This window comes from Bradyrhizobium sp. Kon56 (assembly GCF_055807635.1).
The window spans coordinates 1-41252 of the sequence record NZ_JBVVOU010000040.1 but is presented as its reverse complement, the minus strand read 5'-3'; the positions used below and the strand labels follow the sequence as shown (position 1 = coordinate 41252).

Below are 41252 nucleotides of genomic sequence, written 5' to 3'. Positions count from 1 at the left end.
GTAGGCGCCGGTGGCTGAGAGACAATTCCGCGCTCCCGCCTGCATGTTAGGAGCGCAAAATGGCCGAAGAATTCAGCGCCGAGACACGCCGCCGGCTCGAGCGAGCCAACGAAACCATCGCTCAAAGTCGTCAGTTAGCCACGGAACATCGCGCACTCGTCGCTGAGTGCGAACTAAATCTCCGACACAGGCTGCTCAACATTGCCAACTTATTGTCGCACTTCGTGACCGAACTTATTAACATGGTTCAATTGATTTAATAATATTTAAGGTATTTAATCTCTGTGCCAGCTCCGGAGAGACCCATGCCCGACGAAGACGATGACCGCCGCGAATTTCTGAAGACCTGCGGAAAGTTCGCGGTGGTGACACCTCCAGCCTTAACGCTGCTGCTCTCCACCTCCCTCACGTCCGATGCAATTGCTAAATCGGGTGCGAGCGCGGTCCATCACCACGGCAACAATGGCTGGGGTAACGGCGGCGGCGATGGTAGTCCCAACGGCAAGGACGACAGAGGCCGCTGAACATTTGTAGGCGGAACGGCAGTTTGGAACGACTCGTCAGTTACCAAGTTTTCCCAATGCCCATCCCCAAGTGGGTGATTCAGTCGGGCCCCAGCTCTTCCCCCATTGCCCCCCGGGAGCTGGGGCCCATTTTGTTGCGCCTTCCGGCGCCGGTTTCGGAGCTTCGACAACATTCAGTCATGAAGCAACAAGGAGGGATCCGCATGCCGATCCAAGTCGTGATGGACAGTACCGGCGACAGCCGTCACTTTTTCGACGCCAACGATGCACGAGAAGTAGCCAAGGCGGAGCAGCGATTCCGCGAGCTGAGGAACGTCGGCTTCACCGCCGCGGTCCGGACCGGTTCAAATCAGGTGTCGCAGATCCGATCGTTCGACCCCACTGCGGAAGAAACTCTCTTCTTCCCCAGGCTGGTCGGCGGCTGAATCGCTGAGCCGTGTGGCTGTTCAGGCCGTCCCGGCCGGGTGAACGCTCACGGATGAGGGCTGCAAAGGCGCTGTTCATTAGACACGGCGCCGAGAGCACTCCCGAAGGACGCGCGCTGCTGCTGCTGCGGCATTGCCTCTCGCCCCTCCAGCGGCGGCAATTCACGCAAACAGGCTATTTCGATGTGGTCGGCGGCGATACGGGCAACCGCTATAGGATCTATGCGGGAGCGGCTGCGAATGTCTGCGAGATCGGCGAAAACGGTCGCCCAAAGATCGGCTTGTGCTTCCTGCCCGTTGGCGATCTTCCGATTGGCGACGTCATGCTGGCCCAGAAGATCGCGCTCGAAACGTGCGAGGCCAGCGCGCTCGCAGTAGCCCGAAAGTTCACTCCCAGCGGTTTCTTGTTCAGCCGGTCCCGCCCGCTTCGCTAGCCGCGGTGTTGCGTCAGTCAAGTTTGGGCGTCGGTGACGTCTCCCATTGGCCCATCTGCGACCTCGAAGGCCTTCAGGTCTGCGGCCGATGTTGGCGGTAAACCGGACATCTGGCGGGCGGCCGCTTAATGAGTACACGCCCTAGGCAGGGCGGAAGCGCATGCTTCGTCTCCATCGCGGCGGATAATCCAGCGGGCATCGGAGCTGCTGGTGATCGCCGGCCGGTCGCGCGCATCAATGGGCGTGCGTCTCTCAGGGACGAATGTGGATAATCGTATTCCCCTTGCGTCGCTTGGTCGGATTTAACGCGGCGACGGCATCATCGAGGGTCGAGACGTTGCCGATATTCGTCCGCAGTCGTCCGTCCCGCACCCGCCGTACGATCTCACTCAGTTGGGCTCGATCGGACTCGACGACGAAGTCGACCGCCAGACCCTCGGAGGGCCGCGTCTCGGCCGGCCCCACGATCGTCACCAATGTTCCTCCGGCTCGGATCAGTGCTGCGGATCGCTTCTGGATGTCACCGCCGATGACATCGAACACCAGATCGACTTTGCCCACGTCCTTCAGGGTATCGTTGTCGAGGTCGACGAACTCCTTCGCGCCGAAGTCGAGCACCGTCTGACGGTCGGCGGCGCGTCCAGAGCCGATGACGTAGGCGCCGGCCTCTCGTGCGAGTTGCGTCACCATCGATCCGACTGCGCCGGCCGCGCCGTGTGCGAGGACGCTTTGCCCCGCCTGAAGGCGGCCGTGTTGGAACAGCCCTTGCCACGCCGTCAGGCCCGAGATCGGCAGACTCGCACCTACCGTAAAGTCGACGTCGCCCGGCAGCGGTGCAAGGTTGCGTGCCTCGATCGCCACATACTCGGCCAGCGTGCCGTCGCGATACCAGTCCGCGAGGCCGAACACCCGCTGTCCGACTGATAGTCCCGTTGTGCCATATCCGAGGGCGGAGACCACTCCGGCCAGCTCGTGCCCAGGGATCGACGGTGTTCGGTCACGTTCGAGGCGATCGGTCCAGGTCGAGGGCCACGCCAGCTCAGTCGGTACAAATCCCGACGCATGAACCTGAACGACGACGTCGTTTATCGCTGCCTGCGGCTCGGGCCGGTCCATGAGCTTCATCCCGGCCCTTCCTGCGGCCTGGTCCGTTACAACGATCGCCTTCATGGGAATTATCTCCTCGGTCATTTGTCTCTTGGTCGAATAATGCAAAGAGCGTGGACCCACCGGCATCCACAGAATGTCAGGCTGTGTGGAACTCGTGTCTTCGTGTCCGCAATCTCCGCTCTCCGCATTGACCGGGGCTCCCACTCATCCTGATGGATCGGGATCGCTCCGGTCGCCGGTCGTCAGCGAATAGATGCGTTGCGCCCGGCTATAAAACAGGACCAAGAATGCCGATTTTGGCTGTACCAAGCGCGAGGGCCGCCTCCCGATACAACCCGATTGTGCCAAACGGCTCCACTGGCTGCCGAGATTTGCTCGGTGATCGAGAGCGCCTTGAGACGGCGAACAGGAATCGAGGTTGCGGACGGTTCAGTCTTTCGCGCGCAGCCCCGCTTCGATGCGCTGGATCAGTTGCTCCCGCAGCGCAGGCACCACGTTTCCGAGGACGACGAAGGTGCGGACGATAGGCAAATACGGCTCCATTGCCGCCGTTAGCTCTACCAGAGACATGCCGGCCAGCCGCGCATATTCGGATTGCGCCGCCGCATTGGTCGCGCGCGGCCGCTCCGGATTGTCGGCTATTTCCGGGCCGAGCTCGGACAGGATGACATGCAAGAACCCAAGATCGAGGGCGGCGGGCCCGCGCATCGCGAAGGTCCAGTCGACGAGCTTGGGGCCTTCCGCAGTCATGATCACGTTGCCGGGGCTAAGGTCGCAATGGCAAAGCCCGCCGCCGGTCGACAGGCAATCGATCAGGGTGAGGATGTCAGTGGCGACGTGCTTCGGGACCTTGCCGTCGTCGTGCCGCAACTCGCTCTCCATATACGCGCGCATGGAGGGGAGCTCCGGCGGTGGCGACGTCTTGTGAAGAGACATGGCCAGAGCCGCGATGATCGCGCCCGCCTGTTCGAACGTCACCGCGCCGGTCCGCGAGAGATGCCGCAGGGTCGGTCCGTCGAGGCGCTCCAGCACGATGCCGAAGCGCCCGTCCAGCGTCACCTCTCCCAACACCGCCGGCACGGGGACGCCGGCGGCGTGCACGGCGCGGATCATGCGTACCTCGTGTCGGCCGAGCAGATGAGAGACGCCGGCCTTAAACAGCTTCACGACCTGACCGGGCGCCCAGGCGTAGGCCTCGGAGAAGGCGCCTTCACCGATCTTTTCCCCCAGCGATCCCTGCATGTCCGTTCTCCGCCGCGCAGATGAAACACCGGCGGCGAGAAAAAAGGAACCCTTCCCGTCGCGGGGGCAGCCGGACATTATCATCGCGTTTCAACCTGCAGAGACCTTCGATCGCAGTCGCAGCCTCGGGGCCGTGATCGGCCACTTGTGACGTATAGCGGTCAGACGAAGTCGGGGATAAAACAGCGTTCAGGAAACTGGATCCAAAACCCATGGCTTTTTGGACAGCGGGCGCGGTTGGGTTGTTGATCGCCTATCTCCTTGGCTCGGTCCCCACGGGCTATCTGGCGGGGAAGCTGCTCAGGGGCATCGACATCCGAAGGCATGGCTCCAAGTCCACCGGGGCAACGAATGTCTTGCGCACTCTCGGCAAAGGGCCTGCCTTGTTCGTGCTCGTCGGCGATGTGCTGAAGGGCGTGGGTGCCATCATCGTCGCGCGTTCGTTCTGCCCTTGGCTGTACGCGGAAATATCCCCGCCGCCGACAGCGTCTGATCTGCAGGTCTGGGTGCCATGGGCTGTTTGTCTGGCTGGACTTGCTGTGCTGTTGGGACATAGCCGATCGATCTGGCTGAACTTCACGGGCGGCAAGTCGGCTGCCGCGGCGCTCGGTGTGTTGCTGGCGATGTCTTGGCCCGTCGGATTGGGGGCTGCAGCCGTCTTTGGCCTCGTGCTGGCTATGACCAGGATCGTTTCCTTGAGCTCGATGCTCGCGGCGTTGACGGCAATCGTTCTTGTCTGCGCGGTCGAGCACCCATTGCCGTATCGGTTGCTGGTGATCGGAGGCGGCCTCTACGTGATCATCCGCCATCGTGCCAACATCCAAAGGCTTTTGGCGGGAACGGAGCCGCGTCTGGTTCGAAATGGCCAGGGTACGAAAGCGGAAGTGCAGGTTTAGCAGACGACTTATTTGCCGCGCTTATTGAGGTGCAGCAACGCTCAGTTGTCGAACGGAGCTGAGCGATATCAATTCACAATAGCGAACCCAACGGAGGGAACATGGCCTTCAGATCAGCGAGCTTTGTCCTCAACGCTGGAACATGGGAGGCCAAGGTAGGAGACCGTCCGTTTCACGGTTATTACTCATCCATACTGACCAGCGAAAATGGACAACTGAGGATTATCGAAGAAACGGTTGCAGTCGCAGCGCCCTGATCGTCTCGCGTGATCAGCCGAAGCGGGAGCGCATAGCGGAGGCGACAGTTCCAGAAGCACGCTCCTCGCGCTCTCGTGCCCCGGACGCAGCGCAGCGCTTCTTCAGCGGTGCGCTGCAGAGCCGGGGCCCAGTCGCTGGTTGTATTGTGTGGCTTTCTGGGTCCCGGTTCTGCGCAGCAACGCTTGCGCGTTGCAGCGCGCCCGGGACACGCGAGCGCCCAAGACGGGCCAGAAAAAGCCCATTCAAGCTGCGTGACGTCCGCGAACTTACGACAGGAGAGCTAAGTTCAACTGCGCCAGAAAGCCGGCGGACGGGATGGACTAACGCGTGCGTCCTGACCGCTTGAGATCGGCGACCTTAAACCTGTTGCCGGCGGCCAGACTGCTGCACAACCAGTGAGCCTTGTTTCGGTTGTCGCCCAGGAACGTCCTGGTTTCGACGCAGTCCAGGTAGGATTTGTGGGTGATGGTGTCTCGGCAGGTCGGCGAGAAAGGTCCGTAGTCTATGTTGCCGCCCGACACGCTGCATCCAACCCAGGGATCTTTGCCGCTTGGGAAGCTTGATGCACAGCCACCGTTGCAGCTGCTGGCGACTTTCTCCAGGCTGGCAATCCTCCCCATCACAGAACCCGGCGCATACGAAGGCGTTCGCGCGACTGACGTTTGAGCTGTTGAGGCAGTCCGACGCGGCGCAATTGTGTTTGCTCCTCGCTCCGACACGTGCGGCCTTGCCACCTGTTTCGGCGCGTCGACCGTGACGGGAGGAATCGTGGCGGCGGAGCCGGTTGGGATTTGCGACGCTGCCGGCGCGCACAGCAAGACGGTCGACAAGACAGCGATGGTTGAAGGCACGACAAGGCTTGATGAGAATCTCATGACCATGTCCTTCCAAATCCGGACGGAAATTTCCGCCCGGCAAGTGCACGGTAACATACATTCGGGAGCGAGCAACCGAGGGTTGAAAAAAATCTGGCCATGACTCGCTGTGCCGAGCTCAGCCCTCGTGCCCAGCTCGCAGCGTAGCGTCACGTCCACGGGGCGCTGCTGCGTATCCGGACACGAGAGAGGGGCCAAAATAAAACGGGACCCGAAAGGGCCCCGCAAAAGTCTTCTACGTTCCGCGATCTTACTTGATCTTGGCTTCGCGGAATTCGACGTGCTTGCGCGCCACGGGGTCGTACTTCTTCTTGACCAGCTTGTCGGTCATGGTGCGCGAATTCTTCTTGGCGACGTAGTAGAAGCCAGTGTCGGCCGAGGACACGAGCTTGACCTTGATGGTGACCGCTTTGGCCATGTTCAGAACCTCAGGAATGAAGGGAATCTGGAGCCGGCCAAATGGCCCGCGTTGGCCGGCAACCTAGCCAGAAACCGCCTGATGTCAAGATTTTAGGGCTCGAAAAGCACCCAAATCAGGCCGATTACGCCTCGAAGAACCGGTTTTTGGGCCGAGGCAGGCCCAGATTCTCTCTCAAAGTGGGCCCTTCGTACTCTTTCCGGAAAATCCCGCGGCGCTGCAGCTCCGGGACCACCTTGTCGACGAAATCGTCGAGGCCGGCAGGCAGGAACGGGAACATGATGTTGAAGCCGTCGGAGCCGCGCCCGACCAGCCATTCCTCCATCTGGTCGGCGATGGTTTTGGCCGTGCCGACGAAGGATAGCCCGCCATAGCCGCCGACGCGCTGGGCGAGCTGGCGCACCGTGAGCTTGTCGCGGGCCGCGAGGTCGACCATGCGCTGGCGACCGCTCTTGCTGGCATTGGTCTCCGGGATTTCCGGCAATTGCCCATCCGGATCGAAGCCGGAGGCATCCGTGCCGAGGATGACCGAGAGCGAGGCGATGGCGCTGTCGTAATGCACGCGGCTGTCGAGCAGCGCGCGTTTCTCCCTGGCCTCGTCGACGCTGTCGCCGACCACGACGAAGGCGCCGGGCAGGATCTTGAGGTGTTCAGGATCGCGGCCGACCTTCTCCATGCGGCCCTTGATATCGGCATAGAGTTTCTGGCTGTCGGCAAGGCTGCCGCCGCCGGTGAAGACGGCTTCCGCGGTCTCGGCGGCGAGCTGCCTGCCGTCCTCGGAGGCGCCGGCCTGCACGATCACCGGCCAGCCCTGGACCGGGCGGGCGATGTTGAGGGGACCGCGCACTTTCAGATATTTGCCGTGATGGTCGAGCACATGCATCTTGGCGGGATCGACGAACACGCCGCTTTCGACGTCGCGCACGAAGGCGTCGTCGGCAAAGGAATCCCACAGGCCGGTGACGACGTCGTAGAACTCGCGGGCGCGCTTGTAGCGCTCGGCGTGCTCCATGTGGTCGTCGAGGCCGAAATTCAGCGCCGCATCCGGGTTCGAGGTGGTGACGATGTTCCAGCCCGCACGGCCGCCGCTGAGATGGTCGAGCGAGGCGAAGCGCCGTGCGACGTGATAGGGCTCGTCGAACGTGGTCGAGCCCGTCGCGATCAGGCCGACCCGCTCGGTGACCGCGGAGAGCGCCGACAACAGCGTGAAGGGTTCGAACGAGGTGACCGTGTGGCTGCGCTTGAGCGCATTGACCGGCATGTTCAGCACGGCGAGGTGATCGGCCATGAAGAAGGCGTCGAACTTGCCGGCCTCGAGCTTCTGGATCAGCGTCTTGATGTGGCCGAAGTTGAAATTGGCGTCCGGCCAGGCCCCGGGATAGCGCCAGGCGCCGGTGTGGATGCTGATCGGGCGCATGAACGCGCCAAGCTTGAGTTGCCGTTGTGCCATCGCCCGGTGTCCGTTCTTGGTGTCGTTCCCGAAGACATAGGCACGCCGCGGAACTCCGCCATCGGGGGAGGTAGGAAGATTATTTTGTTTTTCGCGACGCCCTGAGCACATTCGCGTCATTCCGGGCCGCGCCCGGAATGACGGAGGAGTCCCATCGAACCGATCCACGGCTCACTCCGACCAAGCCATGACTTTCGCTCCCGAGGAGACCTTCGATGGCAGGTGCAATGACCGTGGACGGGCGCATCGTCCGCATCGACCGGCCCATGCCCTTGGTCGGGCGGCTGCTGTCATTGCCGCTGCTGGCGGCGAGCTTCTATCTGCTGTGGAATGTCGCGCTGGGCCTGCGGCAGGATTTCTCCGGTTTTGGGCGGCTCGCCGATGATCTCATGCCGGTGCTGGTGTTCACGGGACTCGGGCTGCTCGTCGGCATCCCCGGAATCATCCTGCTCACCTTTCGCACCTTCGTCGTGCTGAACGAGACGCTGCGCCAGATCGTCATCACCAGGCAGTTCGGCCCGCTGAATTTTCGCAAGCATCGCGATCTCGCCGATTATCATTTCATCAGCATTACCGACGAGGACGATCCGGAGCTGACGACATACGATGTCAATCTCTGCGGCAACAAAGGGACCGAGCTGATCACGCTGATGAGCTTCACCAAGCGCGACGGAGCCAGTCGCTTCGCCAGCGAGCTCGGGCGAGTGCTGAACCTTCCCGCGCGCGACTATGTCGGCACCGAGCCCGACGCGGACGGCACGAACTGATCAGCTCAAAATATCCTTCTGCATCTTGCCGCCGTAGAAATGGAAGAACGGCACCGGCGCATCGTGGCGGAGCGGGCCGGTGGCAAGGCGCGCGTCGAGCTCGTTGAGCACATTGCGCGTCATCGGATGCAGATCGGCGAGCGGCTTCGAGCCGAGCTCGACCCAGACCAGCTCGACAAGCTCTGCATCGGCATGGATCACGCCGTCGACGCGATGGGTGATCGCGGAGGCGTCCGCCGTGAAGAAGCGCGTGTCGAACCGCTTGACGCGGCCGGGCGGGGTGATCGCGCGCGCGATCAGGAACAGGCTGGAGGGATCCGGCAACAGGCCCGCATCCGCGAACGGCTTCCAGGCGCCTTCGAGTTTTGTCTTCACCTCGGCCTTGCGTCCGAGGCAGAGACCCGTTTCCTCGCAGGCCTCGCGGATCGCGGCGATCGCCAGCGATTTTGCGCGGGAGGCCGGCGTCTTCGGGCTGCCCTTGGCGAGATTGGCTTCCAGTTCGGCGGTGATCGGCGCCGCGCATGGTACGCGATAATCGTCCTTGTCGACGCGGCCGCCGGGAAAAACGAACTTTCCGGGCATGAACACCACCTTGTCGTGGCGCTTGCCGACCAGAACTTTTGGAATGGCTCCGCTGCGGTCGACCAGGATCAGTGTCGCGGCATCCCTAGGGCGGAAATAGGGATGATGATCGGCTTCCTTGCCCTCGTGGATCTTTGCCTTGTCGGCTGCCTGCGACGTATCCGTCATGTCCTCACCCAAACCAATTCTTGTTTATTTTGCTTACACCGGCGGAATACCATCCGTCGGGTTCTCGTCAAACCCGTGCATGCGCAGAGCCCATTGCAATCCGACCACGGCTCCCTTCACCGGCTGCAGCAGTGCCAGCGAGGCGACGAAGGTGAAGGGCAGATAGGCCGCGAAGCTGATCCAGACCGGCGTCGTATAGTTGGTCTCGATCCACAGAATAGTCGGCACCACGATGTGCCCGACAATGACGATGACGAGATAGGCTGGCAAATCGTCTGCCCGATGCGGCGTGACATCGAGGCCGCAGACGGAGCAGTTATCCGAGGTCTTCAGGAAGGCGCGGAACAGCTTTCCCTCGCCGCAGCGCGGGCAGCGGCCGCGAAAGCCGCGCCTCATCGCAGCAAAGACGTCGCGCTTCTCGACGAGGCCGGTGTCGCGGGTCCAGATCTTCGGCGCCGTGCTCGTCGTCACCATGCCTTGCCCTTCTGGCCCTTGCCCTTGCTTTTTCCCTTGGCCGTTTTCCCCTTGCCGGGCTTCTTCGGCTTGTCCGGCTTGCGCTTCTTGTCGGGACTGCGCCCGGGGTGCGCCTTGAACGAGGGGCGGCGTTGCGGACCGGAGGACCTGCGGCCCCGCGGTGCGGTCTCGCCGGACGAGGACAGCAGCTCGAAGCGCAATGCGCCTGCGATCGGAGCCGCCTCGATCAGGCGGACGTCGACGACATCACCGAGCTGATGCATGGTGCCGCTGCGCGTGCCGACCAGGGCGTGGCGGCCCTCGTCATAGTTGAAATATTCCGTGCCGAGGGATCGGATCGGGATCAGGCCGTCGGCGCCGGTCTCGGCGAGCTTGACGAACAGGCCGGCGCGCGTGACGCCGGAGACGCGGCCCTGGAAGCTCGAACCGATGCGGTCGGCGAGGTGATGGGCGATCAGGCGGTCGACGGTCTCGCGCTCCGCTTTCATCGCGCGCCGCTCGGTCACTGAGATATGAGCTGCGACCTCGCTCAACGTTTCCGGCGTCTCGGTGTCGGGCAGCGCGCCTTCGCCGAGGCCGAGCGCGCGAACCAGCGCACGGTGCACGACAAGGTCGGCGTAGCGGCGGATCGGCGAGGTGAAATGCGCATAGCGGCGCAAATTCAGGCCGAAATGACCGTAATTCTCCGAAGAGTATTCGGCCTGTGCCTGGGCGCGCAGCACGACCTCGCTGACCAGCGGAAAGTGGTCGTGGCCTTCGAGCTGCGCCAGCACGCGGTTGAACAGAGCGGGGCGCAGCGCGCCGCCTTTCGCGAACGGAACGTCCAGCGTCGCCAGGAATTCCGCGAGCGCGTGGACCTTTTCCAGGGTCGGCTCGTCATGCACCCGGTAGATCAGCGGCAGCGACTTCTTCTCGAGCATCTCGGCTGCCGCGACATTGGCGAGGATCATGAACTCCTCGATCAGCTTGTGCGCGTCGAGCCTGTCGGGCACGACGACGCGGTCGACCGTGCCGTCGGGCTTGAGCAGGATCTTGCGCTCGGGCAGATCGAGATTGAGCGGATCGCGCTCGTCGCGCGCGCGCTTGACGCAGGCATAGGCGGCATAAAGCGGCCTCAGGATCGGATCGAGCAGGGGGCCGGTGGTGTCGTCCGGCCTTCCGTCGATCGCGGCCTGCGCCTGCGCATAGTTCAGCTTGGCTGCGGAGCGCATCAGGATGCGGTGGAAGCTGTGCGACCGTTTCCGCCCGTCCGGCGCGATGATCATCCGCACCGCGAGCGCGCCGCGCGGCTCGCCCGGCACCAGCGAGCAGAGATCGTTGGAGATGCGCTCGGGCAGCATCGGCACGACGCGGTCGGGGAAATAGACCGAGTTGCCGCGATCGAGCGCATCGCGGTCGAGCGCGGTGCCCGGTCGCACGTAGAAGCTCACATCGGCGATGGCGACATCGACGATGAAGCCGCCCTTGTTGTTGAGATCAGGATCCGGCTGCGCGTGTACCGCGTCGTCGTGATCCTTGGCATCCGGCGGATCGATGGTGACCAGCGGCACATCGCGCCAGTCCTCGCGCCCCTTCAAATTGGCCGGCTCCGCCGCTTCGGCTTCGCGCTCTGCCGCGGGACGGAATTGTAGCGGGATGTCGTGCGCGTAGATCGCGATCAGGCTGATCGCCTTCTCCGACTTGACCGAGCCGAGCTTCTCCTTGACGCGGCCTGACGCCAGCCCAAAGCCGCGCGAGCGGATGATGTCGACGCTGACGAGATCGCCGTCCTGCGCGCCGTGCGTCTCAGTCGGGGCGATGTTCAGCTCGCGGTCGGCGGACTTCTTGTCGACCGGGATGATCCGTCCGCCGCCTTCGGGCAGGCTGCGGAAGACGCCGAGGATGCGGCTCTTGGTCTTGTCGAAAACCTTGATGATGTGGCCGCGATAGGCCGGGCCTTCGGTCTCGTCGGATCGCTCGACCCGCAGCAGCGCGCGATCGCCAACGCCGGCCGCGGTGCCGGGCTTCGGCCGGCGCGGCATCGTGATGAGGATCTTTGGCGGCTCGCCGCTTTCGACCTCGTCCCATTCAGTGGGGGAGGCGACCAGCTCGCCGTCGGCGTCGCGGCCGGTAATGTCGGCGACCAGCGTCGGCGGGAGGCTGTCCGGCTCTGAAATCGTATGGCGCTTTTTCTTGACGAGCCCGTCGTCGGCGAGCTCGCGCAGCATGCGCTTGAGCTCGATGCGGTCGGCGTTCTTCAGGCCGAACTCGCGTGCAATTTCGCGGGTTCCGACCTTTCCGGGATTTGCCTTGATGAAGGCGACGATGGCTGCCCTGTCGGGAAAGCCACGGTCATTCTTGCGTTTCACTTAGCCTCTATTTGGTGCCGGCACTTTTCTTGGCCGGAGCTTTGGCGCCAGCTGCCTTGGTCGGTGACGTTTTGGCCGTCGACGACACGGCTGCGCGCGCCTTGCTGGTGGATTCGGATTTGGGTTTGGCCGCCTTCTTCGCGGCCGGCTTTTTGGTTTTTGGTGCGGCGTCATCGCCGTCGGCGGCCTTCGCCGCAGCCTTCTTGGCCTTGGCCGGCTTCGCCGCCTTCTTCGGCTTCTTGCCGCCGCCCTTGGCCGCACGCTCGTCGATCAGCGCGATTGCCTGCGGCAGCGTGATGGCGTCTTTCTCGATGTCGCTCGGGATCGTGGCATTGACGCCACCCGCGGTGACATAGGCGCCGTAGCGGCCGCCCTTTACCGTGACGGTGCCGAGGGTGGGATGATCGCCGATCGCCCTGCCGGGATCAGCGCCGAAGCGGCGGCTCGGGCCCTTGGCGATCTTCTCCGCGATCAGCGTCACCGCGCGGTTGATGCCGATGTCGAACACCTCATCGCCGGCCTCGAGGCTGGCATAAGTCTTCTCGTGCTTCACGAACGGCCCGAAGCGGCCGAGACCCGCGGTGATCGGCTCACCGGTTTCCGGATGCTTGCCGATCTCGCGCGGCAGCGACAGCAGCTTGAGCGCAAGCTCGAGCTCGACATCTCCAGGGGACATCCCCTTCGGAATGCCTGCGCGCTTCGGCTTCTCGCCCTCCGCATAATCCTTCTGCTCGCCGAGCTGGATGTAGGGGCCGAACCGCCCGGCCTTGACCCAGACATCGCGGCCCGTATCCGGGTCCTGGCCGAGCGAACGATCGGCCGTTGCCTCGCCGTCGGCGGCGAGCTGACGGGTGTAGCGGCATTCCGGATAGTTCGAGCAACCGACGAAGGCGCCGAACTTGCCGGCCTTGAGATTGAGCCGTCCGTTGCCGCAGCTCGGGCATTGCCTGATGTCGCCGCCATCGGTGCGGGCCGGATAGATGTGCTGTCCGAGCATGTCGTCGAGCACGTCGAGCACCTGGGCGACGCGCAGATCCTTGATCTCGTCGACCGCGCCGATGAAACCGGTCCAGAAATCCTTGAGCACCTGCTGCCAGGAGATCTCGTTGTTGGAGATGCGGTCGAGCTGCTCTTCCAGATTGGCGGTGAAGTCGTATTCGACGTAGCGGGCAAAGAAGCTTTCGAGGAACGCGACTACGACGCGGCCCTTGTCCTCGCCGTGCAGGCGCTTCTTCTCGAGCTTGACGTAGCCGCGGTCCTTGAGCACCTGGAGGATCGAGGCATAGGTCGAGGGCCGGCCGATGCCGAGCTCTTCCATGCGCTTGACCAGCGAGGCCTCGGAGAAGCGCGGCGGCGGCTCGGTGAAGTGCTGGGTGACGGCGAGCGACTGCCGCTTCAGCGCATCGTTGGGGCTCATCGCGGGCAGGCGGCGGGAGTCCTCGTCCTCCTCGTCGTCGCGGCCTTCCTGGTAAAGTGCGAGGAAGCCGTCGAACTTGACGACCTGGCCGGTGGCGCGCAGGTCCAGCGTGCGGCCGCCGACCTTCGCCGTGATGTCGACCGTGGTGCGTTCCAGCTCGGCCGATTCCATCTGGCTCGCGATGGTGCGCTTCCAGATCAGTTCATAGAGTCTCGCCTGGTCGGACTCGAGCTTGCGGCTCATGCTGTCGGGACGGCGCGACATGTCGGTCGGCCGGATCGCTTCGTGGGCTTCCTGGGCGTTCTTGGCCTTGGCCTGGTACTGACGCGGCGCGTCCGGCACATAGGCGTTGCCGTAATCCTCGCCGATCACCTTGCGTGCCTGGGTGATCGCGGACGGGTCGATCTGCACGCCGTCGGTACGCATATAAGTAATGAGTCCCGTGGTCTCGCCGCCGATGTCGATGCCTTCATAGAGCCGCTGCGCGATGCGCATGGTGTGCGCCGGCGCAAAGCCGTATTTGCGGCTGGCTTCCTGCTGCAGCGTCGAGGTGGTGAAGGGGGCCTGCGGATTGCGCCGGGCCGGCTTGGCATCGACCGTGGTCACCGCGTAGGCGGCTGCTTCCAGCGCCTTCTTGAAGTCTTCGGCTTCCGCGCCGGTGCCGATGTCGAGGCGCTGGATCTTCTTGCCGTCGGCGCCGACGAGACGGGCCTCGAAGGCGTCGCCGCGCGGCGTCAGCAGGGTCGCGATCAGCGACCAGTATTCGCGCGCAACGAACTTTTCGATCTCGAGCTCGCGGTCGCAGACCAGCCGCAGCGCCACCGACTGCACGCGGCCCGCCGAGCGGGCGCCCGGCAGCTTGCGCCACAGCACGGGGGAGAGGGTGAAGCCGACCAGATAGTCCAGCGCGCGGCGCGCCATATAGGCGTCGACCAGCGCACCGTCGATCTGGCGCGGATTCTTCATGGCGTCCGTCACCGCCTGCTTGGTGATGGCGTTGAACACCACGCGCTCGATCTTGTGGTCCTTGATCGCGCGCTTCTCTTTCAGGACCTCCAGCACGTGCCAGGAGATGGCCTCGCCCTCGCGATCAGGGTCGGTGGCGAGAATCAGGCGATCGGCGTTCTTGAGGGACTTGGCAATGTCGTTGAGCCGGCCGGCCGCCTTGGGGTCGACCTCCCAGATCATCTTGAAATTGGCGTCGGGATCGACGGAGCCGTTCTTTGCCGGCAAGTCGCGGACATGGCCAAACGAGGCCAGAACCTCGTAGGACGAGCCCAAATACTTGTTGATCGTCTTGGCTTTCGCCGGCGACTCCACAATGACGATATTCATGTAGTTCCAGTAACTTATGGGGAAATTTGGGGCCGAATTCGATGAGATTCGGGTCGGCCCTTTCGTCCCGAACATGGGTGGTGAGGCCGTCGCTGTCAAATCGAGGGCTGTTGAGAGCCCTCTCGATGGAAAAAGTTTCATATCGAGAAAGTTGCAAAATACCACCTTTGAGTTGCGGTCGATGTCGGCGTAATGTTGCCGCGGGGCATGGATTCGGGTGGGGGCTGGTGACTAAGCCAGGAAAGAAACGGGCGGGCGCCGCATCGCGCGCGGGGGGAGGCTTGCGTCACGAGGAACCGGGGGAGGGCGGCGTCGAGGAGGCGGTCGCCTTCATCGCCGAGCAGGTCGGGGCCCTGCGCAAGCTTGCCGAACGGCACAGGCTCGACGTGCTGCATTATCTCCTGGGAATGACCAAGCTCGAGGCGGACGAGCATCTGCGGCTGCGGAGCAAGCGCAGGCTGTCGTGAAGGGGGCGATGTACTGCTCCAACGACGGTGCGGTTAGCCGTTGCGGCTTGCCATTTTGGCCAATCGCAGGCCGAGATATGCGGCCGCGCCGAGGTCGCTCTCCGGCAACGAGCCGTCAATCAAGTGTGTTGCCAGACCAAGCTGGCTGCCCAAACGTTTGCGGCCGCTCGGATCCTCGCCACCGGGAATATCCAGTCCGCACCAGAGCATGCCGTGCTGCGCGGCCAGAATGGAAAAGTAGGACAGTGTGTGGAGTTGATCGCCGCTTGCGCAGGCGCCCGTGGTGAACCCGGCTGCGATCTTGTTGGCCCAGCGCTGCTGGCTCCATCGATCACTTGAAGCATCGGCAAACGCTTTGAATTGAGCGGCTGGCCCGCCCATATAGGTCGGGCTGCCAAACGCAACTGCGTCGGCGCCATCGATCGTCTCCAGTAAGCTCTCATTCTGAAAGCGGCCTGACACGATGTCGCCGCCGGTGATGCGACACAGCGTGACCTGCGCTTTGCCATCTGCTCCGCGCGCAACCGCATGCGCCAGCTTCTCGGTGGTGCCCGAGATGGAAAAATAGGCGATGGCGAGCAGGGGCATGGTGGTGCCAGCTTGGTGGCTGTCGATGGCTTGTACAAGTCCGCCACGCCATATTGCGAGTTGGGACGCTCGGGTACATGCCGACCCGCCTTCGATGAAAGTGGGTCAACCTGCGGAGCAATCGCGGGCTGTCGTAGCCGCGAAGACCGAGCGGAATCGGTCGCCAGGACGACGTTGAAGAGACAGCGCACCGCTATCCCGCTGACCGTCGCCGCGGCGCAGGCCGCGGCTTCAGCGAGGTGTCCGCGAGGCTGAGCAATCGCCCGTCCTCCGCGCGCAGTTCGAGCTTCTTCACCGGTCGGCCTTTCTCGCGATCGACCAGGATGGTCGCGATCTCCGACGGGCGATCGTCGAAATCCTCGCCCCATTGGCGCAGCGCTACCAACACCGGGAAGACGCCGCGGCCTTTCGGCGTCAGCACATATTCCTCGTAAGGGCTGCCGTCGGAGGCGGGGGCCGTGGTCAGGATGCCGTGATCGACCAGCGCGCGCAGCCGCGTCGACAAGATGTTCTTGGCCATGCCGAGCTTGCTCTGAAACTCACCGAAGCGGCGCAGCCCAAACAGCGCCTCGCGGATGATCAGCAGCGACCACCGGTCGCCGATCGCCTCCAGCGATCGCGCGATCGGGCAGGCGTCCCCCTCGAAGCTCGTCCGTTTCACCATGATCTGGTCCTTTCGCGATCGCACGGTCCTGTCACCGTTCACGCGCTCTTGTGGTTGCATCTTAAAACCAGGTGGCCTAGATGGCAATCGTAGTTTTATGATGAAACCACTGGAGGCGAACGTGAGACTGAAGAACAAGACGGCCCTGATCACCGGCGGCAATAGCGGCATTGGACTGGCAACGGCAAAGCTGTTCGTGGCCGAGGGCGCCAAGGTGGTGATCACCGGGCGCAACAAGGAGACGCTCGAGGCGGCCGCGAAGGAGCTCGGGCCGAACGCGCTCGCGCTCGCCGCCGACGCCACCGACATTGCCGCGACCGAATCTGCGATCAAGAAGGGCGCCGAAAAGTTCGGCAAGTTCGACATCCTGTTCGCCAATGCCGGCATCGCCGGCGGTACGCCGCTGGGGTCGGCCACGCTGGAGGTCTTCGAGAAGGTCATCAGCACCAATCTGACCGGCGTGTTCTTCACCGTTCAGTCCGCGCTGCCTTATCTCAACGACAATGCTTCCATCGTCCTCAACGGCTCGGTGATCTCCGTGCTCGGCATTCCCGGCTATTCGGCCTATGGCGCCGCCAAGGCCGGCGTGCGGGCGATGGCGCGGATCATGGCCTCGGAGCTCTCGCCGCGGGGCATTCGCGTCAACGTGGTCGCGCCCGGTGCGATCCGCACGCCGATCTGGGGACCCGCGACCGCGACGCCCGAAGCCGAGAAGGCGTTCGAGAAGCGGATCGCGCTGACGACGCCGCTGGGGCGCATTGGTGAAACAGATCACGTCGCCAAGACTGTGCTGTTCCTCGCCTCCGACGATTCCGCGCATGTGCAGGGCCAGGAAATCTTCGTCGATGGCGGCGCGGTTGCCTCTCCGAGCGGCGCGCCGATCTATCGCGGCTGATCAATCTTGGTGCAAATTGAATCGGTCGGCGCAGCGGCGAGCGGTTGCGCCGGCCGGTTCCCACGTCTCGCGAGCTGTATTTTCTGAACGTTGCGGGAGGCATTGAACCTTCGCTTGCGCTGCCAAGACACTTTTACGGGCAGGGGGTCACGAAGACTCATTTCAAGGGAGCCCGATATGCCAAAGGCAGCTCGTATTATTTCCCCGATTTCAGCACCGCGTATTTACACCGAAAACTCCGCCGTTCCTGCCAAGCGTTCCGACACCTCCGAGTTCGTCGGGGTCGCTCTTTTCTCCGGCATCGGCCTGTTCGTTTCCCTCGTCGCCGTCATCCTGGGCATTCAGGGCGCCTGGTTTTAGCTTCGCCGATCGCGCACCGGTCGATCAGCCGCCGCAAGCGATGTTGCGGCGGCTGATGATGTGCGCGTTATCAGGCCGCGCGGAGGGCGGTCGCCGCCTCGAGCGCGCTTGCGAGCGACTTCTCGCGATGCTCCGGGCCGACCTGGATTCCGTCGGCGCTGATGAATTCGGGATGATGAATCCCCATGAAACCGAACACGCCACGCAGATAGCTTTCGAGGTGCTCCAGCGACGCGGCGGGCGAGCCCGCGCCGTAATAGCCCCCGCGCGAAACCGCGAAGATTACGCGCTTGCCGCCGGCAAGGCCCTGCGGGCCGTTGGCCCCATAGCTGAACGTCTTCCCCGCCACCAGGACCCGGTCGATCCAGGCCTTGAGCTGGCTCGGAATGGTGAAATTGTACATGGGCGCGCCGATCACGACGATGTCGGCGGCAAGAAACTCGTCCAGCGCGGCCTTGCTGGCGGCGAGATCGGGGCCGAGCTCCGCCGGCGCAGGCGCGCCTTGCGCGGCCGCCAGATGCGAGCCGGAGAGATGGGCGAGCGGGCTCTGCGTCAGGTCGCGATAGACGATGTCGAGCGATGGCGTCGCCTGCCTGAGACGGTCGACGATGGCGGCGGAGACTTGCCGCGAAACGGAGTGGGGGCCGAGCACGCTGGAGTCGATGTGGAGGAGTTTCATTCGGGATCACCCTGGTATAAGTTTGTAACCAGAGCTACATGAGTGACTATCGAAATCCCCGCAAGAACGCACCTTTTTGAGCCATGGGCACATCCCTGAAACCTGCGCACATCGATTTGCCCGCCTCACCAAGGCCGGATCCCAACCATGCGGACTGCCGCGGCGTCGCCTCGATCCTCGCGCGCGTCGGCGACAAATGGAGCGTGTTCGTCATCATGATGCTAAGTGACGGGCCCAAGCGCTTTAACGAGCTCAAGCGCATGATCAATGGCATTTCGCAGCGGATGCTGACCTTGACGCTGCGCGGGCTCGAGCGTGACGGCCTGGTCACACGCACGATCTTCCCGACCATTCCGCCGCGGGTGGATTACGAGCTGACCGATCTCGGCCGGGGACTGCAGCAGCCGGTAAAGGCACTCGGCGAATGGGCGATCACGCATCAGCAGCAGATCGCCGCGGCGCGTACGCGCTTCGACGAGCGGACCACTCCTTAAAGCAGCGAGACCAAGCCACCGCCGTGGCGTTCGAGCCGGCCGGCGAGCTCGAGTTCCAAGAGCACGGTACGCACGATGGCCGGCGAGGCGCCGGACATCCGCACGAGATCGTCAATCGTGACAGGGGCAGGGCCGAGCAGGCCGGTGATCTGGTCGCGGTCGTGCCCTTGAGGATCGCTCTCGAACGGCTCGCTGTCGGGCTCGCGCGCGGTACGCATCAGCGGCCGCTCCATGATCGGTGCGACCGCGTTGACGACGTCGGCGGCTTCGGTGACGAGCGTCGCGCCCTGCTTGATCAGATCGTTGGTGCCGGCGGCGCGCGGGTCGAGCGGCGAGCCCGGCACGGCGAACACTTCGCGACCCTGTTCGGCGGCCATGCGCGCGGTGATCAGCGAGCCCGAGCGGTGCGCCGCCTCCACCACGACCACGCCGAGCGCGGCGCCCGAGATCAGCCGGTTGCGGCGGGGAAAGTCGCGGGCGCGCGGCTCGTGGCCGAGCGGCATCTCGGAGATCGCGGCACCCTTGCGGTCGAGGATCGAGGCCAGCAAATCGCCATGCTCCGGCGGATAGATGCAGTCATGGCCGCCGGCGAGCACGGCGATGGTGCCGCTCTCGACGCTGGCGCGGTGTGCGGCCTGGTCGACCCCGCGGGCAAGGCCGGAGATGACGACGAAGCCGGCTTCGCCGAGTTCGCGGGCGAGCTGACCGGCGAATTTCAAGCCTGCACCGGAGGCATTGCGCGAACCGACGATCGCAATCATCGGCCGCATCAGCGTTGCATGGTCGCCGCGCACGGCGAGCAGCGGCGGCGCATCGTCGAGTGTTGCCAGGCGTGCCGGATAACCGTCCTCGCCGGGCGCGAGCCAGGTGATGCCGAACTTGCGGCTCGCGGCGAGCTCGGCTTTCGCCTCGTCGGCGCTACAGATGCGCGCCGATCGCTGCGCACCGCCGCGGCGTGCCAGATCCGGCAGCCGCTCCAGCGCCGCGCGCGCCGTGCCGAAATGATCGACCAGCGACCGGAACGTGCGCGGCCCGACATTGTCGGACCGGATCAGCCGCAGGCGGTCGATCCTGTCGGCTTCGGTCAGCTCTACACTTGGATTGATGGCGTCCACGGCGGCTCCTTGCAGGGACAGCATGGAACAACCTGAAGGCGTGGGCAACAGCGACGTGCGCTTGCGCGACCTTGCCCCGATGCTAAAAGCGATCCCAATAAGAAGGGTATTGCCATGATCTCACTCGCCGACCTTCAGCGCCGCATCGAAGCGGGCGAGCTTTCGCCCGAGGCCGCCATCGCGCAATCGCATGCAGCCATCGAGGCGCGGGAGAAGGAGGTCCACGCCTTCGTCCGTTACGACAGCTCGGCGAAGGCGCAAGGCGCCGGGCCGCTGCGCGGCATCGCGGTCGGGATCAAGGACATCATCGACACCGCCGATTTTCCGACCGAGATGGGATCATCGATCTATCGCGGCTGGCAGCCGCGCGCGGACGCGCCTGTGGTGATGATGCTGAAGCGGGCGGGCGCCACCATCATCGGCAAGACCACGACCACGGCATTCGCCTCGCGCGATCCGACCCCGACGCTCAATCCGCATAACCTCGGGCATACGCCGGGCGGCTCGTCCTCGGGCTCGGCCGCGGCCGTCGGTGCCGGCATGATCCCGCTGGCGCTGGGTACCCAGACCGGCGGCTCGGTGATCCGGCCCGCCGCCTATTGCGGCACCGCCGCGATTAAGCCGTCGTTCCGCATGCTGCCGACGGTCGGCGTCAAATGCTATTCGTGGGCGCTCGACACCGTCGGTCTGTTCGGCGCCCGCGCGGAAGATCTCGCGCGCGGACTGCTGGCAATAACCGGCCGCACCGAATTCGCCGGCATCGTCCCGGCGAAGGCGCCGCGCATCGGCGTTATCAGGCAGGAGTTTGCCGGCGCCGTGGAGCCGGCCGCCGAGGAGGGGCTGCAGGCCGCGATCAAGGCGGCGACGCGGGCTGGCGCCAGCGTGCAGACCATCGATCTGCCGCAGGCGGTGCAGGAGGCCTGGCGCATCCACCCGATCATCCAGGACTTCGAGGCGCATCGCGCGCTCGCCTGGGAATTTTCCGAACGCCACGATGAGATCGCGCCGATGCTGCGCGCCAGTCTCGATGCGACGGTCGGTCTCACACCCAAGGACTATGACGACGCGCGCCGGATCAGCCGCCGCGGACGCCGCGAGATCGGCGAATTGTTCGAGCGGTTCGACGTGCTGCTGACCTATTCGGCGCCGGGCACGCCGCCGGCCAAGGAGCTCGCGAGCACCGGCGACCCCCGCTACAACAGGCTCTGGACGCTGATGGGCAACCCTTGCGTCAACGTGCCCGTGCTGAAAGCCAATGGCCTCCCGATCGGCGTGCAGGTGATCGCGCGCTTCGGCAACGACGCCCATGCGCTGGCGACGGCGTGGTTCCTGGAGCAGGCGCTGGCGAAATCAGGCTAGCGCAGGTTCGAGAGCGACGATGCGCTGGCCGGATGCGGCCGGCGCTGCGCTGTGATCTGGACCTTGCTTGAGCCAGCGCCCGGCAGCCTCGCGGCCGCTCCGGTGCAGCGCGCGAATGAAGCCGCGGCCGAGATCGGTCGATGAGCGCTGCGCCAGGCCGTCGACGAAATCTTCCGCGGCGATCCTGGAGAGCCGCAACGACGATGCGGCCTGCGATTGCGCCCATTCGATCGCGGCGATCTCGGCATTGAGGGCGGCGTTGGCCGCGATCTGATCCAGCCTGCGGTCGATCGCGGCGAGCGTGATCGGCACGTAGCTGTCGCGCGCCGGCGTGACCTGGACGAGCAGGATTTCGGTGCTCGTCGTGTCCTGCACGAGCCGCAGCAGGGGGGGATTGCCGCCGGGGCCGCCGTCCCAATAAGCCTCGCCGTCGATCTCGACCGCGCAATGAACCAGCGGTGGACAGGTCGAGGCCAGCGCGACGTCGGCGGTGATCACGTCGTTGCGGAAGATCTGCTGCTGCCCGTCGCGGATCCGGGTCGCCGCGATCAGAAGCTTCGGGCACCGCGGGTCGCGCAAGGCGGAAAAATTGATGTCGCGCGACAGCGCCTGCCGCAGCGGATCGAGATCGAACGGATCGAACTGGCCGGAGCGCAGCGTCGGGCCGAACGCGACCGAGCTTCCCGCCGGCGAGAAGCCGCCGATCAGCATCAGCGATCGGAACGAGGCTTCGTGCATCAGCCGGATCCAGAAGCGGTTCAGCCGCGCGCGCGCGCCTTCGCGGCCACCCTCGGCGAAACCGGAGGCGAGCAGCAGCGCGTTGATGGCGCCGGCGCTGGCGCCGCTGATGGTGTCGATCGCGATGGATGGCTCTTCCAGCAGCCGCTCCAGCACGCCCCAGGTGAACGCGGCGAAGGTGCCGCCGCCCTGGAGGGCCAGCGACAATTTTCGCGGCGGCCATTGCCGCGGCGTCCGATCGTGCGTGACGGGCGCTGCGACAGCTACAATTTCGACTGGTGTCCGCGCTTCCACGATCGGATCGGGCTCGCGCGGTGGAGGCGGGACGGAAGCAGGCGCTGGAGCGACAAGCGGCGAGGGCGCACTAGACCAGATGTCCGTCGTCGAGAGCAGCCGGCTTGCCGCGGTGCAAGCAGCACCTCGCAAATCGCCATCGTCTTGCGCGCTGACAATCTTCTCGCTCATTCTGAGCAACCGCGTAGAGCTATGCCCATGATCAGGGCCGAGCCAGGAACCCGTTCGTCCATACAGCCGTGATTCGGCTGCAAGTTGCGAACACCATTTGCGATATAATGCAGAAGGGGTGCCGCGGTATCCGTGGATTCCCGGCTTATGCCTTCTCGCCGATCCGGCTTTCCTTGCCCGATTGCAGCCGCTTGATGTTCTCGCGATGGGCGTAGAACAGCAGCAGCGTCAGCACCGCGGCCATCGCTGCTAGTGCGAGATGGCCGAACCACCACAGGAACAGCGGCGTGATAAAGGACGCCACCAGCGCAGAGAGCGAGGAATAGCGGGTGGTGAAGGCGGTCGCGAGCCATAGCAGGCAGAACACCAGCGCGGCCGGCCAGAACAGCCCGAGCAGAATGCCGATATAGACGGCGACACCCTTGCCGCCGCGGAACTTGAGCCAGACCGGGAAAAGATGGCCGAGGAAGGCGCCGAGCCCGGCCAGCATCGCGGCGTTGGGACCGGCGATGTAGCCGGCGATCACCACCGCCACGGTGCCCTTGAGCGCGTCGAACAGCAGGGTCGCGGCGGCAAGGCCCTTGCGCCCCGTGCGCAGCACGTTCGTGGCGCCGATGCTGCCGGAGCCGATCGACCGCAGATCCTGCGTGCCGCCGAGCCTGGTCAGGATCAGCCCGAACGGAATCGAGCCGAGCAGGTAGCCGATGACGAAAGCGACCGGCAGAAACAGTTCAAGCGCCATGTCTGCAAATTCCCTGGCTGCAGCTCCGCACGTCAGACATGCTCGTACACTGTCCGTCCGCCGACAATGGTGCGCACCACGCGGCCTGTAAAGCGGGCCTCGTCGAACGGCGTGTTCTTGCAGGGCGATTTGAGGTCGGCGGGATCGACCACCCAGGGCACATCGGGGTCGATCACGATGACGTCGGCGGGGCTGCCCGTGCGCAGGGTTCCGCCAGGCAATCCCAAAATCTCGGCCGGCCGGGTCGACATCGCCCGGATCAGCGTCTTGAGGTCCAATTCGTCATTGTGCACGAGGCGCAGGCCCGCCGGGAGCATGGTCTCCAGCCCGATGGCGCCGGGGGCTGCTTCTGCGAAAGGCAGGCGCTTGACCTCGACGTCCTGCGGGTTGTGGTCGGACATGATGACGTCGACGAGGCCGGAGGCGACGGCGGCGACCAGCGCGCGGCGGTCGTCCTCGGTGCGCAGCGGCGGCGACAGCTTCAGGAACGAACGGTAAGGGCCGATGTCGTTCTCGTTCAGCGCAAGGTGGTTGATCGAGGCTGAGGCCGTCACGGCAAGGCCGGCGTCGCGGGCGCGCTTGAGCACGTCGAGCGACTCGATGCAGGTTAGCGACGCCGCGTGATAGCGGCCGCCGGTGAGCGCGACCAGGCGCATGTCGCGCTCCAGCATCACGGCTTCCGCCGCGTTCGGGATGCCCATCAGGCCGAGCCGCGAGGCGAACTCGCCCTCGTTCATCACGCCTTCGCCGACGAGATCGCGATCCTCGGTGTAGTGCACGATCAACGCGTCGAAATCGCGCGCGTAGGTCAACGCGCGGCGCATCACCTGCGCATTGCTCACGCTCTTGTCGCAGTCGCTGAAGGCGATCGCGCCTGCTGCCTTGAGGAGGCCGAACTCGGTCATCTCCTCGCCGTGCATTCCCTTGGTCAGCGCCGCCATCGGCTGGATGTTGACGATCGCGGTGTCACGGGCGCGACGCATCACGAAGTCGACGGTCGCCGAGTTGTCGATCACCGGCAAGGTATCGGGCTGGCAGATGATGGTGGTGATGCCGCCGGTCGCAGCCGCCTGGCTCGCGGACGCAAAGGTCTCGCGATGGCTGAAGCCGGGCTCGCCGACGAAGGCGCGCATGTCGATCAGGCCGGGTGCGACGATCTTGCCGGCGCAGTTGACGACGTCGGTGCCCTCGGGGACGCCGGCAGCGCCAATGCCGCGGCGGGTCTCCCGGATGATGCCGTCGGCAATCAGGACATCGCCGGGGCCATCGAAATCCCTGCTGGGGTCGACGACGCGGGCATTGGCAAGCAGGATGGGTCGGCGGTCGGTCAACATGAGCATCACGCGTTCGGCAGGTTGCGGGCGAGCGCTTCCAGCACCGCCATGCGCACGGCCACCCCCATCTCCACCTGTTCGCGGATCAGGGACTGCGCGCCGTCCGCGACCGCGGTGTCGATCTCGACGCCGCGGTTCATGGGGCCGGGATGCATGACAAGGGCGTCTGGCTTGGCGTAGGCGAGCTTCTTCTGGTCCAGCCCGAAATAGTGGAAATACTCGGAAGTCGACGGCACGAAGGAGCCGTTCATGCGCTCGCGCTGGAGCCGCAACATCATGACGATGTCGGCGCCGTTGAGCCCCTCGCGCATGTCGCGCGCGACCTCGACGCCCATCCGCTCGATGCCGGGCGGCAGCAGTGTGGAGGGGCCGACGACGCGGACGCGGGCGCCCATCGCGTTGAGCAGGATGATGTTGGAGCGGGCCACGCGCGAATGCAGCACGTCGCCGCAGATCGCGACCACGAGGCCCTCGAGCCGGCCCTTGTTGCGGCGAATGGTCAGCGCGTCGAGCAGCGCCTGTGTCGGATGCTCATGCGCGCCGTCGCCGGCATTGATCACGGAACCGTCGACCTTGCGGGCCAGCAGTTCCACCGCGCCGGAGGCGTGATGGCGCACCACCAGGATATCCGGATGCATGGCGTTGAGCGTCATGGCGGTGTCGACCAGCGTCTCGCCCTTTTTGATGGACGAGGAGGACACCGACATGTTCATGACGTCGGCGCCCAGCCGTTTGCCGGCGAGCTCGAACGAGGATTGGGTCCGGGTGGAAGCCTCGAAGAAGAGGTTCACCTGCGTCCGTCCACGCAGGACGGTGCGCTTCTTGTCAACCTGGCGGTTGAGCTCGACATATTCTTCGGACAGGTCGAGGAGGCCGGTAATGTCGGCCGCGGAAAGGCCCTCGATGCCCAGCAAATGCCGGTGGCCGAGGACGAAGGTCGATTTCGATGTCATTAAAGCGAGAGCTATAGGCGGGGATGGCCGGGGGGGCAAGGGCCAAAGCCCGGGCGGGGAGTTATCCCCCGATCTGTCGGTCTTATCGCTGGCGTGAGCTGTCCCCGTCTTCTCCGTCATGCCCGGGCAGAAGCGCGAAGCGCGTCTTCGCGCTAGACGTCCCGGGCATCCACGTTCTTAAGGTGCTGTCGCAGAAAAGGCGTGGATGGCCGGGACAAGCCCGCCCATGACGAAGGGGAGATTTCCGCTGAAAACAACTCTAACGGCGCTCTTGGTCGCGGCTTTTGTTTCCGCGGCCCACGCCCAATCGCTTCCCGGCGGTTTCGTCTATCTGCACGACATCGAGCCCAGCATCATCCAGGACATCCGCTACGCCACCTCGAACAATTTCGTCGGCCGTCCGCTCGCCGGCTACGGGGCCGGCGGGTGCGTGGTGAAGCGGGAGGTTGGGCTGCGGCTGAAGGCGGTCCAGCAGGAACTGGCGGCGCAAAATCTCTCGCTGAAAATGTTCGACTGCTACCGGCCGGCGCGGGCCTCGCTCGACATGGTCAGGTGGTCGCAGAACGGCCACGAGACGGCCGCCGAGCGGCGCTACAATCCCAAAATTCCCAAGACCGAGCTGTTCCGCCTCGGCTACATCGCAAGCCGCTCGCAGCATTCGACGGGCGCAGCGCTCGATCTCACGCTGGTCGATCTCAACGCCGACAATTCAGGCAAATACGACCCGTCAAAGACCTACGCGGACTGCACGGCACCGGTCGAGGCGCGATTGCCGGAGGGCAGCGTCGACATGGGCACCGGCTATGACTGCACCGACGTGAAAGGGCATACCGCCGCACCAACGATCAGTCCGGATCAGCGCGCCTGGCGCAAGCGGCTGGTGGCTGCGATGGCAAGGCAAGGCTTTGTGAACTATGCAAAGGAGTGGTGGCACTTTTCGCTGCCGGGAGCGGGCGGTGCGGCCTATGATTTCCCGATCCAGCCGCGGCGGAACTGATTCCGCGCCGAGGACACGAGATGACCCAGCCCAGCTTCGCGACCCACGAGGTCTTCAACCAGTCGCCGCCGTTCGAGGACGTCGATCTGTTCGCCGCGGACCAGCCGCTGGTCGCGGCGGTCAGGGCCAATGGCGCTGCGGCGGCGGAACCGGAGCTCTCGGAGTACGGCAAGCATTGGGGCTCGGCTGCGATGGCCGATCGGGGGCGCGTCGCGAACGAGAACACGCCGAAGCTGCGCACCTTCGATGCCAAGGGCAATCGGCGCGACCAGGTCGAGTTTCATCCGGCCTATCACGAGCTGATGGCTCACAGCGCCCGTGCCGGCGTGCACAATTCGACTTGGACTGCGGATGGAAGACCCGCGGGTAATGTCGCAGAGGTCATCCGCGCGGCAAAATTCTACATGGCCTCGCAGGTCGAGACCGGCCATCTCTGCCCGATCACGATGACGCGCGCCTCCGTTGCGGCGCTGGCGATGCAGCCTGATCTGCGCGCCAAGGTCATGCCGGTGCTGTCGACGAAAAGCTACGATCCCAGCTTCGCGCCGTGGTGGGAGAAGCGCGGTATGACGCTCGGCATGGGCATGACCGAGAAGCAGGGCGGTACCGACGTGCGCGCCAACATGACGCGCGCGGTGCGCGAGGGAGGCGCCTACCGTATCACCGGCCACAAATGGTTCATGTCGGCGCCGATGTGCGATGCCTTCCTGGTGCTGGCTCAGGCGGACCAGGGACTGACCTGTTTCTTCATGCCGCGCTTCGCGCCGGATGGTTCGGTGAACGCGATCCAGTTCCAGCGGCTGAAGGACAAGCTCGGCAACCGCTCCAACGCGTCATCCGAGGTTGAGTTCGTCGGTGCCTATGCGGAAGCCGTCGGCGATGAGGGCAAGGGCATCCGTACCATCATCCAGATGGTGCAAATGACGCGGCAGGATTGCGCGATCGCCTCGGTCGGCCTGATGCGCTCGGGGCTCGCCCACGCGCTGCATCACACCCGGCACCGCAGCGTGTTCCAGAAACATCTCGCCGATCAGCCGCTGATGCAGGCGGTACTCTCGGACATGGCGCTGCATGTGGAGGCGAGCACGGCTGTGGTGATGCGGCTCTGCCGCGCCTTCGATCGGACGCCGCTCGATCCGGCGGAGGCCGCCTACATGCGGCTGCTGACGCCTGCGATCAAATACTGGACCTGCAAGAGCGCGCCGCCGTTTCTCTACGAAGCCATGGAATGCCTCGGCGGCAACGGCTATGTCGAGGACGGCATTCTGGCGCGGCACTACCGGGAGTCGCCGGTCAACGCGATCTGGGAGGGCTCGGGCAACGTCATGTGTCTCGACGTGCTGCGCGCGCTCTCGCGCGAGCCGGAGGCAGCGATGTCGGTCCTGCAAGCGCTTGCTGCCGAGACCAAAGGTCTGCCAGGGGCAGGCGAGACGGCGGGATTCATCGGCAAGACCTTCGGCCGCCCGGACGGCGAGCGCGTAGCGCGCCTTGCGGTCGAGAAGCTGGCGCTGCTTGCGGCCGCCGCCGCGCTCAACGGCGTGTCACCGCGTCAAGCAGAACTGTTCGCCGCCACGCGCCTCGCCACGAACCACGCCAGCATGTACGGCGCGGTCGAGCTCGAGAGCGGCGACGTGCGCACGCTGATGGAGCGGGCGCTGCCGTGAGCCTGCCAAACGAAAGCCTCCTGATGGACTCCCTCAATCCCGATCTGCCGCCGCTCACCGAGACGCCGGCGCCGCCGCGAGTCTGGAAGTTCTGGGGCACGGCGCTGTGGGGCGTCGCCATCTTCGCAGCCATGTTCGTCGGGCAGATCGGGGCCATCGTCTATCTGGTCTGGGTCGCCCGTGACCCAATCGACCTCGCATCGATGCAGCACATCGGTCGCGAGCCGGCGTCGCTCGCGTTTTCGGTCACGATGGGCCTGCCGGCGACGCTGGCCGCCGTGTGGCTGGCCATCCGCATCAAGAAGGCCTCCTTCGTCGACTATCTCGCGTTCTATTGGCCGTCCTGGAAGCAACTCCTGTTCGGCGCCGTCGGGCTGATCCTGATCGTGGTCGCCTGGGAGACGATGTCGCGGAGTCTGGGCCGCGAGGCGACGCCGGGCTTCATGACCGAGCTGTTGAAATCCGGTCGCGACAAGGGCGCGGCGCTGATGCTGCTGTTCGCCTTCAGCGTGGCAGCGCCGATGTCCGAAGAGGTCCTCGCCCGCGGCTTTCTGTTTCGCGGCTGGTCTGCGAGCTTCCTGCGCGTGCCCGGCGCCATCATCCTGTCGTCGCTGGTGTGGACGGTCGTGCATCTGCAATACGACCTGTACTTCCTCGCCGAGGTCTTCTCCATCGGCCTGTGGTTCGGCTACATGCGCTACCGCAGCAACTCGCTCTGGCTCACGATCGTGCTGCACGCGCTGAACAATCTGACGGCGGTGGTGCTGACGATGTGGCTGGGGAGTTAGGCCACCAGCGCGATCGCGATCGGCATCGTGATCGCCGCCAAAATCGTCTGCAGCGTGATGATCTGCGCCAGCAGCGGGGCATCGCCGCCCATCTGGCGGGCCAGCACATAGGCGCTGGTGGAGGTCGGCACCGCGGCGCAGATCGCGACGATCGCGAGGCTGTCGCCGGACAGTCCGAACCAGACGGCGAGCCCCAGCGCGACCATCGGCATCAGCACCAGCTTGAACACCACGCCGATAGCGGCACCCGTGCTGGGGCGGAGCAGGCCTTCAAGATGCAGTCCGGCGCCGGTGACGAGCAGGCCGATGGCGAGCGAGGAGCGGCCGAGTGCGTCTGCCACCTCATGCCAGATCTTCGGCAGCGGCAGGTGGATGACGTTGACGACGAGCCCGATCACGCAGGCCCAGATCAGGGGATTGCGGACAACCGTCATGACAACGGTGCGCGCGGATTGCTTCTTCGGCGCTGCGTAGTGGGCGAGCACCGCGACGCTGAGGACGTTGACCAGCGGAATGATCGCCACCATCGCGACGGAGGCGAGCGCCAGCCCGACCTCGCCGAACATATTGGCGGAGACGGACAGCGCCACATAGGTCTGCCAGCGGATCGCGCCCTGGAAGATCGAGGTGAAGGCGGGGCCGTCGATATCGAGCCGCGACAGGGCGGGGCGGAGCGCGAGGCAGAGCAGCGACATCGCGAGCGCCGACAGCAGCAGCGCACCGCCGACCCCTGCGACCGGGACCTTGGACAGGTCGGCTTTCACAAGCGTCTGGATCAGCAGCATCGGAAACAGCACGAAATAGGTCAGCCGCTCAAGCCCGTTCCATTGCGTATCGAGCCGCATCAGGGTGCGCTTCAGCACCACGCCGAGTACGATCAGGATAAAGACGGGGAGGAGCGCCGCGATCACGACGGCCATGGATCAGTCAGGCCCCGGGGCTGCGCGCAGATTGGCGAGGCGGTCGAGCGCGCCTTGCAGGATGAAGATCGCGGCGTGCTCGTCGATCACTTCGGCGCGCTTGGCGCGGCTGACATCCATGCCGATCAGCTCGCGCTCGACCGCGGCGGTCGACAGGCGCTCGTCCCAGAGGCCGATGGGCAGCGCGGTCAGGCCGGCGAGGTTGCGGGCAAACGCCCGGGTCGATTGCGCGCGCGGGCCCTCGCTGCCGTCCATGTTGATGGGCAGGCCGAGCACGAAGCCGACGGCCTTGCGTTCACTGGCGATCGCGAGCAGCCGGGCGGCATCCTGCTTGAACGCCTTGCGCTGGATCGTTTCGACGCCGGTAGCCAACCGGCGGTCCGGATTGGAGACGGCAACGCCAATTGTCTTGGTGCCGAGATCAAGGCCGACCAACCCGCCGCGTTCGGGCCAGTGGGTTGCAGCATCGACGAGAGGCAGGATAAGAGCCGGCATGGTGTTAGCGCATATCACGCGTCGCGCTACGGAGTGAACCCGGAACATGGATGCGCTGACATTATTCGGCTTGTTCGCCGTGACAACGATGCTGGTCGCTTACGCCCTGGAAGACCGCAGCCACTGGTTCGTGCTGATGTTCGCAATGGCCTGCGTGCTCGGTTCGGCTTACGGCTTCCTGCAAGGGGCCTGGCCGTTTGGCGTGGTCGAGGCGATCTGGGCCGTCGTGGCGCTGCGGCGCTGGCGTCTCAGGCCGCGATGACGTCGTCGTCTTGCTTCAGGCAGGCGGCAAACCCGTTCAGTGCACTGGTTTGATGTCCGGCACGACGCTGGATGAAGAGCGTCTCGACCTGCGCGTGCGAATGGCTCAGCGCGTGGATCGAGACGCTGCCGTTGATCGCACTGCGTTCGACCACGGCGCGCGGCAGCAGTGTCACGCCCATGTCGGCGGCGACACAGCCGATCATGCCGTCGAGCGTGCCGAGTTCGAAGCGTGCGGCTGACGGCCAGCCGAACTCGACAAAGATCTGTTCCAGCCGCTGCCGGTAGGTGCAGCCCGTGCGGAACGTCAGTGCGGTCGGGCCCGAGTCCGGCGTGCCGGCGCGCAGCTCGGCGAGCGTGGCCCAGCGCCGCGCACTGACCAGCACCAGCTCTTCGCGGAACGCGCTTGTCGCGGTGAGATCGGCATGCACGATCGGGCCTGCGACGAAGGCGCCGTCGAGCGTGCCTTCGAGCACGCAGGCGACGAGGTCGGCGGTGGGTGCGGTGCGCAGGCTCAGCCGGACGGCGGGAAAGCGGCGATGAAAATCGGCCAACAGCGGCGGCAGCCGCACCGCCGCGGTCGTTTCCATCGAGCCGATCGCGAGCGGTCCCTTGGGCTCGCCGTCGTCGCAGGCCGCGAGTACGGCCTCGCGCGCTAGTGCGGACATCCGTTGCGCGTAGGGCAAAAGGCGCTTGCCCGCGCCGGTCAGGGTCATGCCGCGGCTATGGCGTTCGAACAGCGGCGTGCCGATCTCGGCTTCCAGTGCCTTCACGCGCTGGGTGACGTTCGACTGCACCGTGTTGAGCTCTTCGGCAGCACGGGTGATGCCCCCGGTCCGGGCGACGGCAGCGAAGGTCTGGAGGTCGCTAAGTTCCATAATATCGTTTCTCTTTTGAGATGGCAGCGTTCGTAAGAAATCAATTTTGGAGAATGGTATTCTAGACTAATATTCGTGTCGAGAGCGGAGGAGCCATGCCGATCACCACGCCGCTGACCCAGCTCCTGGGGATCAAACATCCGATCCTGCTGGCTCCAATGGACACGATCGCCGGCAGCCGGCTGACACGGGCTGTCAGCGAGGCCGGCGGCTTCGGGATCCTGGGTGGTGGCTACGGCGATCAGGAACGGCTCGAGGCCGAGACCAGGCAACTAAGCGGCTTTGCTTCGTTCGGTATCGGCTTCATCACGTGGAGCCTGGCAAGACAACCAAGACTTCTCGACATCGCACTCGACGCCAATCCGCAAGCGATCATGCTGTCATTCGGCGATCCCGCACCATTTGCAGCGCGCATCAGGGCGTGCGGGGCACGCTTGATCTGCCAGGTGCAGAGCGAGGACATGGCGAAGCAGGCGCTCGATGCCGGTGCGGACATCCTGATCGCGCAGGGTACCGAAGCCGGCGGTCACGGCGCATCGCGCACAACCGTCGATATCGTACCTGCGATCGTCGATCTCACGGCCGGGCGCGTGCCGGTGGTTGCCGCCGGCGGAATTGCCGATGGTCGCGGGCTCGCCGCGATGATGATGCTGGGCGCCTCCGGCGTGCTGATCGGCACGCGCTTCTATGCGAGCGTGGAGGCCAATGGCGCGGAGGAAGCCAAGCAGCGCATTCGCGACGCTGATCCCAATGACACGGTGCGCGGCGTCATCGTCGACTGGTCGCGCAGCCTGTTCTGGCCGGCCCCGTTCACCGCGCGAACGCTGGTCAATGATCATATCAGGCGCTGGACCGGCCGCGAGGTCGAGCTGATGCAGCGCGCCGCCGAGGTGACCGTCGAATATGCCGCGGCAAGGGCCGCGGGCAATTTCGAGGTCGCCGCGGTCTTTGCCGGCGAGGCCGTCGGCCTGATCCATGATATTCCGTCCGCCGCCGAAATCGTCGAACGGATCGCGACCGAGGCCGAGCAACTGCGAACCGGCCGGCGTAATTCCAGCGCGTCCGCCTAAACTGCGAGAGAACAACCATGTGGCCGAACCGTCGATTGATCGATCTCTTCAAGACCGAATTCCCGATCGTGCTGGCGCCGATGGCCGGCGTGATGGACGCGGAGCTGGTGATCGCCGTTGCGCAAGGCGGAGGCCTGGGCTCGCTGCCGAGCGCGATGCTGTCGCCGGAGAAAGCGCGCGAGCAGGTCAACATCATCCGGCAGCGCGTCTCCACGCCGGTCAACATGAACTTCTTCTGCCACACACCGGTCGAGCTCACGGCCGAGGCGGAGACGCGCTGGAAGCAGCGCCTCGCGGGCTACTACCGCGAGCATGGCCTCGATCCCGCCGCACCCATCAATGCCGCGAACCGCGCGCCGTTCGACGCCGGCTTCTGCGAGGTCGTGGAGGAGCTGAAGCCCGAGATCGTCAGCTTCCACTTCGGCCTGCCGGAGGCCGCGCTGCTCAAGCGGGTCAAGGCGGCAGGATGTCTCGTCATCTCTTCGGCGACGACGGTGAGGGAAGCGGTCTGGCTCGAGCAGCACGGCGCTGATGCCGTCATTGCCCAAGGCGCGGAGGCTGGCGGACATCGCGGCATGTTCCTGACCGACAAGATCTCGGAGCAGCCCGGCACCTTTGCGCTGGTGCCGCAGGTGGTCGACGCGGTGAAGGTCCCAGTGATTGCGGCCGGCGGCGTTGCGGATGGCCGCGGCATTGCAGCCGCCTTCGCGCTCGGCGCGGCCGGCGTGCAGATCGGAAGTGCCTATCTGCGCTGCCCGGAATCCAAGGTCAGTGCGGCGGCCCGTGCGGCGCTCGCCGAGGGACAGGATGATTCCACCGTCATTACCAATGTCATGACCGGGCGGCCGGCGCGCGGCGTTCAGAACCGCCTGATGCGCGAGGCCGGCCCGATTTCGCCGGACGCGCCGCCATTTCCCCACGCCGCAACGGCGCTGGGACCGCTCAAGGCTGCGGCCGAGAAGCAGGGCAGGGTGGATTTCACCAATCTCTGGGCCGGGCAGGCGATCGGCCTGGGCCGCGAGGTCCCGGCAGCTGAACTGACCCGCGATCTCGCCAAATCGGCGCTTGCCCGGATGAAGGCGTTGGCCGGATAGGTCCCTAAAGCGCGATGAGCTTCGGGCGAAGCCTGATCGTGCTTTTGGTTCTTGTTTGCGCACGATCTTTTCGGAAAACCGCTTCATACTTTTCCGGATCATGCGCTGGCGCCGGTTGCGGCGCAAAAGCGGCCTCTGCTATACGGCACATAGGTTTTGCCGTGAGAGGCCTTATATAATGTCCGTCGACGCCGCTACCGTCCGCCGCATCGCGCATCTGGCGCGCATTGCGGTTTCCGAGGGCGAGGTTCCGCATCTGCAGGGCGAGCTCAACGCCATGCTCGCCTTTGTCGAGCAGCTCTCGGAGGTCAATGTCGAGGGCGTGGAGCCCATGACCTCGGTCACCCCGATGCAGATGAAAAAGCGGCAGGATTTGGTCAATGACGGCGAGATCGCCGACGATATCGTTGCCAACGCGCCCGCGATCGAAGGCCACTTCTTTTTGGTGCCGAAGGTCGTCGAGTAACTTTTAGGACGTGGTCCGATGTGCATGCTTTGCGACGACGAGAAGGCCTATCAGGCCTACATGAACTATCTCGACAAGATGGAGCGGCAGGGCAAGGCTGCCGACCCCAACGTCGCCGTCAATGCCGTGCTCGACGAGATCGAGGCAGCTGCGAAAGCGGCCGCCAAGAAAGACGACCCGGCCAACGACAAATCCCTGTCTCCGTTCTTCTGCAGCCCGATCAATAAATGACCGATTTGACATCGCTGACGCTCGCGGAGGCCCGCAAGGGCCTCGCGGCAAAGACTTTCACGTCCCTCGAGCTGACCGACGCGCATCTGAACGCAATCGAAGCCGCGCGCGTGCTCAATGCTTTCGTCATGGAGACGCCCGACCGCGCGCGCGACATGGCGAAGGCCGTCGACGAGAAGATCGCCAAGGGTGACGCGGGGCCGCTCGCCGGCATTCCGCTCGGGATCAAGGACCTGTTCGCGACCAAGGGCGTGCGCACCACGGCGTGCTCGAAAATCCTCGGCAACTTCGTGCCGACTTACGAGTCCACGATCACCTCGCAGCTGTGGCGCGATGGTGCGGTGATGCTGGGCAAGCTCAACAATGACGAGTTCGCGATGGGCTCGTCGAACGAGACCTCGTGCTTCGGCCCGGTCGGCAATCCCTGGCGGCGTGATGGCTCCAACACGACGCTGGTGCCGGGCGGCTCGTCTGGCGGCTCGGCCTCCGCCGTGGCGGCTCTGCTCTGCATGGGCGCGACCGCGACCGACACCGGCGGCTCGATCCGCCAGCCGGCGGCGTTCACCGCGACCGTCGGCATCAAGCCAACCTATGGCCGCTGCTCGCGCTGGGGCATCGTCGCCTTTGCCTCCTCGCTGGACCAGGCTGGTCCGATCGCGCGCAGCACGCGCGATGCCGCGATGCTGCTGCGCTCGATGGCTGGCCACGATCCCAAGGACACGACCTCGGTCGATATGGCCGTGCCGGACTACGAGGCCGCGATCGGCAAGTCCGTGAAGGGCATGAAGATCGGCATTCCCAAGGAATACCGTCTCGACGGCATGCCGGCCGAGATCGAAAAGCTTTGGGAAGCGGGCGCGGCCTGGCTGAAAGCGGCCGGGGCCGAGCTCGTCGAAGTGTCACTGCCGCACACCAAATACGCGTTGCCGGCCTATTACATCGTGGCGCCGGCGGAGGCGTCCTCCAACCTCGCGCGCTATGACGGCGTGCGCTTCGGCCTGCGCGAGCAGGGCCGGAACATCAACGAACTCTACGAGAACACCCGTGCAGAAGGTTTTGGCGCTGAGGTGAAGCGCCGCGTCATGATCGGCACCTACGTGCTCTCGGCCGGCTATTACGACGCCTATTATTTGCGCGCCCAGAAGGTGCGCACGCTGATCAAGAAGGACTTTGAGGATTGCTTTGCCAAGGGCGTCGACGCGATCCTGACGCCGGCGACGCCGTCGGCGGCCTTCGGCATCGGCGAGAAGGGTGGCGCGGACCCCGTCGAGATGTACCTCAACGACATCTTCACGGTGACCGTGAACATGGCGGGCCTGCCGGGCATCGCTGTGCCCGCTGGCAAGGATGCGCAGGGCCTGCCGCTCGGCCTGCAGCTGATCGGCCGTCCCTTCGACGAGGAGACGCTGTTCTCGCTCGGCGAGGTGATCGAGCAGGCCGCCGGCCGCTTCACGCCGGCCAAATGGTGGTGAGCATGGCGGCGTATATCGCCAGCCTCGACGGCTCCGCCCCGCCGCCGGACCTCAGCGCTCCCCTTGCCGCACTATGGTGGGCCGCCAAGGGCGACTGGGACGAGGCGCACAAGATCGTCCAGGACGAGAGCGGCCGCGAGGCCGCTTGGGTGCACGCCTATCCGCACCGGGTCGAGGGCGACCTCGGCAACGCCGGCTATTGGTACCGCCAGGCCGGCCAGCCCGTGGCAACGGATTCATTACAGGCAGAGTGGGAGCGGATCGCTGCCACGCTGCTCGGGAGCAAGCCATGAACGCACCTGCCGCACCCCACAAACTTCTCAAGGGCTCAACCGGTGACTGGGAGATGGTCATCGGCCTGGAGGTCCACGCTCAGGTGACGTCGAACGCGAAGCTGTTCTCCGGCGCCCCCACCGCATTCGGCGGCGAGCCGAACTCGCATGTGTCGCTGGTTGACGCGGCGATGCCGGGCATGCTGCCTGTGATCAATGAGGAATGCGTCAGACAAGCTGTCCGGACCGGCCTCGGGCTGAACGCGCAGATCAATCTGCGCTCGGTGTTCGACCGCAAAAACTATTTCTATCCAGACTCGCCGCAGGGCTACCAGATCAGCCAGTACAAGTCGCCGATCGTCGGCGAAGGCGAGGTCGTGGTCGAACTGGACGGCGGCAAGACCGCCACCATCGGCATCGAGCGGCTGCATCTGGAACAGGACGCCGGCAAATTGCTGCACGATCAGTCGCCGACCATGTCCTATGTCGATCTCAACCGCTGCGGCGTAGCGCTGATGGAGATCGTGTCGAAACCCGACATCCGCGATGCCGAGCAGGCCAAGGCCTATGTGACCAAGCTGCGCTCGATCCTGCGCTATCTCGGCACCTGCGACGGCGACATGGAGAAGGGATCCTTGCGCGCCGACGTCAACGTCTCCGTGCGCAAGCCCGGCGCGCCGCTGGGCACCCGCTGCGAGATCAAGAACATGAACTCGATCAATTTCATCGGCCAGGCGATCGAGTACGAGGCCCGGCGCCAGATCGAAATCCTCGAGGACGGCGGCGCGATCGACCAGGAGACCCGGCTCTACGACCCCAACAAGGGCGAGACGCGGTCGATGCGGTCCAAGGAAGAGGCGCACGACTATCGCTACTTCCCCGATCCCGACCTGCTGCCGCTGGAGTTTTCGCAAAGCTTCGTCGACGAGTTGAAGGCTGAGCTCCCCGAGCTGCCGGACCAGAAGAAGACGCGCTTCGTCGCGGATCTCGGCCTGTCGGCCTACGACGCCAGCGTGCTGGTCGCCGAGCGCGAGAGTGCAGTGTTCTACGAGACCGTGTTGGGGAAACTCGCCAACCGCGCGCGCGACGGCAAGGTCGCCGCGAACTGGGTGATCAATGAGCTGTTCGGTCGTCTCAACAAGGAAGGCCGGGATATTACGGACTCTCCGGTCGATGCCGCACAGCTCTCAGGGATCATCGACCTGATCGGCGAGGGTACGATCTCCGGCAAGATCGCCAAGGATCTGTTCGAGATCGTCTGGCAGGAGGGCGGCGATCCCCGCGCACTGGTCGAAAGCCGCGGCATGAAGCAGGTCACGGATCTTTCGGCGATCGAAAAGGTTGTCGACGACATCATCGCGGCCAATCCCGACAAGGCGGCGCAGGTCAAGGACAAGCCGCAGTCACTCGGCTGGTTCGTCGGCCAGGTGATGAAGGCATCCGGCGGCAAGGCCAACCCGCAGAGCGTCAACGAGCTGCTCAAGTCCAAGCTCGGCATCTGACCTCGCGCGTTCGAACGAGGTGACGGACAGGCGTCGTCACCTCGCTTTCGGTTCGCGATGCGACGCTCGCGCACATCCTCTGCGACGAACTTCATCCCGATCGAACGCGACACGCCGACCGAATCGCCGTCACGCGATTCGCGCAAAACGGCGACTTGCACGCGCTCTGACGAGCGCTCGCGCCGTTAATCATGAAAATATTTTCGTTGCCAAAAGTCGCGACTCAGAGTCCGCGAAGCGCCTTCGCGAGGCGCTCGCGCGATCGGCAGGATGCATCATTGCAACGATCGTGCGCGATGCACGCGTGCAAGAAAATACTTGCTGCATAGTGTTTTTCTACAATCGCATCTTTTGCAAACGTCGATGCCGCGGGCACTCTCTGCGATCGCAAGCACACCTCATGCAGTCCGTTTGCATCGCGTTCGCCAGCGCAGGCGCGTTTCGCCGTCAACACTTCTTTAAGCGAGACGCTGTTTTTTTCGTTGTGTTGGTGTATTCGGGATGAGTGTGCACTCGATCCCCGACTGCATGCAGCGATTAAGCCATCTCACACATCGGAGGGCAACATGGCCAAGAAAGCTAAGAAGGCAAAGAAGGCGAAGAAGGCGAAGAGCGCAGTGAAGAAGACTGCGAAGAAGACCCGCAAGGTCGCCAAGAAGAAGTAACTTCGCTTTTTGAAGTTGCCGGCTCCTAGAGAGCCGGCACGTCATCAGCGCCTCTCAAAAGGTTCTGGTCGACGATAGAGGGTGTCGGCGAGACATCAGGTCAACGGTCGGATCGTTCTCTTCGCGGGTTCGCTCGCTAAGTCCGGTCCGGCAGAAGAAACAAGTTTTCTTCGTTCGGTGCGGCTCTCCGTAAGGGGCTCCGCAATTTCACAGGCGGCCTTCGGCCAACGTGGAATCTGGTCCTGACGTGTTCGCCGACGCCCTCGTTCTCATGAGGCCGGGGTATTGCCGGCATTCCCATATCCCGACATTGTTGATCTGACCGCGATGTGGCCGTTCTGCCCTTGAGCAGTCAGGGTTGTCGCATATGACGTCAGCGGCGCCTGAGCGAGCACCTCGTCCTTCGAGAGGACCGCTTAGCCGTCCCCTCCGGATGAGGCTCGGCTGCATCCATCTGCGTTGATGCTGCCGCATCCTCATCCCTCATCCTGAGGGCCCGCCGCAGGCGGGCGTCTCGAAGGATGGCCGCAGTCGAGCTTCCAGCCATATACTTCTTCATATGCGCGCCCTGCTTGAGCAGGGAGGCTGCAGCGCAATTGCAGGCAGTTCGCGCACCTCTTCTCCATTTGCGGTGTCATCGCCCGGCTCCGACCGGGCGATCCAGTACCCCGCAGCTTCTCGTGGGACCATTGCTGTCTCTGGAATACGGTGACGACAGCAGGCGGGGACACCACAGGACGCGCGTCACCGTGCGCAATGGTTATCGTTCTCCCAAAATCCCAAGGTAAACCGAATCTGACGAATTGCAGAAGTCCCTGCAAAATAGGGATTTCTTGCATTTGTCGTGCGCGCCTGGCGCGGGCGCGTTTACGTCTGCTTCATCGCGATACTTAAACTGCCATTCAAATTTGCCCGCCATCATTACCTCCAACAAGCCGGCAAACGGCACGGGCAAAAAGCCTCGGGGATGAGTTGAACAGTTGATCGGACGGGAGCCGCGCTCGGGGTACGAGACGGCATAAGAAAAAAGGGGATGCGTTATGTTTCAGGGTACTTTCGATCTGGAGACCGCGACGCTGATCGACGCAGGCGCGCTGTCGGACGTGCTGTTCGAGCGCGGCCTCTATTGGGCGAGCGGACGCGCCGGCCTCGTTGATCTCGTCGCCGCGCACAAATGGTTCAACCTCGCCGCGCTCAAGGGCCGCAAGGACGCCGTGACGCTGCGCCAGGAGGTCGCCGGGCAGATGTCGGACGCCGACATCTCGGCCGCCCAGCGCGAGGCGAGGGCCTGGGTCTCCGCCCACTGAGCGGTGAATCACGTCCCGGCGGTCGCAGGCGAACCTGATTTTCGCTAATCGGGTTCCCTCGTGGTCCGCCATCCGGGATTCCGAGCGGCGTGAGCGATCTCGACGAGATGACTGGGCGCAGATCAGAGGCGGCGGATTCAGATCGCGCCCTTGCACTATGATCTGGGATACTTCGACCCGGAGCAGAAAACCCTGCAACCTCTCGACCACCCGTTCGGCACGAGGCTGTCACCCATGTCTTAGGTACGTTCCGTTACCCATGTCTTCGGGCCGGACAAGCTGCGGAGTGGCGGAGAGGGAGGGATTCGAACCCTCGATACAGCTTGAGACCGTATGACGCTTTAGCAAAGCGTTGCCTTCAGCCACTCGGCCACCTCTCCGGTGCGAGCCTTATGCATCTAATTACTTGGGCTGGTCAATTTGGAAGCGTGTGTTTTTGCTCGAATATTCCCAGCGAATTCCGAAACCAGGCGGTTTGCTCTCGGGCCGAGAACGTAACGCCGCGATAACGGACGCCAAGCTGGAGGTTCTGGCGCTTGTATTAAGAGTGGTTCTGGCGCGCATAAAGGCTCCCTTCATCCATATAAACGATTGATTTTGCTTTCAAATTGGATCGGATGGCCCGCGTGTGGGACGACTGCCTTCGTCGCCGACCGCCTCTATCAAGTCATTCATTTGCAAGCGATTGATTTGATTGTCTCTTCCGCGATTCGCCACAAACTGTGAGCGGTGATTGCCCTCAGATCGGCCGACGGGGCCCGTGTCAGGGCTGCGGGAAGGGCGCTCTCACTATTAGTGGGATCATTCGCTCGCCGGCCGAGGATCTGCCCGTCGCGCCAGGCGTCGCCGCAATCAGGGAGGGCCTTGTCTGGCGATTTCTCTTTCCGTGGAAACGGCCCTTGGAAATCAAAGCAGGGACAATCTGGCACGCTGTTTCATTCTTCAACTGTCAGGACTCCGCCGCTACGGATCTCATCTTACAATAGTCAGGACGTAGAGCATCCAGCTGGGTAGCTCACTGCGAGATATCGATAGGCAATATCCCGATCGCTTCGAGACGTACGCGTTTTCAATCGGTCCTGACGACAACAGCGATCTCCGCAAGCGGCTCGAAAAGTCATTTCATCGCTTTGTCGATTGCGACACAAGCTCGACGGTGAAGTCCTGCAAGCGATCGACGATGCGCAGATCGATATTTTGTCGATCTTGCAGCCGCTTGATGGTCAGGCCAGCCAGTTCCCGAAGGACTGGCGCACGGCGAGTCCCTCGTTGATTCCACGATTCGGGCGCCCCAGACCCACAGCGAGGCGTCTCCACGAATGTGAGGGGCTGGTGCCGGAACTTTTGATGGCAGATGAAACCTGTCGAAAAAGATCAGCAGATTCAAAGTGTTACAAAGTCGCCCTGATCACATCTGCGTGTTATTTGTGCAACACCCGCTGGAAAACACGCTCGATCGGGCGGTTCTGAAGCGTTCTGTTGTTGTGTGTGCAAGGGGGTTCGGTAATTGTGACTGAGCGACGGAGGGGGGCATCCCGAGGTCGTCCCGTCTTAGGTGGTTCGCTTAAGTCCCTCGCGTTCAGCGGGTGTGTCC

The 41252-nt window shown here is 64.3% G+C and carries 42 protein-coding genes and 1 tRNA gene; 23 read left to right on the top strand and 20 right to left on the bottom strand.

Annotated features, from left to right (window positions below):
* The first annotated feature begins 59 nt into the window (after nt 1-59).
* From AC0L3B_RS34730 to AC0L3B_RS34715, 4 genes are all read left to right on the top strand, one after another.
* Complete coding sequence (locus tag AC0L3B_RS34730; RefSeq protein ID WP_473381997.1) at nt 60-260, top strand: hypothetical protein; 201 nt, start codon at nt 60-62, stop codon at nt 258-260.
* 45 nt (nt 261-305) lie between these two features.
* Entirely contained in the window at nt 306-524 is a 219-nt protein-coding gene (locus tag AC0L3B_RS34725; RefSeq protein ID WP_377787195.1) for a hypothetical protein, read from the top strand.
* A 203-nt stretch (nt 525-727) separates the two neighbouring features.
* The gene (locus AC0L3B_RS34720; protein ID WP_026232889.1) at nt 728-949 is read left to right on the top strand and encodes a hypothetical protein; all 222 of its coding nucleotides are present in this window, start codon (nt 728-730) and stop codon (nt 947-949) included.
* A 53-nt stretch (nt 950-1002) separates the two neighbouring features.
* Nucleotides 1003-1383, top strand: coding sequence for a hypothetical protein (locus AC0L3B_RS34715; RefSeq protein WP_018455151.1), 381 nt, complete (start codon nt 1003-1005; stop codon nt 1381-1383).
* Between the two features lie 252 nt (nt 1384-1635).
* On the opposite strand, the gene AC0L3B_RS34710 is transcribed toward AC0L3B_RS34715, so the two are convergent.
* Both AC0L3B_RS34710 and AC0L3B_RS34705 read right to left on the bottom strand, forming a co-directional pair.
* Nucleotides 1636-2553, bottom strand: coding sequence for an NADP-dependent oxidoreductase (locus tag AC0L3B_RS34710; RefSeq protein WP_247369719.1), 918 nt, complete (start codon nt 2551-2553; stop codon nt 1636-1638).
* Between the two features lie 369 nt (nt 2554-2922).
* A complete protein-coding gene (locus AC0L3B_RS34705; RefSeq protein WP_473381990.1) occupies nt 2923-3735 on the bottom strand; it encodes an aminoglycoside phosphotransferase family protein in 813 nt (270 codons plus the stop codon).
* 212 nt (nt 3736-3947) lie between these two features.
* On the opposite strand from AC0L3B_RS34705, the gene plsY (AC0L3B_RS34700) reads away from it, so the two are divergent.
* Nucleotides 3948-4631, top strand: a complete 684-nt coding sequence (plsY, locus tag AC0L3B_RS34700; RefSeq protein WP_377787189.1) for a glycerol-3-phosphate 1-O-acyltransferase PlsY — start codon at nt 3948-3950, stop codon at nt 4629-4631.
* 1383 nt (nt 4632-6014) lie between these two features.
* Here plsY (AC0L3B_RS34700) and rpmG read toward each other — a convergent pair.
* Both rpmG and AC0L3B_RS34690 read right to left on the bottom strand, forming a co-directional pair.
* Nucleotides 6015-6182: a 50S ribosomal protein L33 gene (gene rpmG, locus AC0L3B_RS34695; RefSeq protein WP_007603295.1), complete on the bottom strand. Its 168-nt coding sequence runs from the start codon at nt 6180-6182 to the stop codon at nt 6015-6017.
* Between the two features lie 124 nt (nt 6183-6306).
* Nucleotides 6307-7632, bottom strand: a complete 1326-nt coding sequence (locus AC0L3B_RS34690) for an LLM class flavin-dependent oxidoreductase (protein ID WP_473381986.1) — start codon at nt 7630-7632, stop codon at nt 6307-6309.
* Nucleotides 7633-7847: 215 nt separating this feature from the next.
* Between AC0L3B_RS34690 and AC0L3B_RS34685 the strand changes: the two genes are divergently transcribed.
* Complete coding sequence (locus AC0L3B_RS34685) at nt 7848-8399, top strand: hypothetical protein (RefSeq protein WP_473381984.1); 552 nt, start codon at nt 7848-7850, stop codon at nt 8397-8399.
* Here AC0L3B_RS34685 and AC0L3B_RS34680 read toward each other — a convergent pair whose 3' ends face one another.
* Genes AC0L3B_RS34680 through topA form a run of 4 tightly spaced genes read right to left on the bottom strand, consistent with a single transcriptional unit; the run spans nt 8400 to nt 14723 of the window.
* Complete coding sequence (locus tag AC0L3B_RS34680) at nt 8400-9149, bottom strand: NUDIX hydrolase (protein WP_085351448.1); 750 nt, start codon at nt 9147-9149, stop codon at nt 8400-8402.
* Nucleotides 9150-9182: 33 nt separating this feature from the next.
* The gene (locus AC0L3B_RS34675) at nt 9183-9623 is read right to left on the bottom strand and encodes a DUF983 domain-containing protein (RefSeq protein WP_085395631.1); all 441 of its coding nucleotides are present in this window, start codon (nt 9621-9623) and stop codon (nt 9183-9185) included.
* Nucleotides 9617-11971, bottom strand: coding sequence for a ribonuclease R (gene rnr, locus AC0L3B_RS34670; protein WP_018458335.1), 2355 nt, complete (start codon nt 11969-11971; stop codon nt 9617-9619). The genes AC0L3B_RS34675 and rnr overlap by 7 nt, the downstream gene beginning before the upstream one ends.
* A 7-nt stretch (nt 11972-11978) precedes the next feature.
* Nucleotides 11979-14723, bottom strand: a complete 2745-nt coding sequence (gene topA / locus AC0L3B_RS34665; protein ID WP_473381979.1) for a type I DNA topoisomerase — start codon at nt 14721-14723, stop codon at nt 11979-11981.
* A 281-nt stretch (nt 14724-15004) separates the two neighbouring features.
* Here topA and AC0L3B_RS34660 point away from each other — a divergent pair, with 281 nt between their 5' ends.
* Entirely contained in the window at nt 15005-15190 is a 186-nt protein-coding gene (locus AC0L3B_RS34660) for a hypothetical protein (protein ID WP_018458332.1), read from the top strand.
* Nucleotides 15191-15223: 33 nt separating this feature from the next.
* Here the strand turns inward: AC0L3B_RS34660 and AC0L3B_RS34655 are convergent, their stop codons facing one another.
* Together AC0L3B_RS34655 and AC0L3B_RS34650 are read right to left on the bottom strand one after the other, a co-directional pair.
* Entirely contained in the window at nt 15224-15778 is a 555-nt protein-coding gene (locus AC0L3B_RS34655; RefSeq protein WP_473381977.1) for a flavodoxin family protein, read from the bottom strand.
* Between the two features lie 193 nt (nt 15779-15971).
* Nucleotides 15972-16442 carry a winged helix-turn-helix transcriptional regulator gene (locus AC0L3B_RS34650; protein ID WP_204511390.1) on the bottom strand — a complete coding sequence of 157 codons (471 nt, stop codon included), beginning with the start codon at nt 16440-16442 and terminating at the stop codon, nt 15972-15974.
* 121 nt (nt 16443-16563) lie between these two features.
* Between AC0L3B_RS34650 and AC0L3B_RS34645 the strand changes: the two genes are divergently transcribed.
* A complete protein-coding gene (locus AC0L3B_RS34645) occupies nt 16564-17337 on the top strand; it encodes an SDR family oxidoreductase (protein ID WP_166517487.1) in 774 nt (257 codons plus the stop codon).
* Between the two features lie 177 nt (nt 17338-17514).
* Nucleotides 17515-17697, top strand: a complete 183-nt coding sequence (locus AC0L3B_RS34640; protein ID WP_018458328.1) for a hypothetical protein — start codon at nt 17515-17517, stop codon at nt 17695-17697.
* Nucleotides 17698-17767: 70 nt separating this feature from the next.
* Here the strand turns inward: AC0L3B_RS34640 and AC0L3B_RS34635 are convergent, their stop codons facing one another.
* Nucleotides 17768-18376, bottom strand: a complete 609-nt coding sequence (locus AC0L3B_RS34635; RefSeq protein ID WP_018458327.1) for an FMN-dependent NADH-azoreductase — start codon at nt 18374-18376, stop codon at nt 17768-17770.
* Between the two features lie 83 nt (nt 18377-18459).
* On the opposite strand from AC0L3B_RS34635, the gene AC0L3B_RS34630 reads away from it, so the two are divergent.
* Entirely contained in the window at nt 18460-18870 is a 411-nt protein-coding gene (locus AC0L3B_RS34630; protein ID WP_018458326.1) for a winged helix-turn-helix transcriptional regulator, read from the top strand.
* Here AC0L3B_RS34630 and dprA read toward each other — a convergent pair.
* The gene (gene dprA, locus AC0L3B_RS34625) at nt 18867-20009 is read right to left on the bottom strand and encodes a DNA-processing protein DprA (protein ID WP_473381973.1); all 1143 of its coding nucleotides are present in this window, start codon (nt 20007-20009) and stop codon (nt 18867-18869) included. The two genes, AC0L3B_RS34630 and dprA, sit on opposite strands and share 4 nt — an antisense overlap.
* A 90-nt stretch (nt 20010-20099) precedes the next feature.
* Here dprA and AC0L3B_RS34620 point away from each other — a divergent pair, with 90 nt between their 5' ends.
* Nucleotides 20100-21344: an amidase gene (locus AC0L3B_RS34620; protein WP_018458324.1), complete on the top strand. Its 1245-nt coding sequence runs from the start codon at nt 20100-20102 to the stop codon at nt 21342-21344.
* On the opposite strand, the gene AC0L3B_RS34615 is transcribed toward AC0L3B_RS34620, so the two are convergent.
* From AC0L3B_RS34615 to AC0L3B_RS34600, 4 genes are all read right to left on the bottom strand, one after another.
* On the bottom strand, nt 21336-22547 hold the full coding sequence (locus AC0L3B_RS34615; RefSeq protein WP_473381971.1) for a patatin-like phospholipase family protein: 1212 nt from the start codon (nt 22545-22547) through the stop codon (nt 21336-21338). The genes AC0L3B_RS34620 and AC0L3B_RS34615 overlap by 9 nt on opposite strands.
* Nucleotides 22548-22692: 145 nt before the next feature.
* Complete coding sequence (gene plsY / locus AC0L3B_RS34610; protein WP_085383365.1) at nt 22693-23289, bottom strand: glycerol-3-phosphate 1-O-acyltransferase PlsY; 597 nt, start codon at nt 23287-23289, stop codon at nt 22693-22695.
* 32 nt (nt 23290-23321) lie between these two features.
* On the bottom strand, nt 23322-24629 hold the full coding sequence (locus AC0L3B_RS34605) for a dihydroorotase (RefSeq protein WP_018458321.1): 1308 nt from the start codon (nt 24627-24629) through the stop codon (nt 23322-23324).
* Nucleotides 24629-25576, bottom strand: a complete 948-nt coding sequence (locus AC0L3B_RS34600; RefSeq protein ID WP_007603315.1) for an aspartate carbamoyltransferase catalytic subunit — start codon at nt 25574-25576, stop codon at nt 24629-24631. Before AC0L3B_RS34600 ends, AC0L3B_RS34605 begins: the two co-directional genes overlap by 1 nt.
* Nucleotides 25577-25802: 226 nt before the next feature.
* Here AC0L3B_RS34600 and AC0L3B_RS34595 point away from each other — a divergent pair, with 226 nt between their 5' ends.
* The 3 genes from AC0L3B_RS34595 to AC0L3B_RS34585 are packed head-to-tail and all read left to right on the top strand — an operon-like array spanning nt 25803 to nt 29025.
* A complete protein-coding gene (locus AC0L3B_RS34595) occupies nt 25803-26573 on the top strand; it encodes a M15 family metallopeptidase (protein ID WP_473381966.1) in 771 nt (256 codons plus the stop codon).
* 20 nt (nt 26574-26593) lie between these two features.
* A complete protein-coding gene (locus AC0L3B_RS34590; RefSeq protein WP_473381962.1) occupies nt 26594-28237 on the top strand; it encodes an acyl-CoA dehydrogenase family protein in 1644 nt (547 codons plus the stop codon).
* Between the two features lie 23 nt (nt 28238-28260).
* Nucleotides 28261-29025 carry a lysostaphin resistance A-like protein gene (locus AC0L3B_RS34585; RefSeq protein ID WP_473381999.1) on the top strand — a complete coding sequence of 255 codons (765 nt, stop codon included), beginning with the start codon at nt 28261-28263 and terminating at the stop codon, nt 29023-29025.
* Here AC0L3B_RS34585 and AC0L3B_RS34580 read toward each other — a convergent pair.
* Nucleotides 29022-29945, bottom strand: a complete 924-nt coding sequence (locus AC0L3B_RS34580; RefSeq protein ID WP_247338486.1) for an AEC family transporter — start codon at nt 29943-29945, stop codon at nt 29022-29024. The genes AC0L3B_RS34585 and AC0L3B_RS34580 overlap by 4 nt on opposite strands.
* A 3-nt stretch (nt 29946-29948) precedes the next feature.
* Nucleotides 29949-30440, bottom strand: coding sequence for a Holliday junction resolvase RuvX (gene ruvX / locus AC0L3B_RS34575; RefSeq protein ID WP_007603328.1), 492 nt, complete (start codon nt 30438-30440; stop codon nt 29949-29951).
* 46 nt (nt 30441-30486) lie between these two features.
* Between ruvX and AC0L3B_RS34570 the strand changes: the two genes are divergently transcribed.
* Nucleotides 30487-30702, top strand: a complete 216-nt coding sequence (locus AC0L3B_RS34570) for a hypothetical protein (protein WP_473381960.1) — start codon at nt 30487-30489, stop codon at nt 30700-30702.
* Here the strand turns inward: AC0L3B_RS34570 and AC0L3B_RS34565 are convergent.
* Nucleotides 30689-31579: a LysR substrate-binding domain-containing protein gene (locus tag AC0L3B_RS34565; RefSeq protein WP_473381958.1), complete on the bottom strand. Its 891-nt coding sequence runs from the start codon at nt 31577-31579 to the stop codon at nt 30689-30691. The genes AC0L3B_RS34570 and AC0L3B_RS34565 overlap by 14 nt on opposite strands.
* 95 nt (nt 31580-31674) lie before the next feature.
* Here AC0L3B_RS34565 and AC0L3B_RS34560 point away from each other — a divergent pair, with 95 nt between their 5' ends.
* The 8 genes from AC0L3B_RS34560 (at nt 31675) to AC0L3B_RS34525 (ending at nt 39658) form a co-directional block, all read left to right on the top strand.
* On the top strand, nt 31675-32649 hold the full coding sequence (locus tag AC0L3B_RS34560; RefSeq protein WP_473381955.1) for an NAD(P)H-dependent flavin oxidoreductase: 975 nt from the start codon (nt 31675-31677) through the stop codon (nt 32647-32649).
* A 17-nt stretch (nt 32650-32666) separates the two neighbouring features.
* Nucleotides 32667-33743, top strand: coding sequence for an NAD(P)H-dependent flavin oxidoreductase (locus AC0L3B_RS34555; RefSeq protein WP_247396170.1), 1077 nt, complete (start codon nt 32667-32669; stop codon nt 33741-33743).
* 178 nt (nt 33744-33921) lie between these two features.
* Nucleotides 33922-34209, top strand: a complete 288-nt coding sequence (gene gatC / locus AC0L3B_RS34550) for an Asp-tRNA(Asn)/Glu-tRNA(Gln) amidotransferase subunit GatC (RefSeq protein WP_085383243.1) — start codon at nt 33922-33924, stop codon at nt 34207-34209.
* Between the two features lie 18 nt (nt 34210-34227).
* Nucleotides 34228-34440: a hypothetical protein gene (locus tag AC0L3B_RS34545; RefSeq protein ID WP_007611210.1), complete on the top strand. Its 213-nt coding sequence runs from the start codon at nt 34228-34230 to the stop codon at nt 34438-34440.
* A complete protein-coding gene (gatA, locus tag AC0L3B_RS34540) occupies nt 34437-35912 on the top strand; it encodes an Asp-tRNA(Asn)/Glu-tRNA(Gln) amidotransferase subunit GatA (RefSeq protein ID WP_247369746.1) in 1476 nt (491 codons plus the stop codon). Before AC0L3B_RS34545 ends, gatA begins: the two co-directional genes overlap by 4 nt.
* Complete coding sequence (locus AC0L3B_RS34535) at nt 35903-36205, top strand: hypothetical protein (RefSeq protein ID WP_473381951.1); 303 nt, start codon at nt 35903-35905, stop codon at nt 36203-36205. The genes gatA and AC0L3B_RS34535 overlap by 10 nt, the downstream gene beginning before the upstream one ends.
* Nucleotides 36202-37686 carry an Asp-tRNA(Asn)/Glu-tRNA(Gln) amidotransferase subunit GatB gene (gene gatB, locus AC0L3B_RS34530; RefSeq protein ID WP_473357616.1) on the top strand — a complete coding sequence of 495 codons (1485 nt, stop codon included), beginning with the start codon at nt 36202-36204 and terminating at the stop codon, nt 37684-37686. Before AC0L3B_RS34535 ends, gatB begins: the two co-directional genes overlap by 4 nt.
* Before the next feature lie 1705 nt (nt 37687-39391).
* Complete coding sequence (locus tag AC0L3B_RS34525; protein WP_456654068.1) at nt 39392-39658, top strand: hypothetical protein; 267 nt, start codon at nt 39392-39394, stop codon at nt 39656-39658.
* Between the two features lie 287 nt (nt 39659-39945).
* Here AC0L3B_RS34525 and AC0L3B_RS34520 read toward each other — a convergent pair.
* Nucleotides 39946-40038: transfer RNA gene (locus tag AC0L3B_RS34520), tRNA-Ser, on the bottom strand.
* Between the last annotated feature and the right edge of the window lie 1214 nt (nt 40039-41252).

What these genes read in the sequence shown, in the direction of transcription:
- AC0L3B_RS34585 (WP_473381999.1), top strand. Translation starts at nt 28,261, where the DNA reads ATGGACTCCCTCAATCCCGATCTGCCGCCGCTCACCGAGACGCCGGCG.
- AC0L3B_RS34720 (WP_026232889.1), top strand. Translation starts at nt 728, where the DNA reads ATGCCGATCCAAGTCGTGATGGACAGTACCGGCGACAGCCGTCACTTT.
- AC0L3B_RS34725 (WP_377787195.1), top strand. Translation starts at nt 306, where the DNA reads ATGCCCGACGAAGACGATGACCGCCGCGAATTTCTGAAGACCTGCGGA.
- plsY (WP_085383365.1), bottom strand. Translation starts at nt 23,289, where the DNA reads ATGGCGCTTGAACTGTTTCTGCCGGTCGCTTTCGTCATCGGCTACCTG.
- AC0L3B_RS34560 (WP_473381955.1), top strand. Translation starts at nt 31,675, where the DNA reads ATGCCGATCACCACGCCGCTGACCCAGCTCCTGGGGATCAAACATCCG.
- AC0L3B_RS34555 (WP_247396170.1), top strand. Translation starts at nt 32,667, where the DNA reads ATGTGGCCGAACCGTCGATTGATCGATCTCTTCAAGACCGAATTCCCG.
- gatB (WP_473357616.1), top strand. Translation starts at nt 36,202, where the DNA reads ATGAACGCACCTGCCGCACCCCACAAACTTCTCAAGGGCTCAACCGGT.
- AC0L3B_RS34565 (WP_473381958.1), bottom strand. Translation starts at nt 31,579, where the DNA reads ATGGAACTTAGCGACCTCCAGACCTTCGCTGCCGTCGCCCGGACCGGG.
- AC0L3B_RS34535 (WP_473381951.1), top strand. Translation starts at nt 35,903, where the DNA reads ATGGTGGTGAGCATGGCGGCGTATATCGCCAGCCTCGACGGCTCCGCC.
- gatC (WP_085383243.1), top strand. Translation starts at nt 33,922, where the DNA reads ATGTCCGTCGACGCCGCTACCGTCCGCCGCATCGCGCATCTGGCGCGC.
- AC0L3B_RS34685 (WP_473381984.1), top strand. Translation starts at nt 7,848, where the DNA reads ATGGCAGGTGCAATGACCGTGGACGGGCGCATCGTCCGCATCGACCGG.
- AC0L3B_RS34630 (WP_018458326.1), top strand. Translation starts at nt 18,460, where the DNA reads ATGGGCACATCCCTGAAACCTGCGCACATCGATTTGCCCGCCTCACCA.
- AC0L3B_RS34710 (WP_247369719.1), bottom strand. Translation starts at nt 2,553, where the DNA reads ATGAAGGCGATCGTTGTAACGGACCAGGCCGCAGGAAGGGCCGGGATG.
- AC0L3B_RS34525 (WP_456654068.1), top strand. Translation starts at nt 39,392, where the DNA reads ATGTTTCAGGGTACTTTCGATCTGGAGACCGCGACGCTGATCGACGCA.
- ruvX (WP_007603328.1), bottom strand. Translation starts at nt 30,440, where the DNA reads ATGCCGGCTCTTATCCTGCCTCTCGTCGATGCTGCAACCCACTGGCCC.
- AC0L3B_RS34635 (WP_018458327.1), bottom strand. Translation starts at nt 18,376, where the DNA reads ATGAAACTCCTCCACATCGACTCCAGCGTGCTCGGCCCCCACTCCGTT.
- AC0L3B_RS34545 (WP_007611210.1), top strand. Translation starts at nt 34,228, where the DNA reads ATGTGCATGCTTTGCGACGACGAGAAGGCCTATCAGGCCTACATGAAC.
- AC0L3B_RS34680 (WP_085351448.1), bottom strand. Translation starts at nt 9,149, where the DNA reads ATGACGGATACGTCGCAGGCAGCCGACAAGGCAAAGATCCACGAGGGC.
- AC0L3B_RS34600 (WP_007603315.1), bottom strand. Translation starts at nt 25,576, where the DNA reads ATGACATCGAAATCGACCTTCGTCCTCGGCCACCGGCATTTGCTGGGC.
- rpmG (WP_007603295.1), bottom strand. Translation starts at nt 6,182, where the DNA reads ATGGCCAAAGCGGTCACCATCAAGGTCAAGCTCGTGTCCTCGGCCGAC.
- AC0L3B_RS34570 (WP_473381960.1), top strand. Translation starts at nt 30,487, where the DNA reads ATGGATGCGCTGACATTATTCGGCTTGTTCGCCGTGACAACGATGCTG.
- AC0L3B_RS34615 (WP_473381971.1), bottom strand. Translation starts at nt 22,547, where the DNA reads ATGAGCGAGAAGATTGTCAGCGCGCAAGACGATGGCGATTTGCGAGGT.
- AC0L3B_RS34705 (WP_473381990.1), bottom strand. Translation starts at nt 3,735, where the DNA reads ATGCAGGGATCGCTGGGGGAAAAGATCGGTGAAGGCGCCTTCTCCGAG.
- AC0L3B_RS34640 (WP_018458328.1), top strand. Translation starts at nt 17,515, where the DNA reads ATGCCAAAGGCAGCTCGTATTATTTCCCCGATTTCAGCACCGCGTATT.
- AC0L3B_RS34655 (WP_473381977.1), bottom strand. Translation starts at nt 15,778, where the DNA reads ATGCCCCTGCTCGCCATCGCCTATTTTTCCATCTCGGGCACCACCGAG.
- dprA (WP_473381973.1), bottom strand. Translation starts at nt 20,009, where the DNA reads ATGCTGTCCCTGCAAGGAGCCGCCGTGGACGCCATCAATCCAAGTGTA.
- AC0L3B_RS34620 (WP_018458324.1), top strand. Translation starts at nt 20,100, where the DNA reads ATGATCTCACTCGCCGACCTTCAGCGCCGCATCGAAGCGGGCGAGCTT.
- gatA (WP_247369746.1), top strand. Translation starts at nt 34,437, where the DNA reads ATGACCGATTTGACATCGCTGACGCTCGCGGAGGCCCGCAAGGGCCTC.
- AC0L3B_RS34590 (WP_473381962.1), top strand. Translation starts at nt 26,594, where the DNA reads ATGACCCAGCCCAGCTTCGCGACCCACGAGGTCTTCAACCAGTCGCCG.
- topA (WP_473381979.1), bottom strand. Translation starts at nt 14,723, where the DNA reads ATGAATATCGTCATTGTGGAGTCGCCGGCGAAAGCCAAGACGATCAAC.
- AC0L3B_RS34715 (WP_018455151.1), top strand. Translation starts at nt 1,003, where the DNA reads ATGAGGGCTGCAAAGGCGCTGTTCATTAGACACGGCGCCGAGAGCACT.
- AC0L3B_RS34595 (WP_473381966.1), top strand. Translation starts at nt 25,803, where the DNA reads ATGACGAAGGGGAGATTTCCGCTGAAAACAACTCTAACGGCGCTCTTG.
- AC0L3B_RS34675 (WP_085395631.1), bottom strand. Translation starts at nt 9,623, where the DNA reads ATGGTGACGACGAGCACGGCGCCGAAGATCTGGACCCGCGACACCGGC.
- AC0L3B_RS34580 (WP_247338486.1), bottom strand. Translation starts at nt 29,945, where the DNA reads ATGGCCGTCGTGATCGCGGCGCTCCTCCCCGTCTTTATCCTGATCGTA.
- AC0L3B_RS34605 (WP_018458321.1), bottom strand. Translation starts at nt 24,629, where the DNA reads ATGCTCATGTTGACCGACCGCCGACCCATCCTGCTTGCCAATGCCCGC.
- AC0L3B_RS34650 (WP_204511390.1), bottom strand. Translation starts at nt 16,442, where the DNA reads ATGGTGAAACGGACGAGCTTCGAGGGGGACGCCTGCCCGATCGCGCGA.
- AC0L3B_RS34730 (WP_473381997.1), top strand. Translation starts at nt 60, where the DNA reads ATGGCCGAAGAATTCAGCGCCGAGACACGCCGCCGGCTCGAGCGAGCC.
- AC0L3B_RS34690 (WP_473381986.1), bottom strand. Translation starts at nt 7,632, where the DNA reads ATGGCACAACGGCAACTCAAGCTTGGCGCGTTCATGCGCCCGATCAGC.
- plsY (WP_377787189.1), top strand. Translation starts at nt 3,948, where the DNA reads ATGGCTTTTTGGACAGCGGGCGCGGTTGGGTTGTTGATCGCCTATCTC.